This window comes from Umezakia ovalisporum Ak1311 (genome assembly GCF_029891685.1).
Taxonomy (GTDB): Bacteria; Cyanobacteriota; Cyanobacteriia; order Cyanobacteriales; family Nostocaceae; genus Umezakia; species Umezakia ovalisporum.
Genome location: NZ_JANQDJ010000009.1, coordinates 115,343 through 167,707 on the forward strand (window position 1 = coordinate 115,343; position 52,365 = coordinate 167,707).

43 protein-coding genes and 3 pseudogenes (1 of these 46 running past the window's edge) are annotated in these 52,365 nt (G+C 40.9%); 25 read left to right on the plus strand and 21 right to left on the minus strand.

All coding sequences use genetic code 11. The annotated features are described in order from the left end of the window. The 3 genes from csx2 to NWP25_RS01715 form a co-directional block, all read left to right on the plus strand. Window positions 1-1,173, plus strand: the 3' portion of a protein-coding gene (gene csx2 / locus NWP25_RS01700) for a TIGR02221 family CRISPR-associated protein (protein ID WP_280656476.1). It extends 72 nt beyond the left edge of the window; the window shows 1,173 of its 1,245 coding nt (coding positions 73-1,245); its start codon lies off the left edge, out of view; the stop codon is at window positions 1,171-1,173. Window positions 1,174-1,716: 543 nt separating this feature from the next. Beyond that, window positions 1,717-1,947 (plus strand): type II toxin-antitoxin system Phd/YefM family antitoxin, encoded by a 231-nt coding sequence (locus NWP25_RS01710; RefSeq protein ID WP_280651830.1) that lies wholly within the window; start codon window positions 1,717-1,719, stop codon window positions 1,945-1,947. A 2-nt stretch (window positions 1,948-1,949) separates the two neighbouring features. Further along, a complete protein-coding gene (locus NWP25_RS01715) occupies window positions 1,950-2,360 on the plus strand; it encodes a type II toxin-antitoxin system VapC family toxin (protein WP_280651831.1) in 411 nt (136 codons plus the stop codon). A gap of 457 nt (window positions 2,361-2,817) precedes the next feature. Here the strand turns inward: NWP25_RS01715 and NWP25_RS01720 are convergent, their stop codons facing one another. From NWP25_RS01720 to csx18, 12 genes are all read right to left on the minus strand, one after another. Then, complete coding sequence (locus NWP25_RS01720; RefSeq protein WP_280656478.1) at window positions 2,818-3,462, minus strand: hypothetical protein; 645 nt, start codon at window positions 3,460-3,462, stop codon at window positions 2,818-2,820. 2 nt (window positions 3,463-3,464) lie between these two features. Further along, complete coding sequence (locus NWP25_RS01725; RefSeq protein WP_280698761.1) at window positions 3,465-4,517, minus strand: RAMP superfamily CRISPR-associated protein; 1,053 nt, start codon at window positions 4,515-4,517, stop codon at window positions 3,465-3,467. A gap of 66 nt (window positions 4,518-4,583) precedes the next feature. Further along, complete coding sequence (locus NWP25_RS01730) at window positions 4,584-5,024, minus strand: hypothetical protein (protein ID WP_280656480.1); 441 nt, start codon at window positions 5,022-5,024, stop codon at window positions 4,584-4,586. 37 nt (window positions 5,025-5,061) lie between these two features. Next, the gene (locus NWP25_RS01735) at window positions 5,062-6,003 is read right to left on the minus strand and encodes an RAMP superfamily CRISPR-associated protein (RefSeq protein WP_280698763.1); all 942 of its coding nucleotides are present in this window, start codon (window positions 6,001-6,003) and stop codon (window positions 5,062-5,064) included. Between the two features lie 44 nt (window positions 6,004-6,047). Continuing rightward, window positions 6,048-6,965, minus strand: a complete 918-nt coding sequence (gene csx7 / locus NWP25_RS01740; protein ID WP_280698764.1) for a type III CRISPR-associated RAMP protein Csx7 — start codon at window positions 6,963-6,965, stop codon at window positions 6,048-6,050. Window positions 6,966-6,972: 7 nt separating this feature from the next. Further along, window positions 6,973-8,088 carry a putative CRISPR-associated protein gene (locus NWP25_RS01745; protein WP_280698766.1) on the minus strand — a complete coding sequence of 372 codons (1,116 nt, stop codon included), beginning with the start codon at window positions 8,086-8,088 and terminating at the stop codon, window positions 6,973-6,975. A gap of 52 nt (window positions 8,089-8,140) precedes the next feature. Further along, window positions 8,141-8,551 carry a hypothetical protein gene (locus NWP25_RS01750; protein ID WP_280698768.1) on the minus strand — a complete coding sequence of 137 codons (411 nt, stop codon included), beginning with the start codon at window positions 8,549-8,551 and terminating at the stop codon, window positions 8,141-8,143. Continuing rightward, complete coding sequence (gene csx10, locus NWP25_RS01755; RefSeq protein WP_280698770.1) at window positions 8,548-9,828, minus strand: type III-D CRISPR-associated RAMP protein Csx10; 1,281 nt, start codon at window positions 9,826-9,828, stop codon at window positions 8,548-8,550. The genes NWP25_RS01750 and csx10 overlap by 4 nt, the downstream gene beginning before the upstream one ends. Continuing rightward, window positions 9,815-10,534 (minus strand): RAMP superfamily CRISPR-associated protein, encoded by a 720-nt coding sequence (locus NWP25_RS01760; protein ID WP_280651840.1) that lies wholly within the window; start codon window positions 10,532-10,534, stop codon window positions 9,815-9,817. Before NWP25_RS01760 ends, csx10 begins: the two co-directional genes overlap by 14 nt. Further along, window positions 10,531-12,861: a type III-B CRISPR-associated protein Cas10/Cmr2 gene (gene cas10 / locus NWP25_RS01765; RefSeq protein ID WP_280698772.1), complete on the minus strand. Its 2,331-nt coding sequence runs from the start codon at window positions 12,859-12,861 to the stop codon at window positions 10,531-10,533. The genes NWP25_RS01760 and cas10 overlap by 4 nt, the downstream gene beginning before the upstream one ends. 138 nt (window positions 12,862-12,999) lie before the next feature. Further along, window positions 13,000-13,923 (minus strand): CRISPR-associated ring nuclease Crn3/Csx3, encoded by a 924-nt coding sequence (gene crn3, locus NWP25_RS01770; RefSeq protein ID WP_280651842.1) that lies wholly within the window; start codon window positions 13,921-13,923, stop codon window positions 13,000-13,002. Next, the gene (gene csx18 / locus NWP25_RS01775; protein ID WP_280651843.1) at window positions 13,923-14,228 is read right to left on the minus strand and encodes a CRISPR-associated protein Csx18; all 306 of its coding nucleotides are present in this window, start codon (window positions 14,226-14,228) and stop codon (window positions 13,923-13,925) included. Before csx18 ends, crn3 begins: the two co-directional genes overlap by 1 nt. Before the next feature lie 118 nt (window positions 14,229-14,346). Here csx18 and NWP25_RS01780 point away from each other — a divergent pair, with 118 nt between their 5' ends. The 7 genes from NWP25_RS01780 (at window position 14,347) to NWP25_RS01810 (ending at window position 27,383) form a co-directional block, all read left to right on the plus strand. Then, window positions 14,347-14,511, plus strand: coding sequence for a hypothetical protein (locus NWP25_RS01780; protein ID WP_280698774.1), 165 nt, complete (start codon window positions 14,347-14,349; stop codon window positions 14,509-14,511). Between the two features lie 124 nt (window positions 14,512-14,635). Next, the gene (locus NWP25_RS01785; RefSeq protein WP_280651844.1) at window positions 14,636-16,105 is read left to right on the plus strand and encodes a TIGR03985 family CRISPR-associated protein; all 1,470 of its coding nucleotides are present in this window, start codon (window positions 14,636-14,638) and stop codon (window positions 16,103-16,105) included. A gap of 271 nt (window positions 16,106-16,376) precedes the next feature. Further along, window positions 16,377-17,384, plus strand: coding sequence for a mechanosensitive ion channel family protein (locus NWP25_RS01790; protein WP_280651845.1), 1,008 nt, complete (start codon window positions 16,377-16,379; stop codon window positions 17,382-17,384). Then, window positions 17,381-18,724, plus strand: coding sequence for a DUF2254 domain-containing protein (locus tag NWP25_RS01795; protein WP_280656488.1), 1,344 nt, complete (start codon window positions 17,381-17,383; stop codon window positions 18,722-18,724). Before NWP25_RS01790 ends, NWP25_RS01795 begins: the two co-directional genes overlap by 4 nt. 1,247 nt (window positions 18,725-19,971) lie before the next feature. Continuing rightward, on the plus strand, window positions 19,972-22,530 hold the full coding sequence (locus NWP25_RS01800; RefSeq protein WP_280652276.1) for a P-loop NTPase family protein: 2,559 nt from the start codon (window positions 19,972-19,974) through the stop codon (window positions 22,528-22,530). 155 nt (window positions 22,531-22,685) lie between these two features. Next, the gene (locus NWP25_RS01805) at window positions 22,686-26,090 is read left to right on the plus strand and encodes a molecular chaperone (protein ID WP_280652275.1); all 3,405 of its coding nucleotides are present in this window, start codon (window positions 22,686-22,688) and stop codon (window positions 26,088-26,090) included. Window positions 26,091-26,273: 183 nt separating this feature from the next. After that, window positions 26,274-27,383: a hypothetical protein gene (locus NWP25_RS01810; protein WP_280652274.1), complete on the plus strand. Its 1,110-nt coding sequence runs from the start codon at window positions 26,274-26,276 to the stop codon at window positions 27,381-27,383. Between the two features lie 45 nt (window positions 27,384-27,428). On the opposite strand, the gene NWP25_RS01815 is transcribed toward NWP25_RS01810, so the two are convergent. The 3 genes and pseudogenes from NWP25_RS01815 to NWP25_RS01825 form a co-directional block, all read right to left on the minus strand. After that, a complete protein-coding gene (locus tag NWP25_RS01815; RefSeq protein WP_280698776.1) occupies window positions 27,429-28,154 on the minus strand; it encodes a cytochrome b/b6 domain-containing protein in 726 nt (241 codons plus the stop codon). A gap of 243 nt (window positions 28,155-28,397) precedes the next feature. Then, window positions 28,398-28,982, minus strand: a pseudogene (locus tag NWP25_RS01820) (metallophosphoesterase); the annotation flags it as partial. A 12-nt stretch (window positions 28,983-28,994) separates the two neighbouring features. Further along, entirely contained in the window at window positions 28,995-29,129 is a 135-nt protein-coding gene (locus NWP25_RS01825; RefSeq protein WP_280652271.1) for a hypothetical protein, read from the minus strand. Between the two features lie 294 nt (window positions 29,130-29,423). On the opposite strand from NWP25_RS01825, the gene der reads away from it, so the two are divergent. The 7 genes from der to NWP25_RS01860 all read left to right on the plus strand — a co-directional run bounded on the left by der (window position 29,424) and on the right by NWP25_RS01860 (window position 38,021). Beyond that, window positions 29,424-30,788 carry a ribosome biogenesis GTPase Der gene (gene der / locus NWP25_RS01830; RefSeq protein ID WP_280652270.1) on the plus strand — a complete coding sequence of 455 codons (1,365 nt, stop codon included), beginning with the start codon at window positions 29,424-29,426 and terminating at the stop codon, window positions 30,786-30,788. Between the two features lie 366 nt (window positions 30,789-31,154). Then, complete coding sequence (locus NWP25_RS01835) at window positions 31,155-32,081, plus strand: energy-coupling factor transporter transmembrane component T family protein (RefSeq protein WP_280652269.1); 927 nt, start codon at window positions 31,155-31,157, stop codon at window positions 32,079-32,081. A gap of 297 nt (window positions 32,082-32,378) precedes the next feature. Beyond that, window positions 32,379-32,657, plus strand: a complete 279-nt coding sequence (pipX, locus tag NWP25_RS01840; RefSeq protein ID WP_280652268.1) for a transcriptional coactivator PipX — start codon at window positions 32,379-32,381, stop codon at window positions 32,655-32,657. Further along, entirely contained in the window at window positions 32,654-33,322 is a 669-nt protein-coding gene (locus NWP25_RS01845) for a YggS family pyridoxal phosphate-dependent enzyme (RefSeq protein ID WP_280652267.1), read from the plus strand. The genes pipX and NWP25_RS01845 overlap by 4 nt, the downstream gene beginning before the upstream one ends. 358 nt (window positions 33,323-33,680) lie before the next feature. Then, complete coding sequence (locus tag NWP25_RS01850) at window positions 33,681-34,280, plus strand: cell division protein SepF (RefSeq protein WP_280652266.1); 600 nt, start codon at window positions 33,681-33,683, stop codon at window positions 34,278-34,280. A gap of 131 nt (window positions 34,281-34,411) precedes the next feature. Continuing rightward, window positions 34,412-35,224 (plus strand): pyrroline-5-carboxylate reductase, encoded by an 813-nt coding sequence (gene proC / locus NWP25_RS01855; protein ID WP_280652265.1) that lies wholly within the window; start codon window positions 34,412-34,414, stop codon window positions 35,222-35,224. Window positions 35,225-35,324: 100 nt separating this feature from the next. Continuing rightward, window positions 35,325-38,021, plus strand: a complete 2,697-nt coding sequence (locus tag NWP25_RS01860; protein ID WP_280698780.1) for a DEAD/DEAH box helicase — start codon at window positions 35,325-35,327, stop codon at window positions 38,019-38,021. 39 nt (window positions 38,022-38,060) lie between these two features. Here NWP25_RS01860 and NWP25_RS01865 read toward each other — a convergent pair whose 3' ends face one another. Further along, window positions 38,061-39,452 (minus strand): 1-acyl-sn-glycerol-3-phosphate acyltransferase, encoded by a 1,392-nt coding sequence (locus NWP25_RS01865; RefSeq protein WP_280686606.1) that lies wholly within the window; start codon window positions 39,450-39,452, stop codon window positions 38,061-38,063. A gap of 60 nt (window positions 39,453-39,512) precedes the next feature. Here NWP25_RS01865 and NWP25_RS01870 point away from each other — a divergent pair, with 60 nt between their 5' ends. Next, entirely contained in the window at window positions 39,513-41,321 is a 1,809-nt protein-coding gene (locus NWP25_RS01870; RefSeq protein ID WP_280656492.1) for a proline--tRNA ligase, read from the plus strand. Window positions 41,322-41,779: 458 nt separating this feature from the next. Further along, window positions 41,780-42,388, plus strand: a complete 609-nt coding sequence (locus NWP25_RS01875) for a GerMN domain-containing protein (protein WP_280656493.1) — start codon at window positions 41,780-41,782, stop codon at window positions 42,386-42,388. A 129-nt stretch (window positions 42,389-42,517) separates the two neighbouring features. On the opposite strand, the pseudogene NWP25_RS01880 reads toward NWP25_RS01875, so the two are convergent. From NWP25_RS01880 to efp, 3 genes and pseudogenes are all read right to left on the minus strand, one after another. Beyond that, window positions 42,518-42,866 (minus strand): annotated as a pseudogene (locus NWP25_RS01880) (ArsR/SmtB family transcription factor). Between the two features lie 63 nt (window positions 42,867-42,929). Then, window positions 42,930-43,409, minus strand: a complete 480-nt coding sequence (gene accB, locus NWP25_RS01885) for an acetyl-CoA carboxylase biotin carboxyl carrier protein (RefSeq protein WP_280698781.1) — start codon at window positions 43,407-43,409, stop codon at window positions 42,930-42,932. Window positions 43,410-43,520: 111 nt separating this feature from the next. After that, complete coding sequence (gene efp / locus NWP25_RS01890; RefSeq protein WP_280652259.1) at window positions 43,521-44,078, minus strand: elongation factor P; 558 nt, start codon at window positions 44,076-44,078, stop codon at window positions 43,521-43,523. Between the two features lie 253 nt (window positions 44,079-44,331). Between efp and NWP25_RS01895 the strand changes: the two genes are divergently transcribed. Both NWP25_RS01895 and thiL read left to right on the plus strand, forming a co-directional pair. Next, window positions 44,332-45,438: a peptidylprolyl isomerase gene (locus tag NWP25_RS01895; RefSeq protein ID WP_280652278.1), complete on the plus strand. Its 1,107-nt coding sequence runs from the start codon at window positions 44,332-44,334 to the stop codon at window positions 45,436-45,438. 74 nt (window positions 45,439-45,512) lie between these two features. After that, window positions 45,513-46,526: a thiamine-phosphate kinase gene (gene thiL, locus NWP25_RS01900; protein ID WP_280652258.1), complete on the plus strand. Its 1,014-nt coding sequence runs from the start codon at window positions 45,513-45,515 to the stop codon at window positions 46,524-46,526. A 66-nt stretch (window positions 46,527-46,592) separates the two neighbouring features. Here thiL and NWP25_RS01905 read toward each other — a convergent pair whose 3' ends face one another. Further along, window positions 46,593-47,606, minus strand: a complete 1,014-nt coding sequence (locus NWP25_RS01905; RefSeq protein WP_280652257.1) for a type I glyceraldehyde-3-phosphate dehydrogenase — start codon at window positions 47,604-47,606, stop codon at window positions 46,593-46,595. Between the two features lie 116 nt (window positions 47,607-47,722). Continuing rightward, window positions 47,723-48,349: a nicotinate (nicotinamide) nucleotide adenylyltransferase gene (gene nadD / locus NWP25_RS01910; RefSeq protein WP_280652256.1), complete on the minus strand. Its 627-nt coding sequence runs from the start codon at window positions 48,347-48,349 to the stop codon at window positions 47,723-47,725. A 398-nt stretch (window positions 48,350-48,747) separates the two neighbouring features. Here nadD and murC point away from each other — a divergent pair, with 398 nt between their 5' ends. From murC to NWP25_RS01930, 4 genes and pseudogenes are all read left to right on the plus strand, one after another. After that, window positions 48,748-50,211, plus strand: a complete 1,464-nt coding sequence (gene murC / locus NWP25_RS01915; protein WP_280652255.1) for a UDP-N-acetylmuramate--L-alanine ligase — start codon at window positions 48,748-48,750, stop codon at window positions 50,209-50,211. Between the two features lie 106 nt (window positions 50,212-50,317). Next, a complete protein-coding gene (gene murB / locus NWP25_RS01920) occupies window positions 50,318-51,340 on the plus strand; it encodes a UDP-N-acetylmuramate dehydrogenase (protein ID WP_280652277.1) in 1,023 nt (340 codons plus the stop codon). A gap of 155 nt (window positions 51,341-51,495) precedes the next feature. Beyond that, window positions 51,496-51,843 (plus strand): YbaB/EbfC family nucleoid-associated protein, encoded by a 348-nt coding sequence (locus NWP25_RS01925; RefSeq protein WP_280652254.1) that lies wholly within the window; start codon window positions 51,496-51,498, stop codon window positions 51,841-51,843. Window positions 51,844-51,928: 85 nt separating this feature from the next. Continuing rightward, window positions 51,929-52,231, plus strand: a pseudogene (locus NWP25_RS01930) (low molecular weight protein-tyrosine-phosphatase); the annotation flags it as partial. Between the last annotated feature and the right edge of the window lie 134 nt (window positions 52,232-52,365).

The following is a 52,365-nucleotide window of genomic DNA, read 5'->3' on the forward strand; positions in this document are numbered from 1 at the left end:
TCTGGCGAATATAAAACTAAATTCATTCAAGAAGCTTTAGTAGAATTTTACAAGCCTGAGACTCTTTATGTTTTGTTGACAAATACAGCAGCTACAGGAATTCCAGACAACGAGACTGAATCTAGTTGGGAAACACTAAATAAGAAGCTTTTCCATAAAGTTGATTTACGAGCGATAGAAAATGTTCCTGAAGGACACAGTACATCGGATATCTGGAAACTATTTGAACTGTTAACAGACTGTTTGCAAGAAGGTGATAGGGTATTATTTGACATCACAAACGGCTTTCGTTCTCTACCTGTTTTAGCATTAATTGCCGTCAGTTATTTACGTGTTGTCCGTCAAGTGCAGATTGAAGGTTTAATATATGGCGCATTTGATGCCAAAACAAATGATAATAAAACCCCCATCTTTGACCTTTTACCTATAGTCAGCTTATTGGAGTGGACAACTGCTACCGACCAGTTCACTAAAACGGGAAATGGACAAGCATTAGCAAACTTACTTTATCATGGTGACTCGACAGCACAAAATTTAGCGGCTAGCATCCAAGGAATTGCACAAGGTTTACAGCTATTACGTCCAATGGATGTGATTCAAGAAGCAGCAATATTACCTGAACGTATTACAGCAGCAGAACCAACAGTTTCTCAAACCGTACCACCATTTGCGGCTTTGCTGAAGCGTGTAGAAAAAGATTATGGTAATTTTGGCTTGGTTAACCCAACAGATTATCGCAATTACCCACAATCATCTTTATTGCGACAACTGAAAATCGTAGAGTGGTATGCAGCCAAAGGACAAATTGTTCAAGCCTTATCTATGGCGCGGGAATGGCTACCTTCGTTGTTATGTCATCACTTTCAACTAGATCCATTAGATAAACCATGTCGAGATGAAATGGAACTATTATTAAATGGAGGCAAAGATAAGGATAAAAAGGAATCTCGATATTTAGAACAATGGTCTACTATTCCAAAGGAAAAGAAAAAACCATTAAGCAGATTGTGGTGTGGTGAATTAAACTTGGCCAAGCTGCGTAATGACGTACTACACGCAGGCTTTCGTAAAGATCCTAAAAGTGCAGAAGACATTTTGCACCAAACTGAACTTATCATTAAAGAACTTCAAGCCATTGCTAAAGTTTGGGATTTGCAGGATGAAACTGTATAAAAACACTTCCAAACCCTGACCACCATCTCCTCACACAACCCTCAACGAAAAGCGATCGCTTATTCCTTCACAACACTGGAACTATCGCCATGCTATGGATAGCATTACAAGTGAAATCATGACCATTGAACAAGCAGTTATACAAAACCTATGGTAACTACCACCAGATAAACAGCAACAAGTGTTGGATTTCATTCAGTTTCTCAAGCACAAATCACGACCAAAAAAACCTCGCCCTAGCTTGTAGGGATTATAGAGTGATTTAGATATTCAAATTACCGAAAAAGATATTACTCAAGCCCGTCAAGAAATATGGGGAAATTTTCCCAAGGATATTCCTTTATGAGCGCATTAGTGATAGATACCCATGCTATAGGACTAATATTTCTGAACAAAACTCGGTACAATTTTATTCATTTTTTCCTGTTCCCTATTCCCTATTACCTATTCCCTGCCTCTACGAGTAATTTCAGCAATCAAACCGGATTCCTATAGAATAAAAAATATACACCAAAAACTCATCCTCCCACCCCAGAAACCACCATGACACAAATCACCCTTTCAGAACTCCCCCCCACCCTGCAAACTCTAATTAACCAAGCTAAAAAAACAGGTGAAACCCTAACCATCACCGAAAATGGTATCCCCCTGGCCATCATTTCTCCTATTAAAAAAAAATCCCTCTTGCAAACACTTTCCATTCTGGAACCACTAGAAGAAGACTTTGCCGATGTAGATGCAGGATTATTACCCCTAGATGATATAGAACTTTAAAAGTGACTTACTTATACTTATTAGATACAAACATTATTTCTGAACTTATCAAAAATCCTAGAGGGGTAATATTTTCCCAAATTCAACAAATAGGAGAAGATAAAATTTGTACAAGTATTATTGTAGCTTGTGAGTCAAGATTTGGAGCGCGAAAGAAAAATTCCCCCAAACTGATAGAAAAACTAGAAGTAATTTTGGATAGCATAGAAATACTACCCCTTACCCATCCCGTCGAAGAATATTACGCAGAAATCCGTACTTATTTAGAACGACAAGGAACACCCATCGGTGGGAATGACTTATTAATGGCTGCCCATGCCATAACTCTAAATCTAACAGTAGTTACAAACAACGTCCGGGAATTTTTCCGTATCCCTAATTTGAAAGTTGAAACCTGGCTTAACACTAACTGAAAAAAAGTAGTATTGTACACCTAGGCTTTGCGATCGCACCCTATATAGTCACCATCCCAGCACCCTAGAAACAACCCAATTGTCAGATATACCAACAGCATTGACAATTAAGTAACACCCCACACAACCCTCGACAAAAAGCGATCGCTTATTCCTTCACAACACTGGAACATCGCTATGCTATGGATAGCATTACAAGTGAGTTAAATCATGATCATTGAACAAGCAGTTATACAAAACCTATGGTAACTACCACCAGATAAACAGCAACAAGTGTTAGATTTCATTCAGTTTTTCAAGCACAAATCACAGGCAAAAAACCTCGCCCTAGCTTGTAGGGATTATAAAGTGATTTAGAGAGTGTTTGAAAATTTTTTAATTCTAAGGCACATCCATGATTTGACCTATTACCTATTATAAAGCTGAAATCAAGAAAAACTTCCAAAAACCATCTAATTTACTCAACTAATTTTATTTTTTTTATACTTCTATCTTCCTTAAAGTCCACGATTTTTACCTTCACCCTTTCCCCTTCCTTCAACAAACTGGCTTTCCTCGGTTCCTTCTCAGTTAACTTAATAGTTCCCAAAATCTGGTAAGTTACTTTATTTCCACTGATTTTAGTCACTGTCGCCTCTAATATCTGGTCTACCTGGAAATCCTGAGATTCAACCACCTTAGCAATTTCTTGCTGACGTGCTGACTCCACAGGAAGTGCTGTAGGCGGAGGAATTTCCCCAATGGGTACACCAGCGTCTTTGTAGTAACGCATCAGCCGACATACCCAGCCCAATATTTGCAGTATAATTGTGGCATCAGTAACCCTTTTGAGATAATCACTACAAGTTGTTTCTATACTGCGGTAATATTCCAGAGTTTTACCACTATGTCCAATTTGGTTGCCATTTCTGACAAGGGTTTTCAGGTAGGTAAACAACTTTGCACTAGCATTTGTTTCATCAACAATACTACGCAAATAAGCCATCACTTTTCCTAATTCGTTAATATCTGTATTTTCTTTTACCAAGGTTTGAGCGATGGCATGGGCAATTTCCCACTGTTTATCTGTTAAAGATCCAGAGGTTAAATCAGCTATAGTCATAATTAATACATTCCTGTTGGTGGTTGGCGATCGCTAGGGTAACGTAAAATAGCAGCGAGTTCTTCTAATTGCGTTTTCTCAATTAGACCTGAGTGAGCAGCTTGAATATGTTTCTGTTTAAACTTAGCTAAATTATCCCCCATTAATTCATCAGAGGAACTAAGTTCATAGGATGAATAACGTCTTTTTAAATCTTGGAATTGTGTAATTTTATCTATACTAACAGTCATCGTTCCCATGCCAATAGGTTTACCGCCACCTACTTTTAAAGCCATGGGATACTTAGGGTCTTGTCCTAAAGCAATCAACAAAGTCCCTAATTCTTCAGATAATAAATTCTTAAAGTGTAATTCCGTGATAAAACTGTATTCTCTACCGGCTTGCTGTACGGCAATTCCAGAATTTTGACCTTTATCAATGGCCTTGTTAGTATTATAATAAAACTTACGTCCTGCCACTTGACCGTTGATAAAATACGCCGGATTTTTATCGGGACTGGGACGATATAAAGAAGGCATAAAACCTGTGGAAAAATCCATACCTGTACAGGTCGCATCATTGAAATCAAGTAAACCTTGCCAATCTAACGCCCCAAAAACCCGACTAGCTGGACAAAGTTTTTCTTTATTCCCACAAGGTAGGCGTTCCTGGGTAATTTTATTGTTATCTTTATATTTCTTAGTCACAATTGCCAAGGTACTATTAGTAATCCCTTCATATATACACCGGATGCAGCCTTTCAAGGAACTTCCTTGAATTGACAGTTTTTGGTCAACACCCTGCACCATTGTTTTCACCAGAGAAACTTTGCTATTAATATCGCTACCCAAAGCAACTACACCAGTAGAGATGTGCAGGGATGTTTGCACTGTCAGAGTGAGATATAAAGTACCATGGAGGCTATCACTCAGATATTTATGATGACCAACTGGACGCCGCAAAGTGGGACGTTCTTTGGGGAAAGAGATGAGTTTGTAAGGTTTTGGTGTCAGTTCCGAGTTAGATGAATCTCTAGAAACTGGTTTTCTTGGTGGTGGGGTAGGAGTTCTTGTCATGTTAATTGAATGTAGATTTATATCACCTAGAAGCCCATCAGACCCAGAGGTTGAGAGCTAGACTGCTTATTTTCGGTTAATTGTCAGAGCAACAAAGTGTACTGTTGCAGTTTTTTCATCAACAAAATATCGTTGGGCCATATCTTCTTTTGGGGGAGGTAGACTTTTGGGAAAACGTTTATTTTCCGGAGAAATTAAATGAGCTTCTCTTTCTTGTATCTGCCAACTTTCACCTATTTTAATAAAATCTGGTTCTTCCCCGCCAATACTCAAAAGTAGAACTTCATAACCATTCTTCGGTTTGTGCTTCCATCTCAATTCACATTGTTTATTAAACATCTGTCCCTCCAGCATAGGGAAATGTTTTTCTTCAGGTCGTTCTTCCCAATGTTTACTAACTTCATGAGTCCAACGCAAAAAATAGTAGCTAGGTTCAATTGCGAATTTCTTGATTAAACTTAGCAAATCCGTAACTGATAAATATTTTTTAACACCAACAAAAGTCATACCACGTAGTTTAAACCTCTGAATTACGAATTACGAATTACTTATTTACACCCAATAATTGACTCCAACACCTGACACCGCGCTCAAATAAATCATGAACAGTACCTTCTCGCCAAGTCAGTGCTACACCAAAACCTAAATCCATTTCTTGAGCAGCAACAGGTGTATCTTGATGGTCTGACAAGGGGAAACCATATAACTGTGCTTCTTGTGATTCTAAAAACTCTCCAGCACCTAAGAGGTAAGTGTGAGGCCATTGCTTTTGACGACCTAAAGCCAGAATTTGTTTATCTTCCGACAAAATGCAACCAGGATATTGCACCACAGCTTGATTTAATTTCACCTGTACAGTACCCAAACCGCGAGATTTAGCGAAACCTAAACCAAACCAACCATCATTCAAGTCACGCAATACCAACCCAATTAAACCCAACTGTCCCAAAGTAAAGTTTTTTAAATGTATTTTGGTGTGAAATTCACCGGATGTACAGACTTGATAATTAAAAGGACCAACTGCTACTGAACCAAAGACTCTATCAATAGCTACCCCGTTTCTTTCTTCAAGTTTTAATGGTACGGATTTATCAGGATAAGCATCTTCTATTCTCAATCTGCTAGCGATAGAAGTATTACCAAAAATTTGGTCTGTGAAAGACGAAAGTTTATAAATATCGCTGGTTGATTTATCCTTCAGATATTCATATTTATCATTTAATGGGTCATTAGCCCAAGGTAAACTCGAGTTAGTTCTGCTCTCTTTACCCACAGTCCTCACTATCCGTTCCCCATGAGCGCGAATCGCACCCTTTAAGCTGCTTCCTGGTAAATATATAGAACGTCCCCCAGGGTGGTAGGTTTCCACAAACTCCATATCTGGCTTTGTGGGGTCCGCTCCTTCTTTACCGGATTTAATCAGCATGGGGCCATCAGGTATAATGGTTAAATCGATAGTGCAGTGGTTAACAAATCTTTTGTGCATGGCTAAATGGTATTCAGATAAATATTGAAAGTCACATGGAATTATCAAGAATTTGGCGTTACCTCGGCGGTGGAAATCTGATTTATATTGTTTCTTAAATGATTAATCAAAGCCTCAGTCCAATCCTGCTTAAATTGTTGAGCATCTTCATAGCTGGGTATGTCATCACCAGGATTGCTACTGACTAATTCTTGTAGATATGTCAGTAATTTCTCTGGATTGTTACTGACATCAATCCAACGCATATTACCTATACCTAGCTTAACAACACCCAACCCACGCGATCGCCCACCTCCCAGTGGTATCTGTTCTATCTCAAATTGATGTAACCCAATCATCAACAAACCCAATTCCCATTCCTCAGCGTTTTCTACCACCGCCTTAAATTCAAACCCTGTCCCAGCCGGAACTACTTGAAAGTCATACAATTTACCATCTGCGGCTGTTTCCGTGTCTCTGTCAATGGCCACACCGTCTCTTTCTTGGTACTGTCCAAACCAAGTGTCAGGTAATACCGTTAAGTCCCGCACTTGAAATTTACTAGCTATCCAAGGTGAACCAAACAGAAGAGAAATTAAGTCGCTTTCATTGATAATCTTTTCAGTTAGTAGTGTATCTCTTCTTTTACTACGTTCATTCTCTGGATATTTCTCTAGTTCTTTTTCCAGTTCTTTTTTAATACCATCTTCACCATTAAGACGTGCATTTGTAATTGACCATTCCGCCTCAATGGCTGGATTTGCAGCCAAACTGGAATCTATACCTCTGAGGAAGCTTTCGAGACGCGATCGCAATGCACCTTTAAAGCTAGATCCCGGTATTAATGGTTGTCCTAAAGCATCTTTCATCACAGGTAAATCCGAGCCTATCGGTTCTGTGGAACGTCCGTTGCTGATGCGTAAGGCTGTAACTGTGGTGAGTACACCTGTGATTTCTAGGCGGTTTTTGAATGTGTCAAACATAATTGATTTAATTATTTTCAGCAAATTTTTCTTTTAAATGCAAAGCTATACTATTTGTTTCTGCTAAGTTTCGTCCTGTTGTTTCAATACATAAACCAAATCCTTTATCTGTCCAAGTTAAAACAAATTCCACAAGTCCATCCTTAGTAGTATTAAGAATGGGATTAGTACGCCGGGGATTAAATGGTAGAGAATTGACTACTTTTTTCACATACGGAGAACGACAAATTTTTTTGGCAAATTTATGAAGAATATCTTTTCCGTGGTCATCTCTCAAACTTATGGGTTTACGTTCAGGGTCAGTATCATCTTGAGGGACTAAAGACAGAATGCTAGTTTCTTGTTTAGCAAATTGCAATCTAGAACGTTCATTAAATAAAACTCCCATTGCAGAAAGACTCACCAAAATTGTTTCGCCTTCAGGTACCTCATCAATTATGGAACTTAAATATTGATTTTCTAAATATCCTTCAAATTTTGATTTTTCTATAATATCCTCATCTTCAAGTTGTGCAAATAACACATAGTTATTTAGCCAAAAAGCCAAGTCTAAAGCAACAGGTTGTGGCGGAAGTTCAATAACTTCAGAAAACTTTTCAAACAAGTAGTAAACTGGGATTTCTAATGCTTGTCCAATCATACCTGCAAATGATATCTGTGCTTTGTAGCCACCAGTTGCATTAATAGCAATTGCTTCCGAACTAAATTTTCTTACCTCCGTACTAATTTCCCGTACAAGATTTTTGAGACCTTGCTGCTTAAACGCCTTAACATCATTATCACGTAATCCTTCTAGTACACGCACATCTACTTTTTCAAAATGCAAAGGATTACTTTTATTTTGGTAATACAATTTAAGCAGATTGCCAATATTTTTACCATCTTCTGTATCTGAAACTAGGAAAATTAATCTGATTTTCGATGTGAGCAAATTTTTATGACAAATGCTCGTAATTGAGTTAATTTCAGCGCCACAGATACGATCTGAATTTTTTTGCCCTAGCAATAACAGGGACAGTTGATTCCAGTTTTTCTCTTGAAATACTTGCTTAATTGCTTGGTCTGCATTGTTAAGATTATTGAAAAGACTTGTACCAACTGTACAAATAAGTGTGTTTCTCATGCTTTTATCCCTGATAAAAAAATTTTCTTTTGTATAGTCAAAGACTTTTTATTTATGCTGCACCTTCGCGTTTATATTTCAAATGACGTGCGCCATAACCTAAATAGCGGCGAATTAATTCCAACCAAATCGGCTTATACTCTGCTTGATAATCGCCAGCAATTTTTTGAGAAGCTTTTTTGATATCATTATCAATATGTAAAATAATCTTCTCAGCAAGAGAGTCTTTACCTCTTCCCCATTTTTTATCCCTTCCTACTTGATAGCGGATAAAATTTTTAATGACCTCTGCACTATCAGTAGTATCAGCTACACGTAACAAGTTACGAAATTGAGATTCTTCTAAATCACCGTAATTAGTTTTATCTAAAGCATCTTGAATCCAGATAACTAAATCATCCTCACACTGAAGAATACGTTTTTGGATTTTTAGTTGTTGGTGCTGTTGCGGAAAGTCACTCATTTTGCATTCTCCCTAAATACATTATGAAACTCATTACAAATCTGTACTTGACCAAAACCTTCAGCAGTGCGATCGCCCACTCCTTTCAGTTCTAATTTGTTTAACTTATCTATCCATATATCTGGTTTATTTGTACTAAATAAATATACTGCACCTCGGTTAGTAACTAATTCTATATCCTTCATCAATCCCCAAGCTGAATTCCACCCAGAACGATAGTTGTAACTGCTATAGGCTACTTCCAATTTGAGAAAATCTTTTTTGGCTGTGTCATTGGGAAGTTGTGCAAATTCATCTTCCAAATTGACAAATTCACATAACATTGATGGTGAAATGACTGTAGTTCGTTGCCAATTTTCCGAGAGAATAGCATCAGCTTGGAGGTCTAGGGTAAAATAGGTACGGTTTTCCAACAGGTTTTTCTGTGGTTCTCCAAAAACTGACCAAAGTTCCCAACGTGACTTCAGTTTCTCATTAAATGCTTTAATTGGACTTTTAACATCCGTTGTAGCATCCGCAATTGTGGCTTGGGTGTGAACTTTCCCCAAACCCCTAGAACTTCCACCACCCAAACGAAAAATCCTCGGATTTTCATTAATAAAATGTGTCAGAGATTCAGCTAATTTTCCATCCTCAACTAAAATTACACTGCTGTAAACTACAGGCTGCCAATTTTTATCTTCCCCACTTTTGACAAATTCATTTAAAACTTCAATACTGTAAAGTATACCATCCTGAGAGGTAGCACGTTGACGGTTAATACCTACTCTTGTTAAAAATCTTTGGCTAACGGAATGACTGCGATATTCACCATTGTGACAACTATAGAAACCGCCAAAAGGTTCAACTCGTGTATCTGTCTTTTCCGCTAAAGATTTTGGATCGCTAGGGTCAAAGAGATAATTGTATGCATCTGCACAAAAACGGTCAATTAAAGTATCAAAAACTCCGTTACCCTTAGGTTTAAAGCCTGGACTTGTTTTAGAACTAACTGCTGTAGCTGGTAAAACCATCACATCATCAGTACTTTTAGGTACAGCAGGATAAGCATTATGAAAAATCGCAGGTTCATCATTTAAAAATAATGCCTGAAAATCCCCACCATCTGGTGCTAAATTTTCCTCTGTAATCCCATATATTCGCAATATTTGAGACGCCATCGCCCCTCGAATCACAGAACCAGGAATATAATCCTCAGCCTCACTAACAGAACCGGATTTTTGACTAGCCATGGCTAAAGGAGATAAAGCTGTAATCTCTAATTTAATTTGCTTCATATTTCACCTTGGGTAACAACATTTCCCAGCCTTGATCATCTTTTGATAAAGTTGATAAACTTTTCCAACTCAGCCAACCCAACCCAGCCGATTTACTTCCACCCAAAGCATGAATATGACGCAAACCTGCTAAAATCAAAGCTTCGGCGTATTTTGGACAATCTGGTAATAAATGAATTTCTCCCCTAAATTCCAATTGATTATGGGGTGGGGAAGTTTCCAGAAAATAAAGTTTTTTCTCTTCTGCAATCCGACGACGGCGATTTATCGTCACACCGGGACGGATAACTTCTGGTAAATCCTCCCGTGATAGCTGACAAATCAAATCATCCACCACAATTCGCGACGGAAGTATGGGATTACCGAAGATTTGAGAAATTAAACAGTGATAGCCTTTGTAGCCTTTTACTTGATACTCACATCGAAATTGGCCACTGACTTGTTCTTCACTGGGACAAAGCACTTCAGCTTTTGGTGACTCAAAAATTTGCCATCCCAACCCCCTAGCCAGTTTTTCGCACTCATGGCGCAGTTTACCTTTAACTTGAGAACCAGGGATAATCAATTGTCCTTGGGCGTTGCGGATTATCGGTTTATCTGCAAGAGAACCATCAGAACCGCCAGCACCGACACACAAAGCACTATCAATAATGGCTGTTAGGTCAATGGTTTTAACCTTATTTGGGGGTATCCGTAAATCTATCATGATTGTAATGTTTGTGGCTGTGATGTTGTCAGCGCGGAATCATCCTGCTGTTTAGTAATAAAAGGATATAAATCTACCAATTCTCGCCAGATAGTTTCATAGGTAACTTTATCCCCTTCCTTTAAAGACATCCAAGGCGCAAGATTACCATTATTAGATGGATCTTTAGGTTGACACCAAGCATCTTCAAACTCAATCTTCAGCAAGTCTTGAGCTTTTTTATCACTTAATCGCACTCGTAAATAACGATAATTGAGTATAGCTGTCTGTTTACCCTGTTCTAGTAAACTGCGGATTTGGTAAAGTTGCGATCGCGGAAATTCTGAGTTTTTTAAAGCTTCAGCCGTTTTCAACAGTCCCCCCAGTTCATATAAAGTATAGGGTGCTGCATACAATTTAAGTTTTTGCCGTTTGCTACTAAACTTGGTTAATCCCTCAGAACGAAAGTCATTAATATTAGAAGAAATCATAGTTACAGATTTCATCACTAAAAAATCTACCGTTCCACCATAGTAATCTTTCTTTTTCAATTCCTTCGCTTGTTTTTTCGCAGATTTTAACAGCTGTCCCGTCAGCCTTTCTGCATAATATATGGGTGTATCATCAGCCGTAATCAATACCCCGGTAGACATACTTAATTTACATGGAAATTCACATTTATTTTCTCCACTAACTTCCTTTTCAACTTGATACCTGTGTACTGCTTTTGGATTATACTTCCCATCGGTTCTGTATCTTTTTCCTTTACTTAACAGAATTTTCTCAAACTCTTCGCCAATGGTTTGAGCAATAGCCAATGCTTTATCTGCGGGAACAATCAACATCACATCATCCCCACCAATAGTTAAAATTTCAAAAGGATGAATCCAAACTTCCTTATCACTATTTCTTTCAGCTTGCAAATTTGGATTTAACTTATGGGGTGCGAGATGCTTTGTTAAAGCCGCATAAACTGATTTTTCTGTAGCCTCCACAATATCCCGACTAAAATTTTGGTAATCTTTGGGATTTTTAATTTCTTTTTGGATGTAGCCACCCATATTATTACCATCTGCATAAATATAAGCCACGAACCCAGGAACGATACTAGCATCACCAATTTCTCTGACAGAAATAGCTTCTTTCACTTGAGCAGGATGAATCTTTTCTGAGGGAATCTTACCATAATACTTATGTGGCGTATGATACAAAAAAAACTCAAATTTATTTACCCAAGTTTCAATTGCTTTTCCTGGTTTCCAACCAAAACCAGCTTTTTCATACCAGGTTGTAGAACTGTAATCTTTTTTAGCTATTTGTCCAACAAGACGCTTACGAGCCAAACTCTCAGAAAACCAAGGTTCATTAGGAAGTTGTTCGGCTTTGATAACTGCGGATCGGCGATCATTTTCATCTCTTACTACATAAGGATGAGTTTCAAACATTGGCGGATAACAGCGCAAAGGTCTATTTTTGCCCACTAAACTATTACCATTACGCCGTTGATTAAATAAAGATGCTAGTTTACCAGCCAACTCATTAAATGTTTTACGCTCCTGAAAAGCTTCCTTTGGTGACATATTAGGCTGCTCAAAGTAAGCTTTGATGAGTGGGTTTTTATCCCATTCAGCCACACATTTTTCCATCCAAAATGTGTCCTTAGTGATAGTATTTGGTAGCAACCCAAATGGGATTTCTAATAACTTAAATTTACCACCAACTGCACAAGAATTAGCCGTTAGAGTTTCCTGAGTATAACGTTTTTCAATAGCATTGGCTAAATCATCCACAAAACCAGGAGGACAAAATGCTAAAATGTTTCCACCTGTAGAATAAATAATTAACTCTGGAATAAGCGCCTCAGAAAGCTGAGGAAAATTGTCTGGTTGATTTAACCAATTTTCTCTAACCTCTTGACAGTAATCTTGAGCCCGTTGACACTGCTCATAGTCTGGATGATTTTCACCCCCAAAAAATGCAGGTAAATCAATTAAATTAATTCTGTCCAATAAAGCCGAAGCACCCCGGATATCTGGAAGCTTAGAAGCCTCAAACACATATTGTTTAATCTTCGTTGCACCACCATAAACTAAACCGATTTTAGAGTTCCACAGTTGGGGAAATTTCTCTGTTAACTGCTTCAGTTCTTCAACTTTTTGCGGAAATAGTAAACCTTCTAACTCTTGTACCTGTCTAACTAATTCCTTTACTTCTCCTGGTACCTCTTGACCTTGATTTAAAGCCTCTTGCATTTGGCGTAAAACTGCCAAATCAAATTGAGGTGTTTTCTCATTACCCCAGGCTAAACACCAAGCCATCGCCGTTGTCATCCAAGTACTGTTCTTCATATCAAGTAACTTCTGGCCTAGGTTTTTAAATTATTTAAATAATTCTTCACAAACAACCATCTAAACTAATCATTATTTGCTGCAAAATACTATAGATAATAGATAATAGTAAAAAATACAGCAATTTACCCAAAATATTTACTGAATAGGAGAGATTAATCCTCTCACCCGTCTTAACAAAACTTGAGGTACAGTTGGAGCTTTACCACGTATCCACGGGCCCACCGTCATCTCTAAATAAGGTTGCTGCTGATGAATTATTTCCGTCGTACTCAGAACACTATTAATCACCGCAATAGGTTTTAAATTACCGCGATCGCCACAAAATTCATGCCAACTGTCAATAGCTTCCGCCTTGGAACTAATAATTAAATAATGGCTACAAGCTTCTAAAATTGGTAACTTTTCTGGCTGTACCATTCCCCCTACATCCACAATCACCAGAGACTTTTGTCGTCGTAATTTCAGGATACCTTGAGAATGGTAAAGAAAAAATTCTTCAGTTAAAACACCGCGATCGCGGTGCTTAAAAGCTTCAATCTCTTTTTCACTCGTATCTGCATCTAGTTCTAAAAGATAGTTACCCTCACCATCCCAGTGAGCGCGTTGCAAATATATATCAGGATTTTCTGGTAACAAAGCCTGAAACAAAGCATGAGAAAGTACACTTTTACCGCTATCCGGTGGACCCACAACCATTAGGGCCGGACATAATTCCCTCTGGCGACCATTGGGAGGTTCTATAGGAATTACATCACCAATGCGAAAGAAATGAGCGTGAGTAGCCACAACCACAGCACCAGATAAGCGAGGATCATAACAAGCTACCCAAGCATTGGGATGTAGTTCGTGGGTCAGATAAGCATACAACCAAATAGGAGCACGTCCAGAAATCACCACACCACCGCTAATATCAATACCAGATGGAAATTCTAAATTTCTCAAATCTGTTGGTTTGATCACGCGATCGCTTTTCGTCAACGAAATCAACAAAAATTGGTATTTCCACCCATGCCAAATCAGAGGTTCACTTAATTGTAAACTCAATGCCCGTTCCGCCATTAGCGTTGCCTCCTTTGTTGTAACGTTGGCAAATCTAAATCATTTAAAGATGCAGCATCGATGTGCTTCCGCTCCTGACGCGCTGACATCCCATCAGGGTAATTCTCACCTAACAAACCGAATACAAAGCCATCCCACACCAACCCAACGGCTAAACTGCTAATAAACACCCCTAAAGTACAAATAATCACAGCAAACAATCCCAGGGGAGCAATAATCAGAATCATGCAGGTAATCCCTGCACCAATCATTGCGACTATGCCATTGCGGTACATCAGCAGCCTTTGTACTACCAATAAAGACATAAAAGAAAATCTGCTTTTTTTGGACGAATTCATTATTACACCCGTATGGAAGAAGGGTATTCCAGCATCAAGGAAAATAAAATAACCAATACCCCACTCAAAAACCTACACCAGACCAATGAAATACCGACAACAGAAAAACCCTTATTTACTCAGACTCGGTATAGAACTTTATTTCCATAACCCCATAACCGCAATTTTTCATCAACTAAATTTCACACCATCGCCACAGTATCTTTATAAACAGGCAGAAACAGTCATTGGCTACCACAATGAATCCTGAGTCATGATCAAACAGGAAAAATCCCAAAATTATGTCTCCTCCTCCCTAGCGGGGTAGGGTTTATTGATTGTGATAATCTATAATCCACTAGACCAACACCAGAAACCCAGTATCCGCCACATCCATGATGCCCCAGGCCATTCGTTCCCCAACACCCCAAACCCTACATTGGTTAGCAGCCGGACAACTTGCCAACCGCTTACACCGCGCCATTAGACACTGGTGGATATTAAATCAACTTTATGGCATCGAAACACAATGGGCTCATTCTCTTCCCAAGCATTTTACCTATTCCCAACTGCGCGATCGCCTCTTTGCCCAAACACACCCCAACAGCGAAAAAATCGACAGCCAAGAAATCACCGCCAAATGTAGAGACTTTTCTTGCATTTGCCATCGTACCTGTGTAGAAATTCTTCAGACATCAGGATTGCACATATCCGAAACCCAATGGCAACCAGAAATATTACAAATCACCGGACTCAGCCCCCAACACCTACAGCAACAACTACAACAACGACCCTTTGCCACAGTACACCGCTCCATCAGAGACGACCTCAAACAGCTAACTCATCTCAAATGGCTGCGAAAAATCAGTAAAGGAGAATACCAATGTCTACCCCCATCCCAACTACCCACACTTCCAGAAATCACCACAGCCCAACCCAACTTTACCCAACTTTCCATACCCCAAACCTGGGAAATACTACACGTCTTAGAATCAGTAGCCTTTCTCCAACCCAACTTAAACCTTATACTCGACAACCTCTGGCAACAACTCTCCCACAACTCCTCTTTATCAATCCATCAACAACCGCAACAGCGAATATTTCTCCACCTCGACTATATCCTCTCCAAAGAAGCCCAAGACCAAGTAGATAACTACCAAGAACAAATAGAACAACTGTGGCGAAAAAGTCCCGGCGGCGTAGTACAATTTGAATACTGGGTAAAAACAGAAGTAAAAGTCCAAGTCACAGTTTATCCCGTTTGCCTACATTACCTCCGCCGTGCCAAATACCTCAGTGCCTATGGTATAGACCCCCAAGGCGAATTAGCTTGGCACAACTATCGCCTAGACCGCATCGCCTCAGAAAACCTCCACATCCTTCCTTGGATAGATGCCGATGTTCCCAAAGAACTCAAACAAATGTGGCAAAAAGGCAACCTCCCCACACCAACTGAAATTCAAACAGAATTAAACGCCGCTTGGGGCTTCAACTTTTACTTCAAACGAGAATTTCTCATCCTCCGCTTTCCCCCCGCCTTCGCTAAAAGGTATGTAGACAATACATTTCGCCATCCCACCTTTAAAGCCATTCCCTACACACAATTACCCCAACAAATCCGAAAAAATATGCCCAACAGCGAACAGCGAAAAGTCTTGGATATATTGCAAAATAAAGCCCCCAGTGATGCTTACTACATAGGCTGGATACGCACTGGTGACATTAACGTTTTAATGCGTCTGCGAGACTGGCGACCCAACGGAGAACTCATCGCCCCATTATCAATTCGTGAGCAACTCAAACAAGAAGCAATACAAGAATTATCTAACTATCAACCATCAGAAAATCACAAAACCCCGTTATAGCCCTTTAGAACCGACTTTACCTTTCACACAGGGGTTTTAACCCCTGGCCACTGCTATTCCTAACCACCTCAGAAGGGTAGGTTTTTTACATTGTCGTCAGGGCTAGACTTGGAAGACAAGGAGGTATTGTAGACAAGGAAGTTATGCCTCTTATGAAAAAATACCCCTTACCAAATCTATCCTCCAGCACAACAATATCCAGACCTGAGTAGGTATTTAATTCCCTCAGCTTTAGCTATCATCAGCAACGACTAATGAGTGAGGAACCTCAATGAATGCAGAGATATCGGCACTATTGGACAGAATGCAGAAAATGTTTAACGACTTCATTCTTCTGCTACCCAACATTGCCCTAGGATTAATTGTTTTTACAATCTTTGTTATTTTCGGTAGATCAATCAAGAGAGTAGTAAGACGCTTAACCAGACACCGCACCTATGCCCGCAATTTAGGAATGGTACTGGGAAGGTTAGCACAAGGTACCACCGTTTTAGTAGGTTTATTTATATCTCTCACAATAGTCTTTCCCTCACTCAGAGCATCGGATTTAGTCCAATTGCTGGGAATTAGTGGAGTAGCAGTCGGTTTTGCTTTTCGCGATATTCTACAAAACTTTTTAGCCGGAATCCTAATTCTACTAACAGAGCCTTTCCACATCAACGACCAAATTGTTTTTAAGAACTTTGAAGGTACTGTAGAAAATATTCAAACAAGAGCCACAACCATCAAAACTTACGACGGTCGCCGCATCGTCATTCCCAACTCCGAACTATTCACCAATTCAGTCACAGTCAATACAGCCTTCGACAATCGTCGCCTAGAGTACGATGTCGCCGTTGGCTACGGCGATGACCTAAATTGGACAAAACAATTAATGCTCCAAGCCATTGATAGTGTGGATACCGTCTTAAAACACCCCCCTCCCGACGTACTGGTAATGGAACTTGCCGAAAATAGTGTTAACATCAGGGCCAGATGGTGGATTAAACCACCGCGAAGATCAGATGCTTTAGACACACGGGATAAAGTCATCTCTGCAATCAAGCAAAAACTTTATGTAGAAAACGGCATCGATTTACCATATCCCACCAGACAAATTTTATTCCACGACCAAACCGAAGCAACAGACGGCGATCGCTCAAGTCAGCGTGAAGGTTGGCCAGCTGGTAACAAACCAGTCCCTCAACCACGTAGCATTGCCGATTCACTCCAACCATTAGCACAATTGCAACACCGCAATAGCAAGGTAGATACCCATAGCAGTGGACATAAATCATGAATAATGTCAAATTATCCAAGGTGTGGGATGCACTTCAAACGAGTTATTGGTTCCTACCAGGAATCCTAGCCCTCAGTGCGGTCATTTTAGCATTTGTCATGTTGAATCTTGACCGCACAATTGCTTTTGATAATTGGAGTTGGACTTACACAGGCGGACCCGATGGCGCAAGAGAAGTACTTTCTGCTATCGCCAGTTCAATGGTGAGTGTTGCTGCTACAGCCTTTTCCATTACAATAGTTGCACTGCAACTCGCTTCTGCCAATTTCGGGCCAAGACTGCTGCGTAACTTTATGCGAGACACAGGTAATCAAATTGTCCTGGGAACATTCATTGCCACCTTTATTTATTCCTTGCTAGTACTGCGTACTATTTATGGAATAGGCTACAACCTCTTTATTCCCCATCTTTCAGTCACAGTTGGTCTCGTCCTAGCAATTCTCAGCATTGCCGTACTAATTTACTTTATTCATCACGCCTCAACCATCATACAGGCATCACACGTCATTGACAGTGTTGGCAAAGATTTAGACAAAGCTATTGACCGACTATTTCCCGAAAAAATCGGTATTAATCCACCAGCAAGTCAACTAGCACCAGCAGACATTCCATCAGATTTTCATCTCCAAGCTTACCCAATTAAAGCTCATCGTCATGGTTATTTACAAGCAATTAATCATAAAAAATTGCTAGAGCTTGCCCATAAACATAATCTCCTCATCCACCTCAAATCTCGACCAGGAAAATTTATTGTCAAAGGTAGTCAACTAGCAACAATTTGGCCCGGCGAAGGATTAAATCGCCAACTTAACCACCGACTGCAAAAAACATTTCTTTTAGGAAAAGAACGCACTGAACAACAAGATATGGAATTTCCTCTGCAACAGTTAGTGGAAATTGCCCTACGTGCTATTTCTCCTGGTATCAACGATCCCTTCACAGTCATTCAATGTATTGACCGACTGACCGCCGCACTGTGTCATCTAGTACAAAAACAGTTTCCCTCATCCTACCGCTACGACCATGACAACCAATTAAGAGTAATTGTCAAATCACTTACTTTTGAAGAGATAGTCCATCAAGCTTTTAACCAAATTCGCCAAGACAGCAGCTCTGATTCAGCCATCACCATTCATTTGTTAGAAGCTATCGCCTTAATCGCCACATACACCCACAATGCCCAATATCAACAAATTCTCAAGCATCATGCCGACATGATTATTCAAAGTAGCTATAAAAGTTTACCACAATCACAAGACCGCCAAGATATCCAAAACAAATATAACAACATTATTCAAGTCTTAGATCAAAACCAGGATATGGAAATTTTGCAGTCATGAAAAACTAGTAGGATGCTTTTATCAATGAAAAATGCCCACAGGCGCGGGCATTAACTAGGCTTTCTGTCACTTTTTTTGGCTACAATCATGTTGTATCATGATGTTTTTATATTTTTCTCTATTCCCAAGAGAAAATCAAGCTATAAAAACCACAACTTTAGACATAAATCATTAAATTATATCTCTTTAATTATCTATCTAACAGATGATAACTTTATAAAAAATAAAGCTATTTTCTCTGGGCAGCAATCTTAAAATTTTCTTCAATACATCTACATTCAAATTGACATTGACATAGCATAAATATAGTCATAACCACCAAAATTTTTTAGACACAATTCACATATTTATGTCCATTGAAATTGAGAATTTTCCCAAATTTTCTATTAAAACTATAAGTGTGGTCAGGTTGGAAATCTGAGGTATTTCCAGGACTGGAAATACCTTGGATTTTACTTTTTTTCTCTCATTTGCCTAACAAACAACATCAAATGTCACATAACCATATTTCTCATCAATGCATGCCTCAAATTTGGCAAGTAAATAAATTTAAATTTTCACAAAATAGCCAGTTATTAATATACAAATTCAACTCAATCAATGCTAATCAAAATTAAAGCTGTTAGCGCAAAAATTAATATACTAACATGAGCCGAAAGAAAGATGAAATTAATTTCGTCATGACCTTATATTATAAAACACAAAAACAAAGAGCGTTACTTGCGGCTTAAGGGTGTATCTTCTACCTATATTCAGAAACCTTAAATAATTTATTTATAAGCAAATCTATGGATCCAAAACCACATTCCAATGGATTTGTTCGGCTTCACTCCATTTAAATCAAGTTATAAAAATATAAAGTATATTTTATTTTCAGTATTCATGCGGACATGACACTACTATATTCCTAACCCACCCTACATTTTTAGATAATTGATTTTTCAACTTCCCCGATCAACTTCAGCATGATAAAGTATCACCATATGAAATTCACGGAGTTTTTCAATAAAAACAAAGAAATAAATGATACTCAAAACCAATAATCTTTATCTTTAATTTTTAAATTTTTATTTGTCACCATCCGGTTAAGAATTGTATAAATCAGTATAGTTAAATCTATCCACAGTAATAAATAGTCTAGTGCTGATGCAAAATGTGATAAAAACAATTTGTACCAACATCTGCTATTTAGATTTTTTTTATGTTATAAGACTCACAGAAATTCATGCTCAAGGAAAAGAATTTTTATGGAATTAGAACAATTAGATCGTTTCAAAAAATACGGTGAATTTATACTTGAAAAACTAGACTCAGTACCCCAGTACCCCTCTAAACAAGAAGATTGGATACCCACTAGCTTGGATGATTGTTTAGTTCGCATCCGGGAAGCTGCTGAGAAAACTGTAGAACTTGCCACATCTCCAGTCAAAATTGGGGTGATGGGAGAATTTAGTAGCGGAAAAACTTTACTTTTAGGAAGCTTAATTGGATATGCTGATGCCTTGCCAATTAGTGAGAACCCAACTACAGGTAATGTCACAGCTATTCATATTGTCCCACAGCCAGGTTTTGTGACAACTCAGGCAAATAATTTTACGGTAGAGTATCTTTCTCATCAAGGAGTCAATGACTGTCTACAATTCATGTTGCAGGAAGCAAATCGGCAAAGTAAGGCCGCTGGACTTCCATCTATACCTCCGTCAACATTAAACACTGGCAAAGATATTAAAGATATTATTAATTGGTGTGAGGACACATGGAATAATACTAAAAACTTGGAATTACGTTATTTACTACGAGAGTTAGTCTTATTTATTCGCGCTTATCAAGCCTATGGGGAAGCAATGTGTGGTGGAAGCTACCAAATTGATGGCGTTACCGCCCGTGAGGGGCTACAGCTCGCTGAACAGCCCATGGCTATCCAAACTCTCCGGTTTGAGGATTTACCTCCATCTCATATTCGATTACCTAGTCCACCCCAGAGGCTACCTACTAAGCTATTGCAAAACACTTTCCCCCTGATTCGTCGTGTTGATATTCAAGTAAAAATATCACGAGAAATTTGGGATTTTACCGGAGCTTCAGAATTTATTCTTTTGGATTTTCCAGGATTAGGAGCCAGTAATTCCGGTGCTAGGGATACCTTTTTATCACTGCGGGAATTGGCAGAAGTACAGACAATTTTAATATTGTTAAATGGTAAAACTCCTGGTAGCGACCGCGCCAATAAAATTTTCACAATGATGCAGCAGCAGCGCCCAGGACAAGACCTAAAAGATTTAATTTTAGTAGGGGTGGGTCGTTTTGATCAGCTACCTTTAGATAGTGAAGGTTGTGAAAGAGAACTTGATCAATTAATCGCCACTATTCCACCTTTAGACGAAGATGAAGTTTTCCGCAAATTAAAAGTTTTACAAACTACAATTGATGCTGCTAGTGCATTCACAACCCAACCAGAGCGGATTGTTTTATTATCCCCACTACTAGGGCTGGCTGAGTTAGCAAAACGTTCTAGTAGCTTCAAAGCAGGTTCACCAGAATTTTTAGCCAACCTAGATTATCCTGATTACCTAGAACGGTCTAGGCGGTTGCAACAAAAGTGGCAACTATTAAGCACACGTCTGCTGGAATCAGATCCCCGTAGTCATTTAGGCAGACAACTCAGTTACTTTGCTCAAGACGGTGGCATTGCCAAACTGCGGGAATTAATTCAAAATCATGTTATCAGTCATGGACTCACACAACTGTATCAAGACACTGGCAGATCCGTCGATAATTTACTTCAACATCAACAACACCTCAAAAACATTATTTCTGAAATTCATGACCAAGGTATTCCCACCGCAGAGCCTCAGAATTTAATTGAGTTGCGGGCTGCTATAGAGAATTTAGATAAAACCTATCGCAATTTTCAAAAAAGTTTAGGCAAAGAACCACTCAAAGATCGCCGCGGATATGTAGTTAGCGATGTAGTCAAAGACGAACTCACATTTAAAATCCTCAATTGGAATGAGTGGACTTTACTATTTAACAAAGCCAACAATGGTAATATCACTATTGCAGAATTTAAAGGTGCAGCCGGTAAATTATTTGACAGAGGAAATAGAGTTAACAGCACCCTACCAACCAAGAGCGAAGATTTTTATCCAGCTTTTGCCAAAACTGTCAAGGAATTAGAAAATTTTGCCCGCGATCGCATTCATCAAGCAGTGGCAGATTTATTAAGTCAATTGTGCCATCACATAGCCCCAGAACGTGATTACTTACAGGCAAATCTACATCCAGCAATGGAACAAGAAATCGAAACGAAGTTTGGTGTAGAAGAAGCTGATATCTTTTACAAATTGCTACTAGGATGTGATCCTAATAAATGGAAAGAAGCAATTATCTTAGAAATTAACAGCAAAGAACAATCCATTTCACCAGAAAATATGTTTCCCTTAGCGCGTAAAGACGAAAAACACAATATTGGTCAAATCTTTGATTGGTCACCTGAAAAAAGTCAAGATTTACCAAAAACAGGTAATCATCAACTTTTTGTATTGCGATTGCGCGATGAAATAACTGCTTGTACTAGTCTTCATCTGGTGCAATATGTTAGCGAAATTAATCAGCAGGTAAATGCTGAATTAGAAGGTATTTTAGATCAAATTATTCCAACTCTGCAAAATCTTTCTAAAAAAGAAGCTTTACTCAGACATCTTGCGGCTGGAGATTCTTCAGCTAAAGTTCCCATTCCTACTTGGTTACAAATTCTCTCAAATGTTGCCACAACTTCCTATGCAGAGGGGAATTTTACAGCTTAAAAAATTCCCTGCTTTCTTGTACAGGAAGTTAAGAATTTTTTATTTTGCATAGTAATTTTAAAATATCGTTTGAGATATTTTTCATAGTGGCAGTATTTTAACTCAGCGATGGCTGACCAATTTCCTAATTGAATCATTAATATAAGGAGAAATAAATGCCTGTAGAAATTCGCCTTGCACCTAACTTCCAAGTGCGTGTCAAAGAAAACGAATACTTGGAATTACCAAGTATCCAACTTGTAGCATCTGGGGATAATGTACCTCACATTGCCAGAATTAATTGTATTGTTACCGGCACACCAGAGGAATTAGCAGTACAAATCAAAAAAGCATATAAACCATTTGATTCTGTAACTCCTAAAATTTCCCAAATCGGTCAATTAGAGCAATATCCTTGTAAATTAGAGCGTCCTTTAATCGAACCAATTAACTGTACATTAGAAGTTATTGTTGAGTACTTTGATTCTGATCCTTTAGGAGACCCATTACTATCTGAACCTAGACAGACTAGCGCTTCATGCTATCTGTGGTCACCAATGATTTTTGACGATGAAATAATTGATACTGATGTTATCAATAGCCCTGTAGAAATTGAGAAATATATCTCCAAAAAAAGTAGCAAAAAACCACAGAAAAGATTTCCGGGATGGTTTGCACTAGATTTTGGCACATCCAATTCTACAGTTACTCTCTTCGACCCCATTGAAGTACCAATTGCTGAAATTTTACCTAAAGAACAAGAAATACGGTTGCGCCAACGTATGGGAGAATGGTTAAGTTCTCCCACATCACTGGCTTTACCTGATGTCAATGCTCATGACTGGGAAAAATTCATTGCTGACATTAGCAAAAACCTAGAAATTGAACCCCATTGTTTGGGAGAAGTCTTTCAAAGTGATCAAAAAGAACGATTTTTAGAAGCAATTCGCCAAGTGGAATTATGTCTAGGTAACAGCGACAAATTCCGGCGGGCTGCTAGCAAAAAACTTTACCAAATCTACCATGAAGTTTTCCGTGTACCTACCTTAGAATCGCAAAATTTAATTCCAGTTATCTTAGATATTAATCGGCTTGATACAGAAATTCCCAGCGAATTGGAAATTGCTAGCTTGACAGATTTCCAATTACGCATGGGTAGGGAGGCCAGGGACAACAGAAAAAAAGCCATTGCTCACGGTACAAGTGTTTCTTTAAAGGAAATTATCAGCAGATTTCACCATTCACCCAAGCGCTATTTTGGTCAGGATCGTTCTTTCCCCGTAATGTTGGATGGTCAATCAGAAATAATTAATGTTAACGAACTCATCCAAGCAGCTTGGGCGCATTTAATTGAGCTAACTGAAGATTACCGCCAACGCGCTAGACGCAGGTTTTCTGAGGGAGATTTTCTCACAGCCGTTGTTACCTACCCCACCGTCGCCCCGCCATTAGTGCGTAAGGAAGTGAAGGAATTAGTCGAACAATTGGGTATTGATGACGTACAAACTGCTTATGATGAAGCCGTCTCAGTGGCAATATTTTTTCTGTGGAGAGAATTTGGCGGTAATCTCAACATTGGTATTGAGTCATTTAAAACCCGTTGTCGCCAAGTAGATAATAAATGGTCACAAAATGTTCTGGTCTTAGATATCGGCGGGGGAACCACGGACTTAGCCTTAATTGAACTAACTTTAGAAGATAGAACCCCGTTCTTTGCTGTACATGAAGACAGAGGTTTAGGGGGACGTTATTATAAACTGACGCCCAAACTATTAGGTTCTTCCGGACATTTACAATTAGGCGGCGAATTAATTACCCTGCGATTATTTCGATTATTGAAAGTGGCGATCGCTGACTTTTTATTAACAGCAGTAACCACAGGTGATCTTGATAGCGAAAAGCTAGAAGATTTAATTACCTCTGAGTTAAACGAGCGTTTTCTGGAAGAAGGAAAATTCAAAAGTGGCAGTTTATTAAAATGTGTAGATAAAGAAAACCCAGACGGTGATGCTGCTTACAAAGATGCCCTAGATACTGCGGAAAAAGTAATACCTAGCCGATGGCAACAAGCACCCCAACGCCTACAAACTTTTTATACTCTCTGGGATCATGCCGAAGCAGCTAAACTCAAACTAGGGCAAAAACCACCAGCAGATAATCCTGTCCTAACTTTTGCACTTTCTGAACGACAAATTTCTGAGATTTTAAGTCAAAGTGGAATTAAATTCCAAGTCAGAAATCCTGATAATATCTCCATTATACTAGACAACCAGCAATTTGAACGAGCCGCTTCTTCCACCATTAAAGAAGGTATTGGCATCGCCAAAGGACTCATGGAAAGTCGTTTAGGTTTTCAAGACCAGAACATAGATTCTTGGAACACACATAAAGTTGATTGGTTGATTTTATCTGGCAAAACCTGTAATCTTGACTTAGTACAGCGACACATCTACCAAGAATTTAGTAACTCTCCATATTTCGTATGGAACCCAGAGCGAATTACTTTTGTTTTGGAGTTCACTAAACTAGCCACTTCAGCCGGTGCTTGTTACGCAGAAAAACTGCGAAGGCTGAGATTTGATCCCGAAGAGTCTAAAGAATTGCTACGTAAAGGAGCAAATCAGCTAGAAATAGATGTAAAAAATCTATTTTATTATCTGCCTTGTAACTTCAAACGCAAAACCCAAAGCAACGAACTTTTACCCATCTTTAAAACCGGACAAGAACTCCATCAAATCTCTCCCTCCGAAACAGCCGCCAAGGTGCGTACAGAATGGCAAGGGATACAATTAACTAATATTATTTATCGCCAAGACTACGAAGAAGGAGACTTACGACTTTGGGGTAGCTTTGATGGTAAAAACCTGATGAAGAAACTGGGAATGCAGGAAGCAGAGTTTCTCAAAAAAATTAAAATCCAGTTTGAAATTGACCAAACTCTGCAATTTAGCGTCTTACTTTGTCAAGGAAATCCCCATTATTTAATTGACGTTCCTGGTATTGATGTGGGTGCAGCATTATTAGCAGCTTCGGAAACATCAACTTTATTTACTGATGGAAAATTGAAGTGGAATATTGCAGTAGAACGTCCACATCAAAAATTATATGATGGTGATATTGCCGTCAATGTCATTGAATCTGCAACTGTAGATCAACCAAATGCTTATCATTTAGTGTTTGAAGTAGATCAAGATGATAGTAAATTACTACGCAAATTTCACTATATACACAATAGTGAACAAGACCCAGAAAACGGTTTGGTTAGTAATCCTTTACCGCCGTTTCCTCAAACAAGTCAACACACCTTTTATATTTATCAAACAGATCCGACAACTAATACCAAAAAATGGATACGAATTGGCGCATTGAATAAACCAGATGTCGCCACAGATTACCCTTGTAAATATTGTGTAACCATTGATAACAAAGGTATTCTCAGAATACACGCCGGTGAAGTTCCCTATTGGACATCTACCAGTCAAGAATGCCTTAAACAAGAAGGATGTGTTTATCCTGCTGAATTAGAATTACAACCTAACGAAGTTGATAAAGAACGGGATCCTTTTTGCGGCATACATTAACCGTAATTCACCCCCAGGGGCAAAAATTTTGACCGTCTCTGGGTGAGATCAACAGAAAAAATGATAGGACTTAAACTCTGATTTTTTCATGTCATTTGCTACGAGAGTCCCTCAGAGGAGAACCCCATAACCCTTGCTTTTTCCTCTTTGCGGTTCGTTCCTCCGTTATCCTGCTTGATATTCATGCACCAATTACGCCAATTATTAGAAATAGAAAACTCAGAGTTAGCCAAAATACTAAAATTTAGTCTGTACGGACTAGAAGCTACATTACATAAAGCCCGCACAGCATTTCCCCTCGATCCGGGAACGGAAATATGTGACGAGTTACTACAAGAAATTTCCACCTTATTACAACCGCCACCAGACTCTACTCCAGAAGATACCATTGCCGTTATATCCTCCCCACAAGAGTTAAAACTCATTCATCTGCGGTCAGCTTTTAATACTGACGCTGAACTCAGTGTATATTTAGGCAATTCGTCACTACAAAGCCAAACAGATGCTGAGTTATGGAACGAAATTCACCGTAAACTACTGCGAGTTCCAGAAAATCTAGCTACAGCTTGGCGAAAACGTGCTTTAGATTTAGCACAAGAAATTGGTGCAGTAGCGGATAATTTGTATGTTGATAAACTGCCCTTTAGCCGAGATGAAATTATTTACCCCGGACTTAACGGTGTTGTGAAAGCTCAAGGATTATGTTTATCTGAAAAAGCATTATTAAATACTGGTATTAACCCAACTGATGAATATGGAAATTTATATTATTTCGCTGGTGTTGTACATTTATTCCTCAGATTTATAGAAATAGATCCGGATTTACATCATGCCTTAAAAAGCGTATTTAGCTTTGATATTATGCCCTTACAATCCCAGCCAGAACAACGAACTCAATATATTAATACCTTAAGCGATCGCTGGCGTCGTCTACAAGATGCAGAGTCAAATTCTGATGAGTTGTTAAGTCTGCGTGCATGGATAGACATGGATGAAGCAATACACTCCTTAGTATTTATCCCACCAGTTGAGCGTTATTCTTGGTGGGGTAACTTACAGCAGGAATCTCGCCGCATTTTAAAAAAGATGACTCAAAAAGCTATTAATATGGGTTCTAACGTCAGAATCCGTCAATTATCTGGAATATACGCCGATGTTTGCCCTTTTTCACAAGACGATCTACAACTCAACAGTGGCGGTGTTCCTGGAGAAGTTTTAACTTGTCTGCGGGTTTATGCCCGTATTAATCAAGAAGAAATTCCAGGACGCGTGATTTTTCGCTCATTACGTTAAACACCAGAATATCGCTTTTATCCTCAGGATGATCCCGACATGATATTATTCACCACCAGAAAACAACAGTGGTAACACAAATGCTGTTGCAATCCCCAGCAATACAGTAACCTCAATAATTCTCAGTGAAAAATTACTCTGTATTAATTGACTAATCTTACCATTAAAATCATGAGAAAAATCACTCCCCCAATCACGCAAACGACTATACCAGTTTCTCGGACTATCCCCTGGGCGGAATTTCCATGACAGCATTGATAGCAATAAGGGCGCACCACCTACTTTAGCAGACATCAAAAGATGAATCGCTAAACAAAAAACCATAATCACCCAAGCTATGAGATGAAAATAATACCACCAGTGATCAAGTTCACCTAAAGGTAGCCATTCTTCTTTCATCATTCTTCCAGATATCACCGCCACCACCGAAGCCATCAGCATGAGAGTATTGACGATACGTTGCATACTCACCCACCAAATTGGCTTACCAATTTGTTTGAGTTTTTTTATAGAGTCTGGTTGTAATAGGCGCTTTTCTCCAGCATGAAAGCTATAAAGTGCAAAAACTGGTAACAAAAGTAAAAAAAATAAAGCTACAGTACCGTGAATATCCTGTATCGGCTCAATTTTTGCAACGGGGATTTGTCCAAATCTTTTGTCGAATGTGTTGTAAACCAAGAATCCAGTAATGACGGCGGTAATTACTAAAGTTGCACTCATCCCATGCAAAATTCTCAACAACAAAGGTTGATAGGGTGCTGAACTGCTCATAAGTTAATTGAGGATTTTTTTCGGACAGTCCCACGGCTGAAACCATGGGGTATCATTGCTTCATCCAGGCAACCTACTTAGAGGAGTTTCCTCGCCTAAACAGAGGTTGTCTGTTTACAATCTTAAGATTCCCTTTGCCCGGCCACAACACCCAATTTTACAATAGTGTCTAAATCAAGTCAATTTGAATTAATCCCAAAGCTAAAAATCTGTGAGCTAACTGCTTTTATTCCAGTAAAGAAATTAATCAACACCAGGTGCAACTAAAGTAAAAACCGTAATCTCCGGACGAGCAAAAAAGCGCAGACACAGTGCTGTCATACCCAAACCACTGTTAGTGTACAATTGCGTATCTCCCACTTGATAAAATCCCGAATAATAGCTTTTACCCCAAGGAGGTAAAATCGGCGGTTTCAAAAAAGGTAAACGCACCTGTCCACCATGAGAATGTCCTGATAGTTGCAAATCAAACCGCTTAGTCATAGCACTAGACTGAGCAAAATCCGGTTCGTGTGCGAGTAAAATTGCTGCACCCCCACGAGGTAACTTCTCCAAGACCAAATCTAAACGGTCTTTACCCATAGCAACATCATCTACACCAGCAATGTGTAAAATGGCATGACCACGCCTTAAAGTATAAACTTCATTATCAAGGTGAACAACACCACTTTGTTCTAGGACTCGTACAATGGCCTGAGCATCATTTTCGTGGTCATGATTGCCCAGTATCGCCACAGTCACATCTTTAGGCTTAAGTTCACCCAGGGTAGACCCCAAAGACGGTATAAACTGCGGCAAATTACGAGTGATTAAATCACCTGTAATCGCTACTAGGTTTGGCTATTGTTGATTTACTAAACGAACAATACGCCTAATACGTTGGGCGGTCATCCATCTATCTCGGTGAATATCACTGATTTGCACAATGCCATAGCCATTGAACTCCCAGGGGAGGTGAGGTAAAGTCAATTGCAAAAAATTGATTGCAATCCAATTTGGTTCAATTAACCTGGCGTACAGTAAAGTACACCAGCCTAACAGAAAACACCACCTTAAACATCTAAAGGCTAATCTACTCGCTTTTTTTGGCCACTTAGAATTTCTCAAGGCATAAACTCCTGGAACGTGACTGCCACACCTCCTAATTGTGCTATTTATTGAAATTTGGCAGTGAAACATCTTGAGGGTGGATAAATTAAATAAAGAATTAAGGTAGTTAAAATGTAAATAAGTGATACAATAATTGTTTATCTCATTCGCCCTGGTTTTATGGGACTGCCAATTGTTGCTATTATCGGTCGCCCCAATGTGGGCAAATCCACCCTGGTTAATCGTCTCGCCGGGGAACAAACGGCGATTGTCCACGACGAACCGGGTGTGACACGCGATCGCACTTACGTACCATCTTACTGGCGCGATCGTGAATTTCTAGTTGTAGACACAGGTGGCTTAGTATTTAACGATGATACTGAATTCCTGCCACTAATTCGCCAACAAGCACTCACAGCCCTTACAGAAGCCAGTGCCGCTATCTTTGTTGTAGACGGTAAAACAGGGACCACAGCATCTGATCAAGAAATTGCTACCTGGTTACGCCAACAAGCCGTACCCGTCTTCCTGGCTGTGAATAAATGTGAATCTCCAGAACTAGGCACAGTTCAAGCCTCAGAATTTTGGTCATTAGGATTGGGGGAACCCTTCCCCATCTCCGCAATTCATGGCAATGGTACCGGCGAATTACTTGACGAGTTAATTAGTCACATCCCCGTCGTCGCCGAAGAAAAAGAAACTAACGAAATTAAGGTCGCTATTATCGGTCGCCCCAATGTGGGCAAATCCAGTTTATTAAATACTTTGGTTGGCGAACAAAGGTCAATTGTTAGCCCCATTTCCGGGACTACACGCGATGCCATTGATACCGTTGTCCAACGTAATGGGCAAATTTATCGTTTAATTGATACCGCCGGCATTCGCAGAAAAAAACAAATAGAATACGGCACAGAATTCTTCAGCATTAACCGTGCCTTCAAAGCTATTCGTCGCGCTGATGTGGTTTTATTGGTCATTGATGCCTTAGATGGAGTCACAGAACAAGACCAAAAATTAGCCGGACGGATCATCGACGAAGGTCGAGCTTGCATTATCGTTGTCAATAAATGGGATGCTATTGAAAAAGATTCATACACCATTTACGACTACGAAAAAAGTCTAGAAGCCCGGTTACACTTTACAGAATGGGCAGAAACTATTTTTGTGAGTGCTTCCACAGGAAAACGGGTGGACAAAATTTTAGACCTGGTAAATCAAGCAGCCGAATCGCACAAACGCCGTGTCAGTACGTCTGTAATTAACGAAGTCCTCACAGATGCCGTGAGTTGGCATTCACCGCCAGTTTCTAGAAGTGGCCGTCAGGGCAAAATCTATTATGGAACTCAAGTAGCTGTCCAACCACCAACCATTGCCCTATTCGTCAACGAAGCTAAACGCTTTAATGAGAACTATCGGCGTTACATTGAACGGCAATTCCGCCAACAATTAGGATTTAAAGGCACACCCATCCGTTTACTCTGGCGCAGTAAAAAAGTCCGGGATATGGAAGTTGGTAGTGCTAATAAAGCAACTCGTGTTAATTGACAATTCCCTCGCCTAAAGGCGAGGGAATTGTACATTCACCCTCAAAACTTGCTCAACCAGGCTTAGACCAAGGAAACTAGAGGCTTAAACTCCTGTGGCGTTGATTTTGGGACGCCCTCCTATTTTTTGCTAGATTCAGAATATTTACTGCTCCCTTTACATCTCTTCTTTGTAACTCACAACCATAACTAAATCTACGGGTACGAGAATTGCTGCATTTTTGTGCTGTGTAACATAGACTAACACCAGCAACTTCACTGTTGAACCTAACAGCAAAATATTCTAGCCATTAACAAAATATTTCAGCATGTGTCAGGTCAAAATAGTTAAATCAAGCTCTGACTTTCTATTACCCAGCACTCAAAAATGGATTTACTGCGATCGCTACCAATTGGACTTTATCTAGAACAACCACAAACCTGGCTACACAAACTCGATCCGCGTGTCAAAATTGCTTGGTTGATGAGCCTTCTGACTAGCTACACCTTTGCAAACAACCAATGGCGGATCATCCTGGTTGTGCTATTAATTATCTCCACCATATTAGCCAGAATACCCCGGCGAGTGTGGAAACAGCAAATGGGGTGGCTATTAACCTTAGCGCTGTTCGTCTTCCTAATTATCAGTATCAGTCCTGATGGTTTGGGTGTAAAATATCAACCACGTCTACCAACTAGCGCACAAGTCATAACCCAGCCAGCAAACGGCAGCAACACCAATCTTGTTTCGGCACCAACAAGGGATAATAAAGACTACAACTACATCTTATTTCACCAAGGGCCTGTCAAAGTAACTCGGCGCTCAATTGATTTGGCTATCAGAGTCAGTACTATTATATTTACAGTAATTTACAGCAGCAACCTGTATCTCTTGACAACCGCACCCGAAGAGATCACCACTGCTATAGAAAGCTTGATGCAGCCTCTGCGAGGCTTAAAAGTACCTGTAACTGAAATCGCACTGACTTTAACTTTGTCTTTGCGATTTATCCCCCTAGTTTTAGAAGAAGTGCAAAACTTAATTCGTTCTGTGATGACCAGGGCAATTAATTGGAAAAAATTAGGGTTAAAAGGATCTGCCAAAGTGTGGATAATAGTAGCAGAGAGACTGTTAAACAATCTACTATTGCGAGCAGAACAAATGGCCAGTGCAATGATGGTGCGTGGCTTTACTAGCCCCAATGAACATCAAGTCAAATGGCATGAATTAAGCCTTAAAGCTAGAGACTGGCTAGCCATCGCCATTCTCACCCTATTTTGGGGTGCCAGGCTATTTTTAGGTAATTTAGCTTAACACACTTGTTCTGCGAGTAATTTTGTTCCATATAGCGATAATTATGGCAATATGGAAAGAAGCAAGAGCCAACAGACATAAGTAATTGCCTTTCTGATCTCTTGTGCATCTCTACGTTGCTACTGCCAGTTTCATCTGCCACTCAGAACAAGAGCAAGGTTTTGATGACTGCCACGAAATGGCCGGAATCGCTGATTTTACGTAATCTAACCAAATATTCTGGCAAAAGGGGTGTATTATCTTCTGAACATTTGTACTGAACCGCTAAAAGATATATACTCCTACCTTGACTACTAAATGAATTCAGAACACTTAGAAACTTACATAAATCATCCAACTTGGGGTTTGCTTTATCGAATCTGCATGGTCGATGAAAACCAGGATTTGTTCACTACACTTTATGCTCAACGTTTGTTTTTTTTGGTTACCAACGAGGTTAAAGGTCTCAAGTTTCAGTCCATAGGACGCACTGAAGCTAGAATGTTGTTAGAAAATCGCTTGCGTACTTTACGCCGCAGTGGTCAATCCCAGGAGTACGAGCAACTTCAGAGTGTTTTTCAACGCACATTCCAATGAGTACTTCCATTAGCGAACGTATTACCGACATTTGCGCCTCCCTACCACCTTCAGTGCGGTTAATTGCTGTAAGTAAAACCTTTCCGTCTGAAGCCATTCGGGCTGCTTATGCAGCCGGAATTCGCGATTTTGGCGAAAACCGTATCCAAGAAGCTGCCAGTAAACAAGCCGAGTTAAAAGACTTACCCGATATTACCTGGCATTTTATTGGACACTTGCAAAGCAATAAAGCCAAAAAAGCCATTGAATTATTTCATTGGATTCATTCAGTGGATAATTTAAACCTCGCCCAGCGCTTAAATCAATTGGCACAAGAGCTAGGAATCAATCCCCAAGTTTGTCTACAAGTTAAAATTCTTCCTGACCCTAACAAGTCAGGTTGGAATGTCCCAGAACTATTAGCTAATTTACCCGCCCTCAACCAGTGTCAAAATTTACAAATTCAGGGTTTAATGACAATTACGCCCCTAGGATTAAATGATGCTGAAACAATTAATGTGTTTAACAGTGCTCACAAGCTAGCACAAGAAATCCGGGAGCAAAACTGGTCTCACCTGAAAATGCAAGAACTTTCAATGGGTATGTCAGGAGACTACCAATTAGCAGTGCAAGCAGGAGCAACAATGATCAGACTAGGAACCATTTTATTTGGTCAGCGCACATAGGGTATGAGTCAGGAATTTTTGCTGCTCGTACCAATAGCACTAGGAAAATAATAGAGAGGCAGTTGCATCAATACTGATGTAACATAATGCAATACCCCCAGTCTTCTTAAAGCTGACCAAAAACAACACAGAAAAGTTATCTTTTTTCCCATAATCATTAAGCTGTAATCTTGACTCATTATTGTGTGTGAGTTAATCTACAGGCGTTACCCAAAATTTCAATTTATCAACGTTAGTTGTAATAGAGGCTACAAACAGGTATAAAAGCACTAAGTTGCCTGGCCTTTGTAGCTATCAAATCTGGCTACATTAACTCATAGCCGACCCAATCAGGGTAACTTTTATCAGGAGCATAAAAATGAACAACATCTTTAGTAAACTCCGAGACTTTGTAGGTCTCAATGAGCAAGTGGAATACGAATATTACGAAGAAGAAGCTGATACAGATACTGGTAACTACCAAAACCTGTATCAAGAACAAAATCCCCAACCAGCAGCAGAAACCACTGCTCAAAATCGACGCTGGCGGGAACCAGTGACTACAATGGGTGATGCTGTAGCAGCAGGATCAAAGTCTACGATGGGAAATGTGATTAATATGCCAGGAGCAATTAACGGGATTTCGGAAGTTTTAGTCCTTGAGCCTCGTACATTTGAAGAAATGCCCCAGGCAATTCAAGCACTAAGAGAACGTAAGTCAGTTGTGTTAAACTTAACCATTATGGATCCTGATCAAGCACAACGGGCAGTAGATTTTGTTGCAGGCGGAACCTACGCACTGGATGGACATCAAGAGCGCATCGGAGAAAGCATCTTTTTGTTTACCCCCAGTTGTGTGCAAGTTAGCACTCAAGGTGGAGTTATTCATGAAGTACCACAAACCCCTGCGCGTCCTTCACGCCCCGGAACTAGTTCAAATCAAGCCTGGGGTCACGAGGGTAACCGGATGGTACAGTAAACCTACATCAGTCAAAAGTTCAAAAAAAATTTTTCAGCATTGTAGGAGCAGGTTTAACTAAACATTTTATCATACCATAAATTAATGGGTTAAACCTGCTCTGATTGACTATTGACTACATAACTTACTTAATGACTATTAAACTTGGCTTAATTGGTGGTGGTGTAATGGGAGAAGCGCTATTATCCCGCCTAATTGCACGAGAAATTTATCAACCATCCGAAGTGATGGTCAGCGAACCCCAATCAAAACGCCAAAGCTACTTGCGGCAAAAATATAATGTAACTGTAACTACAGACAATGGTATAGTTTTCACTGAAGCAACAGAAGTAGTACTTTTAGCAGTAAAGCCCCAGGTATTCAGTGCCATCGCTCAAGAATTAGCAGATGTTCTCACAATACAAATCTCGCCATTAGTAATTTCGGTTTTAGCGGGAGTGTCCTTAAACCAACTAGAATCAGCATTTCCCCAGTTACCAGTAGTTAGAGCCATGCCCAACACCCCAGCCACAGTGGGAGCGGGAATTACCGCCATGTGTTTAGGTGCATACACAAGCGCCAAGCATCAGAAAATAGCACATCAAATTTTTGCGGCGGTGGGAGAAGTTGTAGAAGTTTCAGAAATGCTGATGGATGCAGTGACAGGACTATCAGGTAGTGGTCCTGCCTATGTGGCATTGATGGTGGAATCACTGGCTGACGGAGGAGTAGCAGCAGGATTGCCCAGAACTATTGCCAATCAACTCGCCTTACAAACCGTATTAGGTACAGCACAACTGTTACAAGAAAACAAAATCCACCCCGCAGAACTAAAAGACCGTGTTACTAGCCCCGGCGGTACGACAATTGCTGGTGTTGCCCAACTAGAAAGGGCAGGATTTCGTTCAGCTGTCATCGAAGCAGTGAAAGCCGCCACAATGCGATCGCAAGAGTTAGGAAAGTAAGCGCACTAGGAAAAGATCAATTTTCCCATGATCAATCATTAACGAAGTTGACAAAATAGCCGTTAATATAGTAAAAAAGTCCGGTTGCAAATTTGATTGAGTGAATTATCCCGCACCTTCTCCAGAACTTGACTTAGGGTTAATATTTCCCTTTCAACTGGATCAATTTCAAAAAAATGCCATCGCGTCCCTAAATTCTGGGCGCTCCGTAGTCGTGTGTGCCCCCACAGGTTCGGGCAAAACATTAGTTGGGGAATATGCCATCTATAGAGCCTTATCACGGGGAAAACGAGTGTTTTACACCACTCCCCTCAAAGCATTGTCCAACCAGAAATTACGTGATTTTCGCCAGAAATTTGGGTATGACTTAGTGGGACTCTTAACCGGAGATATCTCCATTAACAGAGATGCACCAATTCTCGTGATGACTACAGAAATCTTCCGGAATATGCTCTATGGCACACCCATCGGGCAGATCGGCATCTCTTTGGTAGACGTTGAGGCAGTGGTACTAGATGAATGCCACTACATGAACGATCGCCAACGCGGGACAGTTTGGGAAGAATCTATTATCTACTGTCCCCGTGAAATTCAACTCGTAGCACTCTCCGCAACTGTTGCCAACAGTGAGCAACTCACTGACTGGCTGAATCGTGTTCACGGACCTACTGACCTAATTTATTCTGATTTTCGTCCAGTTCCCCTAGAATTTTACTTTTGCAATCCCAAAGGTTTATTTCCCCTCCTGAATGATAGCAAAACCAAAATTAACCCCCGCCTAGCAAATCGAGGGAAAAGAAAGCAAGGAGAAAAGGCTAGAGGTGCCAGACCAGAAGCTCCTGGCATAGCCTACACCCTCAGCCAGCTACAGCAACGGGATATGCTGCCAGCGATTTATTTTATTTTCAGTCGCCGAGGATGCGACAAAGCAGTTGAAGAAGTTGGTAATTTATGGCTGGTAAATAATGACGAGTCACAAATATTACGCCAGCAAATTGATGATTTTTTAACCCGCAATCCTGAAGCAGGGCGTTCAGGGCAAATTGCCCCACTCTACCGAGGTATTGCTGCTCACCATGCTGGAATTTTACCTGCCTGGAAAGGATTGGTAGAAGAGCTATTTCAGCAAGGATTAATTAAAGTAGTCTTCGCCACTGAGACACTAGCGGCAGGCATCAATATGCCCGCCCGCACAACAGTAATTTCCACCCTTTCCAAACGTACTGATTCTGGACATCGCCTATTAAACGCTTCGGAATTCCTCCAGATGGCCGGACGGGCAGGCCGCAGAGGAATGGACTTACAAGGTCATGTAGTCACAGTACAAACCCCATTTGAAGGCTCAAAGGAAGCAGCCTATTTAGCTACATCCAAACCAGACCCCCTGGTCAGTCAGTTCACACCAAGCTATGGTATGGTACTGAACCTGCTGCAAACCCATACCCTAGAGGAAGCCAGGGAACTGATAGAACGCAGCTTTGGCCAGTACATGGCAACTGTGCATTTAAGACCAGAGTACGATCAAATTGCGGAACTGCAAACACAATTAGCTCAACTTCAAGAACAAATTGCCGCAGTTAATGAAAATGAATTAGCAGTTTATGAAAAATTGTGGCAACGCCTGAAAGTAGAACGTCGGTTATTGACAACCCTCCAAGAACAAGCCCAGGAAAACCGCGAAGAAGAATTTGTCATGATGTTGAGCTTTGCAGTATCGGGAACTATGTTAAGTCTCAAAGGTAAAAACATCGACGTGTCTACACCCATGACAGCAGTTTTAATGGGAAAAATACCTGGTGTTGGTCTTAGCGTAGGGTCTAACTTAACAGAAGCTCCTTACTTGATATGTTTAGGGCAAGATAATCGCTGGTACGTGGTTACAACTACAGATGTAGTGGACTTGTATGCCCAATTGCCACGACTGGATGTACCAGCTCATATCGTACCACCCCCAGACTTGCAGTTAAAACCGGGGAAATCACTTCGCGGTAGTGGAGAAACATTTGCCATCGCTCAATGCATTCCTGAAGTCCAAAGCTCACTGTATATGCCCCCAGAAGTGGTAGAACAACTCAGTCGCGTTAATGCTCTGCAAGAGCAATTAGAAGCTCATCCTATCCACAAATCTGGCAATGTCAGCAAAATTTTCAAACGCCGCGCTCGCTATGTGGAATTAGAAGCGGAACTCGAAGAATTACAGTCACAAGTCGAACAACACTCACAGCGTCATTGGGAAGAATTTGTCAACTTAATTTCTATCCTGGAATACTTTGAGTGTTTGGGTAACTTAGTCCCCACTGAATTAGGGCAAATTGCCGCCGCTATTCGGGGAGAAAATGAATTGTGGCTAGGTTTAGTATTCGCCAGTGGCGAATTAGATCATTTAGACCCCCACCACTTAGCAGCAGCAGTAGCAGCTTTAGTGATCGAAACCCCTCGTCCAGATACGAGAGTACACTTTGAACTTAGTAATGAAGTAGTAGAAGCCCTGGCAAAACTGAGGAACATTCGCCGCAAAATATTTCAACTCCAACGACGGTATAATGTCGCTATGCCTATCTGGTTAGAATTTGAATTAATCGCCATAGTAGAACAGTGGTCCCTAGGAAGACCGTGGACAGAACTATGTGACAATACAACCTTGGATGAAGGCGACGTGGTGAGAATTTTACGCCGGACATTGGATTTATTGTCTCAGATACCCCACGTTCCTCACTTATCGAAAGATTTCCAGCGTAATGCTTATCGAGCAATGCAATTAATTGATAGATTCCCAGTGAATGAGGTGGCTGATTAAACCCACAAACCCTCAGATATTGGCTAATCATTAATTTTTTCAAATTAAATTTTCCATCTTTTGCTGCAAATCATTTGTCAAATCAGCAACAGCTTGTCTGGCTGTTAAACGATTTTGTTTATACACCGGGTAACGTTCTGATACTGATATTGGTTCATCAATGGTAATTTTTACCCCTTGCTCACCTAAATGCGGGAGTTGTAAGGCTGGATCACCTTTAATTTGAGCAATCATCTTCCATAAAATTAAAGTTGTCTCAGCAAACCTTTCTACTGTGGGTTTTTCCCGGATGTAATTACCGGAAACTGCAACAAAACTTTCTACTAATCTCATGTGCCACATTCGGGAATTGGCTTCGTTAGCCACGCGATCACCCAATGCTTTCTCTACAGGAGATAATGCTTTGATATCCCTAAACTCTTCTCTAAATATGTAATTCCAGCCCGCTTGTTCTACCCGCCGACAGCGATCATTTAATTGCCCCTTAGGTTCCAATTCAAAATATTCCTCTGATATTCCTAAAGCTTTGTTTAATAAAGCTTGCAACCGGAGAACCAAAGCTTGATTACGATCGCTTGTTTCTCCAACTAAGGTGTTCGCATCCGGGAAATTTTGATGATAGAATCGCGTATAAAACTGCTCCATTAAGGAAAGTAAGTGTTCTGATAAGGTCAATAACCTAGGATATAGTGACTCTAAACAGGGAAGCTGATTTTGTACTTGCGGATTTGCTACTAAACCACTAGCAACTTCTATTTCAGTTAACAAACGAGCAATGGCACCCCAAGGAGTTGTTAGATAATTATATTTAATTCCAACTGGTACAATTAGAACTTGTTCACAGCGTTGCTGCTTTTGCAAATCTTCGGCACACCAAAAACCTAATTGGGCAACCCCAGGTTCTATAGGACTGATAATTTCTGAAAGATTATTAGTAGCACCTTCTGGCGCAGCCGCCATCGGGAATCTCCCGTTAGCAAATAAATCACGCGCCGAACGTAACCCCGTCCAGTCAGCCTTACCCCGTTGAATTGAAGTTCCTCCCAAACGCGAAGCAATCCAACCAACGTGGGAACCTGCCCACAGAGGAACGCCGCGATCATAGATAAAATGAGCATGAATCGGCATTTGTAGCACTGTGTTCTGCTTTCGTGCTACTTTCGGCACAATTTGCGAAAACAAGTAGCCCAAACAAAATGGATCTTCTGTTTTGGGATGGCGAAATGCCAACAAAAAGCGGATCTTACCCTCTTGAAACTGGCGATAAAGATCCACCAAAACCTCTACGTTATCTGCTTCAATTTGGGTAATAGCTGTTTGCCAATTGATCCAACTCGGTAGCAACAGATGAACACTTCTGAGAATTAATGGATTGAAAGCCGGGGGAATAAATTCTAGGGGTGCTTGTGCTGGGTAAATGACATCTGACATAGACAATTATAGACTTAAGTGATTTTTAAAGATTAGTAATTCTGGAAAAGGAAAATAACGATGCGACTGTCACAAATATTATTCGTTACACTCAGGGATGATCCTGCTGATGCTGAGATTCCCAGCCATAAATTATTACTCCGTGCAGGCTACATTCGTCGCATCGGTAGCGGCATTTATGCTTACCTGCCTTTGATGTGGCGGGTACTACAAAAGGTTTCTCAAATTGTGCGGGAAGAAATGAACGCTACAGGCGCACAAGAATGTCTCCTACCCCAACTACAACCGGCTGAGTTGTGGAAGGAGTCGGGACGCTGGGATACCTACACCAAAGCCGAAGGAATTATGTTTTCCCTCATCGACCGTCGTCAACAACAATTAGGACTAGGGCCCACTCATGAGGAAGTAATCACGACTGTTGCCCGTGACATGATTCACTCCTATCGGCAACTACCGTTACATTTATATCAAATTCAAACCAAATTCCGCGACGAAATTCGCCCCCGTTTTGGCTTGATGCGCGGACGGGAATTTATTATGAAGGACGGCTACTCTTTCCATGCGGACGAAGTGAGCCTCAAAGAAACCTACCAAGATATGTATCAAGCCTACAGTAATATGTTACGCCGTTGTGGTTTAGCATTTCGGGCAGTGGAAGCCGATTCTGGGGCCATTGGCGGTTCTGGTTCCACGGAATTTATGGTGTTGGCAGAAGCCGGAGAAGATGAAGTCCTTTACACTGAAGATGGTAAATACGCCGCCAATGTAGAAAAAGCCGTTTCTTTACCTGCGGATGCCGAAATTTCACCGTTTACAACCTATGAAAAACGAGAAACACCAGGAACAGAAACCATAGAAAAAGTTTGTGATTTTCTCAGGTGTTCTCCTACCCAATTAGTCAAAAACGTCCTTTACCAAACAGTTTACGATAATGGCATGACTGTATTAGTGGTGGTGAGTATTCGTGGTGACCAAGAAGTTAATGAAGTTAAGCTGCAAAATGAATTGACAAAACTAGCTACCAATTACGGTGCTAAAACTATTATTTCTCTGACCGTATCCGATGTCGAAACCCAAGGAAAATGGGCAAGTAAATCTTTACCTTTAGGTTATATTGCGCCTGATCTTGCAGATGATTATATTACTGCTAATAAACAGTTCCATTCCCAGTTTGTGCGGTTAGTTGATAAAACAGCCATTGATTTAAAAAACTTTGTTACAGGCGCTAATGAAACCGGCCATCACGTAGTTGGCGCGAATTGGGGAGAGCAATTTAAATTTCCACAACTAATAGTAGATATACGCAAAGCAAAACCAGGCGATCGCCCTCTCCATGACCCTCAACAAATTCTCCAAACAGCCAGAGGAATTGAAGTAGGGCATATTTTCCAATTGGGCACAAAATATTCCCAAGTAATGACAGCAACCTATACAAACGAACAAGGTGAAGAACATCCCCTGTTTATGGGTTGCTATGGGGTGGGTGTATCTCGGTTGGCACAATCAGCTGTAGAGCAATCTTATGATCAAGACGGCATTATTTGGCCAGTAGCCATCACACCTTATCATGCCATCATCACAATTCCCAACATCAAAGATGCTCAACAAGTGGAAATTGCCCAGAAACTTTACACTGAACTGAACAAAGCAGGTGTAGAAACATTACTGGATGACCGAGATGAACGGGCAGGAGTAAAATTTAAAGATGCCGATTTAATTGGTATACCTTACAGAATAGTGACAGGTCGCGCTATTACAAATGGCAAAGTAGAAGTAGTAAAACGCTCAACCCGTGAAACTCAAGAAATAGCCATTGAGGAATTAGTAAATACACTCCAAGAGTGGATTAAATCAGCGACAGAAGGATAAAATACTTTTCTTGTCCGGCAGGCATCTAGCCTGCCAAATTAGCCATAAACCTATCATACTTGTTAAAAATAAACTCTAAATGACTTCTGAAGGTAAATTCATAAAGCATAGATGGTCTTAAATGTCTTCTGATAGACCTTGTTAGTATCGGTATTTCCAGAAAGGATTATATTTACATTAAGGTTCAGGTGACGGAGGATAACTCTCAACCTAAAATAAAGATGAAATAAACTTACTATGGATGCAGAATGACAAATTGCTGAAATAGCCTAACTAAAAGGATTGCTCATGGCAAATTCCTAATTCTATTGAAATCGGCAAAATATCAACTCAGCATCATTTTCATAAATAAAGGCATCTTGAGATTTTAAGAAACCCCCCATAGACTGATATCGTCTTTAATCGGGCTGCTTTTCTGAACCACACTATCTCAGTCCTCAGTCAAAAAGGTTTTAAATATGAACGACCAACAAGGCTCTCAGCGTATTTCTTCAGGTGTAATTGCAGCAGTTTCAGCAGCAGTTGTAGCAGTGGGTGGTGGTGTGGCTTGGCTTGCTTCCAATCAGTCTCCCACACCGACCACCCCATCTCAAACCATCACACAGCCCAATAATCAGCCATCAACTACCCAACCGGAGCAAGAGCAAACACCTAATGTTTATTGGCTCAAACCCAGAGGGGAAAGTGTCGATTTAGTTCCCCAGCCAATTCAAATAGCTGCTACTCAACCAGATCAAGTTTTAGAAAAAGCTTTCCAAGCTTTATTAGCCGGGCCAACAGAAGGTACGGACTCCACAACCATCCCCCAAGAAACCAAGCTACTGGGGGTGAAGACGGAAAATGATGAGGTTCGCGTTAACCTGTCCGGGGACTTTACCACGGGTGGCGGCACTACCTCAATGATCGCCCGTATTGGACAAGTTGTTTATACTGCGACAACAATCAATCCCAAAGCTAAAGTATACATTGATGTTGAGGGAGAACAGTTGGATGTTTTAGGTGGCGAGGGCGTGGAATTGCAACAGCCATTGACTCGTGAAAGCTTTGAGGAAAATTATCCACTTTAATTAACTTAAATTAACTTAATAGTTATCAGCTATCAGTTATCAGTCTAGCCACTGGTTACTCTTCACTGATAACTGACAACTGACTTAGCTTTTGCCATTGAGCACCCCACAGTTGCGAGCTTGTTTTTCTCACCGTGAGGCCAGGCGTTGACCTCCGGCGGGGGGTAGTTTATCGCACACCCGATTACACAACTCAAAAATCATTTGATCTTCTACCCGGTAGTAAGCGCAAGTCCCTTCACTGCGGCGGACAAGGATTCCCGCTTGCGACATTGCCTACAGGTGTTTGTAAACATTTGCTGGGGAAGTTTGTGTTGCCTCTACCAATTCTTGCACCGATTTTTCTTCTCTACGAGACCCTGCGCGAACATCCAGTAGCAAGTGTAGCAACCATAGGCGCATCGGCTCACCGAAAAGAGCGGAAGTATTTAGCTACTTGATGCACCACCACCGACGGTATAGGCAACGCCTGTTTCATCAGGATTTTCCCGCCAGGAGGGAGAATTTTACCAATGACTCGTTTTGATATATGGATGATTGCCTAATCAGGGTTAATTCGCATCAAAGCCTGGCCATATTCCACTGGTTCACCATTTTGCAACAGAATTTCCATGACTTGTCCAGATACCTCAGCCTCAATTTCATTCATCAGCTTCATCGCTTCAATGATACAAACTGTTTGACCAACACGCACGCGATCGCCCACTTTGACAAAAGGCGCTTCACCAGGTGCAGGAGCACTATAAAATGTTCCTACCATCGGGGAAAGTACTTCCACTAATCTCTTATCAATGGTTGATGGGGGATTTGCCGACAACTGCATGCTAGGGGCAGTCACAACACTTTCCAAGACACGACCTGTTCCCACCTCCATAATCTGAGTTGGTGCTGGTTGGGCGTCTCGTGAACCCGATTTACGTACCGTTAGTTCAAAGTCATCGCTTTTAAGGGTTACTTCTGTAATATCTGTTTGGGCGATAGTTGCCAGCAGTTGGCGGATTTCATTAAATTCCAATGGCACTGTTTTTATTACCTCGACCTAACCGTAAATCAAAATTTGCAGTGTGGCAGGGATTTAATCCCTAAATGTATAGGGACTGAAATCGGAATGGCTCCAGGAAAAAGAGCCTGGTTATTCCCTGCCTAGATATTTATCCTCACGAGTATCAATTTTGATACGTTCACCTTGAGCAACAAACAATGGAACCATCACAATTGCTCCTGTTTCCACAACAGCTGGTTTAGTTCCACCTGTAGCTGTATCACCTTTTACTCCTGGATCTGTTTGGATAATTTCCAAAACCACAGAGTTGGGTAGTTCCACTTCTAGCACTTGCTCACCCCAACGAATGACGTTAACTTCCATACCTTCTTTTAAGTATTTGACGCGATCGCCAATTTGCGCCGGGCTTAATCTGCTTTCTTCGTAGGTTTCCATATCCATAAAGATGAACTCATCGCCCTCTTTATAGGTATGCTGCATCGTGCTTTTTTCCAGATTCGCTTGAGGTACAGTTTCCCCAGCTCGGAATGTTTTTTCCACAACGTTTCCGCCTTGGACGTTTTTGAGTTTTGTACGCACAAAGGCAGAGCCTTTACCTGGCTTAACGTGGAGGAATTCTACCACTCGCCACACAGACCCATCTAATACAATTGATACACCGGGTCGAAAGTCGTTACTAGAGATCATGAAGCTTTCAAGTTTGGGAAGACAATCGGCATTTATTGTACCCTTCAAGGGTCGTAATTAGTCATCAATCATCAAGTAATTAATAAAGTGATGGGGAACTAAGGACTAGGAAATGAAGATTAGAAAAGAAATTGAGCTAATTTTCTTATCCCTGATCCTTAACTCTCCCATTACTCAGCACTCGTACTGTGGGAAGATGATTGATGGGTTACGCCTAGTCAACAATCTGATGTTGCATTTGAGTTATTCCACCATGTTTAACATATTTAAATCCTGGCTGAAGAACAGCCTAATGACAATATTGTTATTAACAATATTTTTAGGCATAAATACAGCTACTTGGACTGATCCTAGTCAGGCTGCCCTGCCATCTGGAAATGCAATTACAGAGGGTAAGGCTTTATTAAGGTATGCACTCCCCATAGAAAATAAACCAGTACGGCAACTGCAAGCCAGCTTAGAAGATATTTCTACCCAACTGCGGGCAAATCGGCGCTGGGGTGCTATCTCTGGCGATCTGAAACAAGCGTCCCGCATTCTCAGTCAACCTAGCAAAATCCTAGCAAGCGTTCCCAAAGAACGCCAACCTCAAGCCGAGGTCTGGATTGCTGAGTTAAAATCTGGTGTGGATTCACTGCGAGAATTAGTAAACCTTAAAGACAAAGGAAAAATTCTCGTAGGTAGAAACAAACTGCTGGACATAGTCACCGAGTTGGAAGAGTCAATGGTGACAGAATTCCCCTTTGAAGTGCCTGCTAAGTACAGTAACCTACCTACACTCAAAGGTCGGGCTACTGTCGCTTTTAAAACTAACAAAGGCGACCTGACTGCGGTGGTGGATGGTTATAGCGCCCCCATCACAGCTGGTAACTTTGTGGATTTGGTGCAACGAGGTTTTTATAACGGCTTAGAATTTACCCGTTCAGAAGAATCTTACGTGCTCCAAACCGGAAACCCACGAGGAAAAGAGGAAGGTTTCATTGACCCACAAACCCACGAATACCGCGCCATTCCCCTAGAAATCTTGGTTGAAGGCGACAAAGAACCCACTTATGGCATCACTCTCGAACAAGCCGGGCGTTATCTTGATATGCCAGTTCTGCCTTTTTCTTCCTTTGGTGCATTGGCAATGGCCCGCCCGGAAACAGAAGTAAATGGAGGTTCCTCTCAATTTTTCTTCTTCCTGTTTGAGCCAGAACTCACTCCAGCCGGACGAAACTTGTTAGACGGTCGCTATGCTATTTTTGGTTATCTCATTGATGGCAAAGAAGTTTTAGATAAGCTCAAGCAGGGTGACACAATTGAATCAGCAACTGTGGTTGAAGGAATAGAAAACTTAGTTCAGCCCCAAGCAGCGTAGAAAACTGCTGACTCTCAATATAAGAGTTTGAGGAGTTGTTTATACTCCTCTTTTCTTTAGATAACCATTGACCAATGACTAAAGTTAAAGATATTGGCGAACAAGGTATTTTAGAAAAATTACAACGTTTCTGTCCTCTGGAAATGATTGGCGATGATGCAGCAATACTGGCAATTGCACCTGAGCAATCTTTGGTAGTGACAACAGATGTACTCGTTGATGGCGTGCATTTTAGTAATGTCACCACATCTCCAGAAGATGCTGGTTGGCGGGCTGCATCTGCTAATTTATCGGATTTGGCAGCAATGGGTGCTTCTCCTCTGGGAATCACCATAGGTTTGGGACTACCTGGCGAACTAATGGTGAGTTGGGTTGAGCGTTTATATCAGGGAATGACAGAATGCCTCCAGAAATACAATACCCCCATTGTTGGCGGTGACATCGTGCGATCGCCTGTGACGACTGTGGCCATTACCGCCTTTGGTCAAGTCCATCCCCAAAGGACTATCCGTCGCTCTACCGCTCAAGTGGGTGATGCGATCATCGTCACAGGTGTTCATGGAGCATCCCACGCTGGCTTACAATTGCTCTTGCATCCTCAATTAAGGCAAAACCTCACCGATGCAGAGCAAAACACCCTCATCAAAGCACACCAGCGTCCGCAACCCAGATTAGATGTTTTACCCTTACTCTGGCAAATTCTCGAATCCTACCCCCCATCTTCCCATTTCCCCATCGCCGGTATGGACAGCAGCGACGGCTTGGCAGACGCTATTTTGCAAATTTGCCGTTCCAGTGGTGTTGGCGCTGTTCTAGAAAGTAAGCAAATTCCCTTACCAGCAACTTTTAACCACTGGCTGACACCAGAACAAGCTCTGGAATATACCCTTTACGGGGGTGAAGACTTTGAACTAGTGTTGTGCTTACCAGAAGTTCTTGCCAATACTTTGGTGTCAAAACTAGGTGATAGTTCCGCCATAGTCGGAACTATCACCACAGGTTCCCAAGTAATACTGTGTGATGAACATAAAAAATTCCCCGACCAAGTTTTAAGTCTCAGTCGAGGATTTCAACATTTTACTCAATAGCCCAGAGTCAGATATCACTTGAATTTCATTACTAATGACTCATGACTAATGAATTATGACTAATTACTAAACCCACTTTTGGGCTACTAGTTCTGCCAAATCCAGAACGCGTTGGCTATAACCCCACTCATTGTCATACCACGCCATAACCTTCACCAAGTCATTACCCATGACTAGAGTCAAGCTGGAATCAACAATGGAAGAAGCATCAGTACCTTGATAGTCGGAAGAAACCAATTGTAATTCGCTGTAGTCCAAAATGCCCTTTAATGACCCTTGAGATGCATCCTTGAGAGCTTGATTCACTTCTTCTGTAATGGTAGGCTTCTCAACTTGAACTACGAAATCTACCATTGACACATTCGGCGTAGGTACGCGCAAAGCCACACCATTCAACTTACCTTTCAATTCTGGGATGACCAAAGCTACCGCTTTTGCTGCACCGGTGGAGGTGGGAACAATGTTAATAGCTGCTGCCCTTGCCCGTCGCAAATCACGGTGAGAAGCATCTAGCAAGCGCTGGTCACCAGTGTAGCTGTGGGTGGTGGTCATCGTGCCTTTAATAATGCCGAATTTGTCATTCAACACTTTGGCTATGGGAGCCAAGCAGTTAGTAGTACAGCTGGCGTTACTGATGATGTTGTGCTGGTTGTGGTCATAGTCGTGATGATTCACACCCATCACAAAGGTACCATCTTCGTTTTTACCAGGAGCTGTGATCAGAACTTTTTTGGCTCCGGCATTCAAATGCTTCTGAGACCCTTCTCGACTAGTAAATACACCTGTTGCTTCAATAATCAGGTCAATTTCCCACGCCTTCCACGGTAAGTTTTCTGGATTGCGATCCGATACACATTTAATGGTCTTACCGTTAACGATGATAGAGTTATCATCGGCTGTAATGTCAACATCCTTTAACTTCCCAAGCATTGAGTCATACTTCAGGAGGTGAGCATTGGTTCGAGGGTCTGAGGTGTCGTTAATAGCTATCAGGTCAATGTTGCTATTTTCTCTGCCTACCCAGCAGCGTGCAAAGTTACGTCCAATACGACCAAAACCGTTTATTGCGACTCTAATCACAGTTTCCTACCCTCTGTATTTATGCCTATAAATTGATATCTTTGAACCCAATCATATCGCAAAGGGGGGGGTGTCAATAACCATAAATTCTTAGATCGACAAAAAAAACACATATTTTATTCAGCTTTACCTGAGTAAAGTTTGTGAGTATTGATGTAACAACTCACCGAATTTGGCACTAGATAACGAATTGACTGCCCTTGGCGGCAAAGTTTACGAATTAGACTTGACGAAATTCCTACTAAAGGTGTGTTCAATAATTGCCAGTCAATAGTGAGCGATTCCTCTGTTAGTTGTTGCTCCACCTGCTTGCAGATCAACTCGCTTTGGATTATCGTCTCAGCACCCACTATTCGGGGTGCAATTAACCAGTTACACATTTGTGCCAATTGGTGTCCGCAGTACCAACGCGGTAAGGTTTTAAATGTATCCAAACCCAAAATCCAGTACCAGCGAGTATTTAAATAACAATTAGATAAGTCCATCAAAGTATTGATGGCATAAGAAATCCCAGAGCGTTTTGCCTCTACTGGGGAGACGATAAATGCTGGGTTTTCTCTTGTAGCTAGTTGCAGCATTTGCCAGCGATGGTGAAACAAAGATGCTTTTTTATGGGGAGGGTTCACTGACGGGACCAAAATTATCTTTTCCAAAGGTACTTGAGACAAAGCTGTTTGGGCTACAAGTAAGTGTCCCCAATGAATCGGATCAAATGTACCGCCAAAGATTCCTACCTGTTCCATTCAGTCACACCTAAACTTTATTGAATTTCTTGACGCTTTAATACAAACGTACCAATATGACACTTTGTGCCTAAACTTGATGCAATTTCAAAGTAATTTCACTACCAACAATATATGACTGTAGCCAACAGCAGTAAAGAATTTAGAAAGATGTATTTGAAACTACAATATTTTCTGTCCCGATGCAGCACAAACTTCAAGAATAATCTTCATAACAGTTCAGAAATAGTAAAAACCTCCAACAAAGGTAAAATCATTCTCAATCCGCAAAACAACAGAGGAAAATAATCCTGCCATCAGGTATAAACAAGATGCAAGCGCAGTTACGGTAAAAATCAAATTCCTGTTATGATACGCGTGTCATTCGTGATTATGGTGTGGTGTAAGAGGGCTAATCAATGAGTAACTATGTAGATTTTAGTGGCAGACCATTTCATTTTATTGGAATTGGCGGCATAGGTATGTCTGCTTTAGCATACGTCCTGGCAAAGCGCCAAATGCCAGTATCAGGTTCTGATCTCCGTCCTAGTCATATTACGCGGAAATTGGAATCTATCGGAACACACATTTTTGGCAAACAAGAGGCCAGTAATCTGGAATTCTTTCGCTCTCATGAATCAGCTAATAGAGCATTATTAACATCACCACAAACATCACCCACTCCCAACAACTCAACACTGCCCCAAGTTGTTTGTTCAACAGCAATTAATGCTAATAATTTGGAATACAAAGCAGCAATGGAATTAGGATGTCCAATTCTTCATCGTTCAGATGTACTAGCTGCCTTGATTTCAGATTACCATAGCATCGCAGTTGCCGGAACCCACGGCAAAACCACAACCAGTAGTATCATTGGTTATATGCTCTTAGAAGCTGGTTTGGACCCCACAATTATTGTAGGTGGTGAGGTAGATGCTTGGCAAGGAAATGCTCGATTAGGGCAAAGTAAATATTTAGTGGCTGAGGCAGATGAATCGGATGGTTCTCTGGTGAAACATACTCCCGATATTGGCATTATTACTAATATTGAACTTGATCATCCCGACCACTACGAGACATTAGAAGAAGTAGTCAACATCTTCCAAAAATTTGCAGCCGGTTGTAAAACTCTGATAGGTTGTGTTGATTGTGACACAGTACGTCATCGCTTCAAACCAACAATTACTTACAGTCTCAACCCAGAGACAGGTGCTGATTATACAGTTACTAATATTGACTATCGGGCTGATGGTACCACAGCCTTAGTGTGGGAGAAAGGTAAAGCCTTGGGAGTATTGAAATTGCGGTTACTCAGTCGGCATAATTTGAGCAATGCTGTATCGGCGGTAGCTGTGGGTCGAATCCTGGGTTTAGAATTTGGCACAATCGCCAAGGCCATTGCCACCTTTGAAGGGGCCAGAAGGCGCTTTGAATTTCGGGGAGAAGTTGGTGGTATCACCTTCATCGATGACTATGCCCACCACCCCAGTGAAATTCGCGCTACTCTTGCTGCTGCAAGGCTCCAAGCTAGACCAGGCCAAAGAGTGGTGGCAATTTTCCAACCCCATCGCTATAGTCGCACATTTACCTTTTTAGCAGAATTTGCCCAGTCATTTACTCATGCTGATTTAGTTGTCGTGACGGATATTTACAGTGCTGGTGAGCCTAATTTAGGTCAAGTTAGCGGTGAACAACTAGCAACAGAAATAGCCAAACTGCAACCACAAGTGCTATATCAACCAAATCTGCTCTTAATGACTGATTTATTGCGCCAAACCCTCCGTCCAGGAGATTTAGCACTATTTCTAGGTGCTGGGAATTTAAATCAGGTAATTCCTGAACTAATTGCTACACTTTGCGAACCTGCCATAGCCACATCTTAGATGAGGAAAAAATTACAGTTTCCTTCTAGCAACCATTCTATCGATTGATATGATTGCTGTATTTTTACAGCAGTTAAAAGTAAAAATTTCACAAATTTACATCAAGATGAAAATATCCCAGGCAGTTGGAAATGTCTGCACAATTTTTACTTCACATACACAGCAGCAAAAAACAGAAGATTCAAGTGACGGTAAAATAATTTATTTAAAGGACATTGCTTGTGCTATTAAGTCACAAGTTGCCCTATCTGCATTTACTTCTTATAAAGTTGGGGGGGCTGCGGAATGGTACGTTGCTCCGGATAATTTAGAAGCATTGCAAGGAAGTCTTGAGTATGCAAAAGAACAAAAATTACCGATAACAATACTAGGTGCAGGTTCTAACCTGTTAGTAAGCGATCACGGTTTACCGGGCTTAGTAATTTCTACACGTCACTTGCGCCATAGCCACTTCGATCCCCAAACAGGTCAATTAACTGTGGGGGCAGGAGAATCAATCCCCAGCTTGGCATGGGAAGCAGCAAAATTAGGCTGGCAAGGATTAGAGTGGGCGGTGGGTATCCCTGGAACTGTTGGGGGTGCTGTAGTCATGAATGCCGGAGCCCATAACAGCTGTATTGCAGACATGTTAGTTAGCGCCCGTGTACTTTCCCCTGATGGTACATTAGAAACCCTGACCCACCCTCAGATCGGTTATGGCTATCGGACTTCATCACTCCAAACCAGCGAATCTCCCACAGACAAGGGTTACCAACGTATTGTTACTCAGGCCACCTTCCAACTCCAACCAGGTACAGATCCAGCACAAGTTTTGGCAGCTACCAAGCAACATAAAAAACATCGATTAACTACACAGCCCTATAATTTCCCTAGTTGTGGCAGTGTGTTTCGGAATCCTACTCCTTATGCTGCTGGGTGGTTAATTGAACAAACAGGTTTAAAGGGCTACCAAATTGGCAAAGCTCAAGTAGCACTATTACACGCTAATTTTATCGTCAATCGCGGCGGAGCAAAGGCCAGCGATATCTTCTCTCTGATCCGTTACATCCAGCAGCAAGTCAAAGAACGCTGGTCAATTTGCTTACAACCAGAAGTAAAAATGATCGGTGAGTTTCAGACCGCTGGTTAAAGGAGAAAACCAGGAACCGGGGACTGGGAAATAAGGAACGATGTTCTGAATACCCAATCCCCACCATTAATTATTGGTAATCAAAGAAGCAAATTACCCACCGCATCTATAATTGAATTTGATTTGTTATTCAATGCACACGCGGACAACCAGTTATGACAGGAAAAGGACAAGGATTCGGTTTCGGTTTGGGAAAAATGAAAGAACTGGCGGATGCCTTCAAAAAAGCCCAGCAAGTTCAAGAAGGCGCTAAACAGCTTCAAGAAGAATTGGAGCAAATGGAGATTAAGGGCGAGTCCGGTGGTGGACTGGTTAAGGTAATTGTCAGTGGCAACCAAGAACCCAGACGGGTGGAAATTGCCCCAGATGCCTTAGAACAAGGTGCAGAATTACTTTCTGACCTCGTGACAGTGGCCATGAAGGATGCCTACAACAAGTCCACTGCAACAATGCGGGAACGGATGGAAGACTTAACCAGTGGTCTAGAACTACCTGGATTTTAGTCATTAGTCATTAGTCATTAGTCATAAACCATTAGACTGATGACTGTAGACCTTTGAGCTTTAATGGATATTCACTAAAATCTTTATGCCTTACAAGCTGCTATTTGTCTGTTTGGGCAACATCTGCCGTTCTCCATCGGCAGAAAACATTATGAATCATCTCATTGACCAGGCTGGTTTAAGCGATCGCATTATCTGTGAATCTGCCGGTACATCTAGTTATCACATTGGTAGCCCACCCGACTCACGCATGAGTAATGCTGCTATTGCAAAGTTGGGAATTAAACTACGTGGTCAGGCTCGCCAGTTGCAAAAATTAGACTTTCAAAACTTTGATATGATTTTGGCAATGGATCAGAAAAATTATGATGATATACTTTCGTGCGATTCGTTCTCTTGAAATGAGTAGAAATTCTCAGGGATAAGAGACAAGACTGGTTTAAAAACCAGATTCTTGATAACTGTGTGTCCATGTAGGTGAAAATCCTACCCCCTAGGTGCAAGGGTGAAAGCATCTTCCCT

Bases quoted from the DNA above. Each gene is read 5' to 3' on its own strand.
- NWP25_RS01710 (WP_280651830.1), top strand. From the start codon at position 1,717: ATGACACAAATCACCCTTTCAGAACTCCCCCCCACCCTGCAAACTCTA.
- NWP25_RS01720 (WP_280656478.1), bottom strand. From the start codon at position 3,462: ATGACTATAGCTGATTTAACCTCTGGATCTTTAACAGATAAACAGTGG.
- NWP25_RS01725 (WP_280698761.1), bottom strand. From the start codon at position 4,517: ATGACAAGAACTCCTACCCCACCACCAAGAAAACCAGTTTCTAGAGAT.
- NWP25_RS01730 (WP_280656480.1), bottom strand. From the start codon at position 5,024: ATGACTTTTGTTGGTGTTAAAAAATATTTATCAGTTACGGATTTGCTA.
- NWP25_RS01735 (WP_280698763.1), bottom strand. From the start codon at position 6,003: ATGCACAAAAGATTTGTTAACCACTGCACTATCGATTTAACCATTATA.
- csx7 (WP_280698764.1), bottom strand. From the start codon at position 6,965: ATGTTTGACACATTCAAAAACCGCCTAGAAATCACAGGTGTACTCACC.
- NWP25_RS01745 (WP_280698766.1), bottom strand. From the start codon at position 8,088: ATGAGAAACACACTTATTTGTACAGTTGGTACAAGTCTTTTCAATAAT.
- NWP25_RS01750 (WP_280698768.1), bottom strand. From the start codon at position 8,551: ATGAGTGACTTTCCGCAACAGCACCAACAACTAAAAATCCAAAAACGT.
- csx10 (WP_280698770.1), bottom strand. From the start codon at position 9,828: ATGAAGCAAATTAAATTAGAGATTACAGCTTTATCTCCTTTAGCCATG.
- NWP25_RS01760 (WP_280651840.1), bottom strand. From the start codon at position 10,534: ATGATAGATTTACGGATACCCCCAAATAAGGTTAAAACCATTGACCTA.
- cas10 (WP_280698772.1), bottom strand. From the start codon at position 12,861: ATGAAGAACAGTACTTGGATGACAACGGCGATGGCTTGGTGTTTAGCC.
- crn3 (WP_280651842.1), bottom strand. From the start codon at position 13,923: ATGGCGGAACGGGCATTGAGTTTACAATTAAGTGAACCTCTGATTTGG.
- csx18 (WP_280651843.1), bottom strand. From the start codon at position 14,228: ATGTCTTTATTGGTAGTACAAAGGCTGCTGATGTACCGCAATGGCATA.
- NWP25_RS01780 (WP_280698774.1), top strand. From the start codon at position 14,347: ATGAAATACCGACAACAGAAAAACCCTTATTTACTCAGACTCGGTATA.
- NWP25_RS01785 (WP_280651844.1), top strand. From the start codon at position 14,636: ATGATGCCCCAGGCCATTCGTTCCCCAACACCCCAAACCCTACATTGG.
- NWP25_RS01790 (WP_280651845.1), top strand. From the start codon at position 16,377: ATGAATGCAGAGATATCGGCACTATTGGACAGAATGCAGAAAATGTTT.
- NWP25_RS01795 (WP_280656488.1), top strand. From the start codon at position 17,381: ATGAATAATGTCAAATTATCCAAGGTGTGGGATGCACTTCAAACGAGT.
- NWP25_RS01800 (WP_280652276.1), top strand. From the start codon at position 19,972: ATGGAATTAGAACAATTAGATCGTTTCAAAAAATACGGTGAATTTATA.
- NWP25_RS01805 (WP_280652275.1), top strand. From the start codon at position 22,686: ATGCCTGTAGAAATTCGCCTTGCACCTAACTTCCAAGTGCGTGTCAAA.
- NWP25_RS01810 (WP_280652274.1), top strand. From the start codon at position 26,274: ATGCACCAATTACGCCAATTATTAGAAATAGAAAACTCAGAGTTAGCC.
- NWP25_RS01815 (WP_280698776.1), bottom strand. From the start codon at position 28,154: ATGAGCAGTTCAGCACCCTATCAACCTTTGTTGTTGAGAATTTTGCAT.
- der (WP_280652270.1), top strand. From the start codon at position 29,424: ATGGGACTGCCAATTGTTGCTATTATCGGTCGCCCCAATGTGGGCAAA.
- NWP25_RS01835 (WP_280652269.1), top strand. From the start codon at position 31,155: ATGGATTTACTGCGATCGCTACCAATTGGACTTTATCTAGAACAACCA.
- pipX (WP_280652268.1), top strand. From the start codon at position 32,379: ATGAATTCAGAACACTTAGAAACTTACATAAATCATCCAACTTGGGGT.
- NWP25_RS01845 (WP_280652267.1), top strand. From the start codon at position 32,654: ATGAGTACTTCCATTAGCGAACGTATTACCGACATTTGCGCCTCCCTA.
- NWP25_RS01850 (WP_280652266.1), top strand. From the start codon at position 33,681: ATGAACAACATCTTTAGTAAACTCCGAGACTTTGTAGGTCTCAATGAG.
- proC (WP_280652265.1), top strand. From the start codon at position 34,412: ATGACTATTAAACTTGGCTTAATTGGTGGTGGTGTAATGGGAGAAGCG.
- NWP25_RS01865 (WP_280686606.1), bottom strand. From the start codon at position 39,452: ATGTCAGATGTCATTTACCCAGCACAAGCACCCCTAGAATTTATTCCC.
- NWP25_RS01870 (WP_280656492.1), top strand. From the start codon at position 39,513: ATGCGACTGTCACAAATATTATTCGTTACACTCAGGGATGATCCTGCT.
- NWP25_RS01875 (WP_280656493.1), top strand. From the start codon at position 41,780: ATGAACGACCAACAAGGCTCTCAGCGTATTTCTTCAGGTGTAATTGCA.
- efp (WP_280652259.1), bottom strand. From the start codon at position 44,078: ATGATCTCTAGTAACGACTTTCGACCCGGTGTATCAATTGTATTAGAT.
- NWP25_RS01895 (WP_280652278.1), top strand. From the start codon at position 44,332: ATGTTTAACATATTTAAATCCTGGCTGAAGAACAGCCTAATGACAATA.
- thiL (WP_280652258.1), top strand. From the start codon at position 45,513: ATGACTAAAGTTAAAGATATTGGCGAACAAGGTATTTTAGAAAAATTA.
- nadD (WP_280652256.1), bottom strand. From the start codon at position 48,349: ATGGAACAGGTAGGAATCTTTGGCGGTACATTTGATCCGATTCATTGG.
- murC (WP_280652255.1), top strand. From the start codon at position 48,748: ATGAGTAACTATGTAGATTTTAGTGGCAGACCATTTCATTTTATTGGA.
- murB (WP_280652277.1), top strand. From the start codon at position 50,318: ATGAAAATATCCCAGGCAGTTGGAAATGTCTGCACAATTTTTACTTCA.
- NWP25_RS01925 (WP_280652254.1), top strand. From the start codon at position 51,496: ATGACAGGAAAAGGACAAGGATTCGGTTTCGGTTTGGGAAAAATGAAA.